This is a genomic window from Desulfocicer niacini (genome assembly GCF_054657595.1).
Genome location: NZ_BAAHYK010000011.1, coordinates 1 through 57,671 on the forward strand (window position 1 = coordinate 1; position 57,671 = coordinate 57,671).

General features: G+C 46.8%; 44 protein-coding genes (1 of these 44 running past the window's edge). 18 read left to right on the plus strand and 26 right to left on the minus strand.

Annotated features, from left to right (window positions below):
* Positions 1-60: 60 nt before the first annotated feature.
* The 9 genes from ACYQ2M_RS07450 to pseC form a co-directional block, all read right to left on the minus strand.
* The gene (locus ACYQ2M_RS07450) at positions 61-405 is read right to left on the minus strand and encodes an NAD-dependent epimerase/dehydratase family protein (protein ID WP_459915702.1); all 345 of its coding nucleotides are present in this window, start codon (positions 403-405) and stop codon (positions 61-63) included.
* A gap of 152 nt (positions 406-557) precedes the next feature.
* Positions 558-1,886 (minus strand): ATP-grasp domain-containing protein, encoded by a 1,329-nt coding sequence (locus ACYQ2M_RS07455; RefSeq protein WP_459915703.1) that lies wholly within the window; start codon positions 1,884-1,886, stop codon positions 558-560.
* Entirely contained in the window at positions 1,822-3,585 is a 1,764-nt protein-coding gene (locus ACYQ2M_RS07460) for a 1-deoxy-D-xylulose-5-phosphate synthase (protein ID WP_459915704.1), read from the minus strand. Before ACYQ2M_RS07460 ends, ACYQ2M_RS07455 begins: the two co-directional genes overlap by 65 nt.
* Before the next feature lie 376 nt (positions 3,586-3,961).
* The gene (locus ACYQ2M_RS07465; protein ID WP_459915705.1) at positions 3,962-4,708 is read right to left on the minus strand and encodes an SDR family NAD(P)-dependent oxidoreductase; all 747 of its coding nucleotides are present in this window, start codon (positions 4,706-4,708) and stop codon (positions 3,962-3,964) included.
* A gap of 215 nt (positions 4,709-4,923) precedes the next feature.
* Positions 4,924-6,135: a class I SAM-dependent methyltransferase gene (locus ACYQ2M_RS07470; protein WP_459915706.1), complete on the minus strand. Its 1,212-nt coding sequence runs from the start codon at positions 6,133-6,135 to the stop codon at positions 4,924-4,926.
* Positions 6,136-6,148: 13 nt separating this feature from the next.
* Positions 6,149-6,778 carry a class I SAM-dependent methyltransferase gene (locus ACYQ2M_RS07475; protein WP_459915707.1) on the minus strand — a complete coding sequence of 210 codons (630 nt, stop codon included), beginning with the start codon at positions 6,776-6,778 and terminating at the stop codon, positions 6,149-6,151.
* Between the two features lie 31 nt (positions 6,779-6,809).
* Positions 6,810-8,648, minus strand: a complete 1,839-nt coding sequence (locus ACYQ2M_RS07480; protein WP_459915708.1) for a cytidylyltransferase domain-containing protein — start codon at positions 8,646-8,648, stop codon at positions 6,810-6,812.
* Positions 8,641-9,498 carry an N-acetylneuraminate synthase family protein gene (locus tag ACYQ2M_RS07485; RefSeq protein ID WP_459915709.1) on the minus strand — a complete coding sequence of 286 codons (858 nt, stop codon included), beginning with the start codon at positions 9,496-9,498 and terminating at the stop codon, positions 8,641-8,643. Before ACYQ2M_RS07485 ends, ACYQ2M_RS07480 begins: the two co-directional genes overlap by 8 nt.
* Before the next feature lie 83 nt (positions 9,499-9,581).
* On the minus strand, positions 9,582-10,718 hold the full coding sequence (pseC, locus tag ACYQ2M_RS07490; RefSeq protein ID WP_459915710.1) for a UDP-4-amino-4,6-dideoxy-N-acetyl-beta-L-altrosamine transaminase: 1,137 nt from the start codon (positions 10,716-10,718) through the stop codon (positions 9,582-9,584).
* Positions 10,719-11,519: 801 nt separating this feature from the next.
* Between pseC and ACYQ2M_RS07495 the strand changes: the two genes are divergently transcribed.
* On the plus strand, positions 11,520-13,145 hold the full coding sequence (locus ACYQ2M_RS07495) for an ABC-F family ATP-binding cassette domain-containing protein (protein WP_459915711.1): 1,626 nt from the start codon (positions 11,520-11,522) through the stop codon (positions 13,143-13,145).
* A 166-nt stretch (positions 13,146-13,311) separates the two neighbouring features.
* Here the strand turns inward: ACYQ2M_RS07495 and ACYQ2M_RS07500 are convergent, their stop codons facing one another.
* The 4 genes from ACYQ2M_RS07500 to ACYQ2M_RS07515 form a co-directional block, all read right to left on the minus strand.
* Positions 13,312-13,521 (minus strand): SlyX family protein, encoded by a 210-nt coding sequence (locus ACYQ2M_RS07500; RefSeq protein WP_459915712.1) that lies wholly within the window; start codon positions 13,519-13,521, stop codon positions 13,312-13,314.
* Positions 13,522-13,525: 4 nt separating this feature from the next.
* Positions 13,526-14,092, minus strand: coding sequence for an elongation factor P-like protein EfpL (gene efpL / locus ACYQ2M_RS07505; RefSeq protein ID WP_459915713.1), 567 nt, complete (start codon positions 14,090-14,092; stop codon positions 13,526-13,528).
* 98 nt (positions 14,093-14,190) lie between these two features.
* The gene (gene rnhA, locus ACYQ2M_RS07510) at positions 14,191-15,063 is read right to left on the minus strand and encodes a ribonuclease HI (protein WP_459915714.1); all 873 of its coding nucleotides are present in this window, start codon (positions 15,061-15,063) and stop codon (positions 14,191-14,193) included.
* 240 nt (positions 15,064-15,303) lie between these two features.
* Entirely contained in the window at positions 15,304-15,681 is a 378-nt protein-coding gene (locus ACYQ2M_RS07515; RefSeq protein ID WP_459915715.1) for a fluoride efflux transporter FluC, read from the minus strand.
* Between the two features lie 392 nt (positions 15,682-16,073).
* On the opposite strand from ACYQ2M_RS07515, the gene ACYQ2M_RS07520 reads away from it, so the two are divergent.
* Positions 16,074-16,562: a prolyl-tRNA synthetase associated domain-containing protein gene (locus ACYQ2M_RS07520; RefSeq protein WP_459915716.1), complete on the plus strand. Its 489-nt coding sequence runs from the start codon at positions 16,074-16,076 to the stop codon at positions 16,560-16,562.
* A 25-nt stretch (positions 16,563-16,587) separates the two neighbouring features.
* Here ACYQ2M_RS07520 and ACYQ2M_RS07525 read toward each other — a convergent pair whose 3' ends face one another.
* A complete protein-coding gene (locus ACYQ2M_RS07525; protein ID WP_459915717.1) occupies positions 16,588-17,502 on the minus strand; it encodes a pseudouridine synthase in 915 nt (304 codons plus the stop codon).
* 254 nt (positions 17,503-17,756) lie between these two features.
* On the opposite strand from ACYQ2M_RS07525, the gene ACYQ2M_RS07530 reads away from it, so the two are divergent.
* Positions 17,757-20,669: a DNA translocase FtsK gene (locus tag ACYQ2M_RS07530; protein ID WP_459915718.1), complete on the plus strand. Its 2,913-nt coding sequence runs from the start codon at positions 17,757-17,759 to the stop codon at positions 20,667-20,669.
* A gap of 260 nt (positions 20,670-20,929) precedes the next feature.
* On the opposite strand, the gene purB is transcribed toward ACYQ2M_RS07530, so the two are convergent.
* A complete protein-coding gene (gene purB, locus ACYQ2M_RS07535; protein WP_459915719.1) occupies positions 20,930-22,303 on the minus strand; it encodes an adenylosuccinate lyase in 1,374 nt (457 codons plus the stop codon).
* Positions 22,304-22,640: 337 nt separating this feature from the next.
* Between purB and ACYQ2M_RS07540 the strand changes: the two genes are divergently transcribed.
* The 3 genes from ACYQ2M_RS07540 (at position 22,641) to ACYQ2M_RS07550 (ending at position 27,168) form a co-directional block, all read left to right on the plus strand.
* Positions 22,641-24,722, plus strand: coding sequence for a hybrid sensor histidine kinase/response regulator (locus ACYQ2M_RS07540; RefSeq protein ID WP_459915720.1), 2,082 nt, complete (start codon positions 22,641-22,643; stop codon positions 24,720-24,722).
* Between the two features lie 268 nt (positions 24,723-24,990).
* Complete coding sequence (locus ACYQ2M_RS07545; protein ID WP_459915721.1) at positions 24,991-26,685, plus strand: acyl-CoA dehydrogenase family protein; 1,695 nt, start codon at positions 24,991-24,993, stop codon at positions 26,683-26,685.
* 201 nt (positions 26,686-26,886) lie between these two features.
* The gene (locus ACYQ2M_RS07550; RefSeq protein ID WP_459915722.1) at positions 26,887-27,168 is read left to right on the plus strand and encodes an integration host factor subunit alpha; all 282 of its coding nucleotides are present in this window, start codon (positions 26,887-26,889) and stop codon (positions 27,166-27,168) included.
* Between the two features lie 86 nt (positions 27,169-27,254).
* On the opposite strand, the gene ACYQ2M_RS07555 is transcribed toward ACYQ2M_RS07550, so the two are convergent.
* Positions 27,255-27,578: an FtsB family cell division protein gene (locus ACYQ2M_RS07555; RefSeq protein WP_459915723.1), complete on the minus strand. Its 324-nt coding sequence runs from the start codon at positions 27,576-27,578 to the stop codon at positions 27,255-27,257.
* A 4-nt stretch (positions 27,579-27,582) separates the two neighbouring features.
* The gene (gene murJ / locus ACYQ2M_RS07560; RefSeq protein ID WP_459915724.1) at positions 27,583-29,157 is read right to left on the minus strand and encodes a murein biosynthesis integral membrane protein MurJ; all 1,575 of its coding nucleotides are present in this window, start codon (positions 29,155-29,157) and stop codon (positions 27,583-27,585) included.
* A 104-nt stretch (positions 29,158-29,261) separates the two neighbouring features.
* Between murJ and rpsT the strand changes: the two genes are divergently transcribed.
* Positions 29,262-29,516: a 30S ribosomal protein S20 gene (gene rpsT, locus ACYQ2M_RS07565; RefSeq protein WP_459915725.1), complete on the plus strand. Its 255-nt coding sequence runs from the start codon at positions 29,262-29,264 to the stop codon at positions 29,514-29,516.
* Between the two features lie 250 nt (positions 29,517-29,766).
* On the opposite strand, the gene lptE is transcribed toward rpsT, so the two are convergent.
* Together lptE and leuS are read right to left on the minus strand one after the other, a co-directional pair.
* Positions 29,767-30,252 carry an LPS assembly lipoprotein LptE gene (gene lptE / locus ACYQ2M_RS07570; protein ID WP_459915726.1) on the minus strand — a complete coding sequence of 162 codons (486 nt, stop codon included), beginning with the start codon at positions 30,250-30,252 and terminating at the stop codon, positions 29,767-29,769.
* Between the two features lie 38 nt (positions 30,253-30,290).
* The gene (gene leuS / locus ACYQ2M_RS07575) at positions 30,291-32,882 is read right to left on the minus strand and encodes a leucine--tRNA ligase (RefSeq protein WP_459915727.1); all 2,592 of its coding nucleotides are present in this window, start codon (positions 32,880-32,882) and stop codon (positions 30,291-30,293) included.
* Between the two features lie 588 nt (positions 32,883-33,470).
* Here leuS and ACYQ2M_RS07580 point away from each other — a divergent pair.
* From ACYQ2M_RS07580 to topA, 6 genes are all read left to right on the plus strand, one after another.
* Complete coding sequence (locus ACYQ2M_RS07580; protein WP_459915728.1) at positions 33,471-34,934, plus strand: Rne/Rng family ribonuclease; 1,464 nt, start codon at positions 33,471-33,473, stop codon at positions 34,932-34,934.
* 531 nt (positions 34,935-35,465) lie between these two features.
* Positions 35,466-35,816: a preprotein translocase subunit YajC gene (yajC, locus tag ACYQ2M_RS07585; protein WP_459915729.1), complete on the plus strand. Its 351-nt coding sequence runs from the start codon at positions 35,466-35,468 to the stop codon at positions 35,814-35,816.
* A gap of 26 nt (positions 35,817-35,842) precedes the next feature.
* Positions 35,843-37,420 (plus strand): protein translocase subunit SecD, encoded by a 1,578-nt coding sequence (gene secD, locus ACYQ2M_RS07590; protein ID WP_459915730.1) that lies wholly within the window; start codon positions 35,843-35,845, stop codon positions 37,418-37,420.
* A gap of 14 nt (positions 37,421-37,434) precedes the next feature.
* Positions 37,435-38,469, plus strand: a complete 1,035-nt coding sequence (gene secF, locus ACYQ2M_RS07595; protein ID WP_459915731.1) for a protein translocase subunit SecF — start codon at positions 37,435-37,437, stop codon at positions 38,467-38,469.
* A gap of 196 nt (positions 38,470-38,665) precedes the next feature.
* Positions 38,666-39,793 carry a DNA-processing protein DprA gene (dprA, locus tag ACYQ2M_RS07600; protein ID WP_459915732.1) on the plus strand — a complete coding sequence of 376 codons (1,128 nt, stop codon included), beginning with the start codon at positions 38,666-38,668 and terminating at the stop codon, positions 39,791-39,793.
* On the plus strand, positions 39,790-42,072 hold the full coding sequence (gene topA, locus ACYQ2M_RS07605) for a type I DNA topoisomerase (protein WP_459915733.1): 2,283 nt from the start codon (positions 39,790-39,792) through the stop codon (positions 42,070-42,072). Before dprA ends, topA begins: the two co-directional genes overlap by 4 nt.
* A 42-nt stretch (positions 42,073-42,114) precedes the next feature.
* Here the strand turns inward: topA and ACYQ2M_RS07610 are convergent, their stop codons facing one another.
* From ACYQ2M_RS07610 to ACYQ2M_RS07620, 3 genes are read right to left on the minus strand one after another with little or no spacing between them, the layout of a single operon-like run.
* Complete coding sequence (locus ACYQ2M_RS07610; protein WP_459915734.1) at positions 42,115-43,188, minus strand: ABC transporter ATP-binding protein; 1,074 nt, start codon at positions 43,186-43,188, stop codon at positions 42,115-42,117.
* Complete coding sequence (locus ACYQ2M_RS07615) at positions 43,188-44,204, minus strand: ABC transporter ATP-binding protein (protein WP_459915735.1); 1,017 nt, start codon at positions 44,202-44,204, stop codon at positions 43,188-43,190. Before ACYQ2M_RS07615 ends, ACYQ2M_RS07610 begins: the two co-directional genes overlap by 1 nt.
* Positions 44,194-46,164, minus strand: a complete 1,971-nt coding sequence (locus ACYQ2M_RS07620; protein ID WP_459915736.1) for an extracellular solute-binding protein — start codon at positions 46,162-46,164, stop codon at positions 44,194-44,196. Before ACYQ2M_RS07620 ends, ACYQ2M_RS07615 begins: the two co-directional genes overlap by 11 nt.
* Positions 46,165-46,442: 278 nt before the next feature.
* On the opposite strand from ACYQ2M_RS07620, the gene ACYQ2M_RS07625 reads away from it, so the two are divergent.
* Positions 46,443-46,865: a secondary thiamine-phosphate synthase enzyme YjbQ gene (locus ACYQ2M_RS07625; RefSeq protein ID WP_459915737.1), complete on the plus strand. Its 423-nt coding sequence runs from the start codon at positions 46,443-46,445 to the stop codon at positions 46,863-46,865.
* Positions 46,866-47,046: 181 nt separating this feature from the next.
* Here ACYQ2M_RS07625 and ACYQ2M_RS07630 read toward each other — a convergent pair whose 3' ends face one another.
* Positions 47,047-47,700, minus strand: a complete 654-nt coding sequence (locus tag ACYQ2M_RS07630; RefSeq protein WP_459915738.1) for a lactate utilization protein — start codon at positions 47,698-47,700, stop codon at positions 47,047-47,049.
* Positions 47,701-48,611: 911 nt separating this feature from the next.
* On the opposite strand from ACYQ2M_RS07630, the gene acs reads away from it, so the two are divergent.
* The 4 genes from acs to ACYQ2M_RS07650 all read left to right on the plus strand — a co-directional run bounded on the left by acs (position 48,612) and on the right by ACYQ2M_RS07650 (position 55,248).
* Complete coding sequence (gene acs / locus ACYQ2M_RS07635; protein WP_459915739.1) at positions 48,612-50,645, plus strand: acetate--CoA ligase; 2,034 nt, start codon at positions 48,612-48,614, stop codon at positions 50,643-50,645.
* 129 nt (positions 50,646-50,774) lie between these two features.
* Positions 50,775-52,679 (plus strand): propionyl-CoA synthetase, encoded by a 1,905-nt coding sequence (locus tag ACYQ2M_RS07640; RefSeq protein WP_459915740.1) that lies wholly within the window; start codon positions 50,775-50,777, stop codon positions 52,677-52,679.
* Positions 52,680-52,769: 90 nt separating this feature from the next.
* Positions 52,770-54,059, plus strand: coding sequence for an L-lactate MFS transporter (locus tag ACYQ2M_RS07645; protein ID WP_459915741.1), 1,290 nt, complete (start codon positions 52,770-52,772; stop codon positions 54,057-54,059).
* Between the two features lie 526 nt (positions 54,060-54,585).
* Positions 54,586-55,248: a zinc metalloprotease gene (locus ACYQ2M_RS07650; RefSeq protein ID WP_459915742.1), complete on the plus strand. Its 663-nt coding sequence runs from the start codon at positions 54,586-54,588 to the stop codon at positions 55,246-55,248.
* Positions 55,249-55,353: 105 nt separating this feature from the next.
* Here the strand turns inward: ACYQ2M_RS07650 and ACYQ2M_RS07655 are convergent, their stop codons facing one another.
* The 3 genes in view from ACYQ2M_RS07655 to ACYQ2M_RS07665 are tightly spaced (at most 15 nt apart) and all read right to left on the minus strand, a layout consistent with a single transcriptional unit that may run on beyond the window.
* Positions 55,354-57,186, minus strand: coding sequence for a UbiD family decarboxylase (locus tag ACYQ2M_RS07655; protein ID WP_459915743.1), 1,833 nt, complete (start codon positions 57,184-57,186; stop codon positions 55,354-55,356).
* The gene (locus tag ACYQ2M_RS07660) at positions 57,187-57,636 is read right to left on the minus strand and encodes a hypothetical protein (protein WP_459915744.1); all 450 of its coding nucleotides are present in this window, start codon (positions 57,634-57,636) and stop codon (positions 57,187-57,189) included.
* 15 nt (positions 57,637-57,651) lie between these two features.
* Positions 57,652-57,671 carry the end of a M48 family metalloprotease gene (locus tag ACYQ2M_RS07665; protein ID WP_459915745.1) on the minus strand. 1,309 nt of this gene lie beyond the right edge of the window, so 20 of the gene's 1,329 nt are visible here — the last part of the coding sequence; its start codon lies off the right edge, out of view; it ends in the stop codon at positions 57,652-57,654.

Genomic DNA, 57,671 nt, shown 5'->3' on the forward strand with positions numbered 1-57,671 from the left:
TCCCCGAAAAAACCTGTCAAGTCTTTTTTTATTTTTTTTTTGATCCCTGGGGGTGAGTAGTTACAATTTCTTTACTCCATACCATACTGCTTTTTTAAGCAATAACTCGGTCCCTATTAGATTAACCTCAAGCAAGCCCTCTCTGTAATGCTCCTTGGGGTCAAATAGAGCTGCCGTATGAACGATATAATCAATATGATTTTTAGATAGAATGAAATCAAGGAAAGATTCATCTAAAATAGAGTTAATTTGTATTTCGATGTGATTGTACTGATCCCCCAATATCCTGCAGCAGTAACCTTCATCAGGGTTTATGTCTATAATCGTGACACTTGCACCATGATCAGCGAGGCATTTGGCCACATATGTCCCCAGAAGGCCTGCCCCCGAAATTAATACATTCATTGATTCTCTCCTTCAAAAGAATCTGTCCCAGTTATTTGATTTGAAATAAAGTTAATTTTTGAAATTTTAGCCACTTGAATATGACATTTGTATGACAAGATGAATGCGCTACAAGATATATATTAAAGCGTGAGTTTAGTTGTTATTTAATCCTATTCTTTATACGATATAGGCTTCCCGCTATAAAACTTGCCGTTTATTCTAAATTTTACCGTATCATAAATATAATCTATAATTTTCTGGGCCTTCTGCCTGCTTTCATCCACTACAATAAATACACCAGCCCGTTGGTTATGATTCGACATTAATGGAATGGTTTGTCCTGGTTTATAAGAGAAATCCAGCTTCACCAGTTCATTCATGCCAATACACTTTTCCGGTCCTATTATTTCATCCAGTTTTCCAGGGGGCGGGAAGAAGTATCGGTTGGCGACTACCATATGTTGTTCTGGTTTCAATTTTTCAAAATCAGGTTCATGCCCCATTGCAATCTCTATCGCTGTTTTCACATAGTTTATACCACACCCAAACGGAACCAGACTTTCCGAAAAATCACCGCCGCTCAATCTGGCAGCCATTTCTATCATCATCGGACCACGATGAGGGCAGATGACAACATCTCCTTTTGCTACGCCCTTGGTAATTCCCAGAGCACGCGCTGCTTTTTCAACAAGTTCTAAAACGTCATTTTGTGTTTTCGTGTCTGCATTGCATGGAACCCATCCGCCGTTTTCAATTATATTCGGGTGGAAAACTTCCATATCTTTATATTCACGATCTGCAAATCCCGGGGTCACACAGATATCATCAAATAATAATGATTCCGTACTTATTTGATCGCCGTTTATATATTCTTCTAAAATAATCTGATTATTAATGGAAAATTCTCTGGCGTATGAAAAAGCTGCTTTGATTTGACTATCATCAGAAATCATACGGACCCCACGAGAACCTGCTCTGTCTGTGGGTTTAATTACCAACTTCTCACATCGCCATTTTGACCAAAAATACCTTACTTCCCCAACATCGTGAACAACTGCGTAATTAGGCACCGGCACCCCACACTCAGTGAATCGATGTTTCATTTCATATTTGTTTGTAGCAATGCGTCCAGTCTCTTCAGAAGGTCCAATCCATCCAAAATAATTAGCAATTTTTGCGACCAATTGAGGGACATCACTTCCCATGGTTAATACACCATTTATATTAACACCCTTCTTTTTCAGATTTTCCACATAACTAATTACATCGTCAGTCCTGCTGAAATCAATGGGCGCTGAATAGGTGGCAACCTTCAAACCAGGCGCCTCAGGGTTTCCATCAACGACAACTGTTTCCAAAGACATCTGATGTGCTGTATTGATCATGAAAAGTTGATCTGCACTTGCACCGAGTATCAGCAGGGCTTCTTTCATACTATAATTTCCATTTAGTTGAGATTCTTTGAAAAACTGAATGAGCATCAATCCCGCATTTTTCACTCAGGTATTCCTTGTCGCCAACCGGAACAAATTCTTCCTGGATTGCACTGACAAACAATTTATTTGAAAGTCCGTTTTCAACGATAAGCATTCCAATGCTGGAACCGAATCCGGCTCTTTTAATATTCTCTTCAAGGGTCACAATTTTATCGACACGTTCCATTATCTGGATCAGTTGATCTTTCGGCAGTGGGTTAATCCAGCGTATATTCAAAATACCAAAATCCTGGTTCTTTTTTTGTAATAGTTCTCTGAGTTCAATCCCTGTTTCTAATTTATTTCCTACAGCAAAAATGAATCCATCTTTTCCATCGAAAATAATGTCTGATTCATGTATATTCTCGACTGGTTCAGAAAAATATTTATCTTCCTCTTTAAACACATTTTCATAAGGATGGAGTATAATTAACGGATTTTCAGCTTGTTCTGATCTCAATTGAATGATTTTACGTAAATCAAAACTGGTTCCGGCATAAAACATATCAAGGTTCGGTAAACCACGAAGGTACGATAGGTCATAAATACCATGATGCGTCGGGCTATCGAAACCCGCAAAACCGGATCGGGCCGCAAGAATTGTTACCGGCAGATTCATATAACAGATATCATGAAATATCTGATCCATTGACCGCTGCAAAAACGTGGATTGAAAACATGCAAACACTTTTTTCTTTTTAATTGCCAACCCTGCAGCCATACCCAACGCATGTTGTTCAGCCATGCCCACATCAATAACGTTCTCGGGAAAATCTGACAAGCATGATTCTAATCCAGATGCATAGGGCGTTGCTGGAGTCAGGACAATGATCTCCTTATCTTTTTGAAGAAGCTCATACAGCGTATCTCCTGCAATTTTTGCGTAGGAAACGCCTGCAGGTACTGGTGAACAACCGCTTCCAGTCAACGGATCAAAAGGCATGGAAAAATGCATTTTATAAGGATGAGCTTTGGCTAACTCCAAGCCCATTCCTTTTTCTGTTTTAACATGAACAACGACACTTCCTTTTTTTACCGCATTGGAAGCTTTTTGCATTGTTTCAACAAGACTTTGTAAATCATGCCCATTTTCAACAGAAAAATACTGAAACCCAAGACCACTGAAATAGGCATCTGACTTTTCCTGCCAGTTTTTTCCTGAAAAAAGTTTGCTGATACCACCCACATTTTTCGGAATAGCCATGCCATTGTCGTTAACAATGATAATGAGGGGCAGATCCCTTTCGGTAGCAAAATTAAGCGCCTCAAATGACATACCTTCCACAAGCGCACCATCACCAACGATACTAACAACAATATTACTTGATCCGTTTAACTTAAAACCAACTGCCATGCCAATACCGGTGGAGATGGCTGTTCCTGCATGTGAAGCATCCATTTCATCGAAAAAACTTTCCTGCTTACTGATAAATCGAGAAATCCCACCAATTGAATTTAATGTGGAGAATTTAGCCTTCCTTCCTGTAAGTAATTTATGCGTATAACCCTGGTGTCCGACATCAAATAGAATTGCATCTTCAGGTGAATTAAAAATATAATGAACAGCTATGGTAAGTTCGATAACTCCCAGGTTTGCACCGATGTGACCACCTGTTTTTGAAATACTCTCGACCAAAAAGTTACGAATTTCACACGAAAGGTCCTTCAATTCCTGAATTGATAATTTTTTTATATCATTGGGCTCTTTTATCGAATTCAACATGGTTATCTTCCTTTTGTTATAATTACTCCATTGCCTTTCAATTCTGCAACTTCCAACATCACACAACTCAATAGAAATTGCATATCTGGTAATTTTCAACTCAGGTGACTTTGGGTTTTGTTTTTTTAGGACCACGGAGAGACTTCTGGAGAGTCTCTATTTTTACTTTGAATAGCTTTACCAGTTTATTCATTGTCGTACTGCGAAATATAATCCAACGCTCCTCTTCAATAGCGATCATCAACGCTATCATTTATTCTTGAAGTTCAAGGGCGAGGTATAGCTGGATAATCCCTTTTCAACGAAATTAAACATGTGGTATGGGTTAACCAAATATTTACAATATTTTCAACTATTTTATCAAAATCATAGACCATCACATATACAAACCGCCATTGACATTAATAGTGTGCCCTGTTGTGTAATTCTGTTTCTCTGAAGCAAGGTAGAGGCATGCCTGTAGAACATCTGCCGTTACTCCTGCTTTTTTTAATAAAATTTTATCAATGTAAGCTTTACCGGCCTCACCTTTAAGCTCTTTACTTGTCATATCTGTTTTTATAATTCCAGGCGCCACTGCGTTAACCAGTACATTATCAGGGGCCCCGTAACGTGCTAATCCTTTTGTTAACGCTATAATCGCCCCTTTTGTAGTAGCATAGTGCAGAGTTTTTGGTCCTCCATATTGCCCAGAAACCGATGACATATTTATCACTCGACCCCACTTCTGTTTTGCCATTAAAGGCATAAACTCCTGAGAACAGATAAAAACTGATTTTAAATTAACCTTCATTAAAAAATCCCATTCATCATCATTAATATCCCAAAATGAATTTTGTTTGTTTATTCCCGCATTATTTATCAAGATATCAATATGACTATACTCTTCAAGAATACGATCCTTCATTGCAACTACCTCGCTTCGTTCAGACACATCAGCTTGACAACAGATTGCTTTGCCTCCAGAATGTCGAATTTGCTCAACAATTTTCTCAGCTGCAGTTTTGGACTTTTGATAGTTAACGACAACAGAATACCCTTCCCGGGCAAAACCAAAGGCTAAATCTTTCCCTATCCCTCGGCTACTGCCCGTTATGAGAACGACCGTATGCTCTTTTCCCACCTCTTAATCTCCTTTAACCCTTCACTCTCCAAACTTGTCTCAGTAAAAAGCCTATCCCAGAGGGCCAGGCTTTAGGCTTGCTGCCCCCATAGGTGGACTTACCGCAAGCTAAGGAATTCTACAATTTTTATATGGCAGAGCCTATCGGCTCTGACCTGGCCCACAGGGCCAGGTTTTCCATGTTAAAATAAAAGCATACCATTTGGAAACAGATACTACTTTACAACGTGAGCAAATACCACAGTATTTGCTCCAACGGGGTCGTCAGGGAAATATATCTTACCCGCTTTAAGCCCTATAATTTTATCAATTGTAAAATATTTTGATATAATTGCCCTTGTTTCTTCAAGCGAATATTCATAGACATGCTGGGGATTCACACATTTTCCTGTTGTACTATTTTGAGGTGTACTCAAAACCATTAACCCACCATTTTTTAAAACACGACGTAACTCTGCCATACCCTTCTCTGGATCAATATGCTCAAAGGTCTCCATCGAAAAGACTGCATCAAAATAACTATCTTGAAAATAGGTATTCATAATGTCTTCTTTTTGAAAAGAAATATCCTGATAATTGGCCCATTTCTTTTTATTTGTCGCGATAAGATCTTCATCGTAATCAGCAGCAACAATTTGAAACCCTTTACCACTAAACATACGTGCACCAAATCCAGTACCGCAAGCAATATCTAGTAAATATCCACTTGACAGAGATTTTTCCTTCAAAAACTCCCCCGCCAACTCATAATGATAGGATAATTGATCACCAACAGCGATCTGATTTTGGCCAGAAACATTTTGACGTTCACTGTCCATCACCTGGCGCATTTTCTCGATATATTCTGCAACTATTCTTGGTTCTTGTTCTTTATCTGTTTTTAAGTATTTTGTTTTGAATTCAGGACGTCGCATAATAATGAATTTTGGGTGTACCGCATGTATCTCTGGTTGTTGAACTGATCCATTTTTTAAAATGTTATATATCCGGGTAAGCGCACCTGCTCTGTATACTTCGCCAGTAAAATGCACTGGGTAGTCATCTGGTGTTTTTATACAGTCATAGCCTCCGTCAATTGCCTGACTATACATCTTTTCGACTAAAGCAACATCAAACTGAAATACTAAAGCATTTAATCGAACTACAGGAGTATCTTCATGTAGGCACTTCGTCGCTTCAATCATCCGAAGAAGGGGACTGTCATCAAAACAATAGAGCGTTTTTAAATTAGTAAATGATCTTTTTAAATCTTCGAGTAATCCGCCAGCATCAAATTCTGGTGCAATAATCGTAATCTTTGCGTTAGGAAAATTGTCATAAATGCGCTTAATAGTCCAATAAATTGCTGGTTTCCCATCTAACATTTTTACACAATGTTCAATATCTCCAGCCCATGAACGAGAACTTGCTTGAACTAAAAATTCCATCTTTTTCTCCAGTCTATTTTTTCTTTGGCACTTGAACTGCTCGTGCTACTCCTAAAATTGATTTTGTTCCACCATGGATCAACGAAGCGATTTTCCATTTAATGCTTGGGTGAAGCTTCCACCAAAAAAAACTTTTCCCAATAAGTCCCGGCTCAATAAAAATTGACTTAAATCCGGCAAGTTCAAGAGTATTCTTCAATTTTATTGGCGAATATGGGGTAACGTGTGTCGGGTCATTGTAAAAGTTTTTGAAATCCATCTGCCAGTTTGGAGTACGGATAAATAACAGTCCTCCTTGCTTTAAAACACGCTTAATCTCTAACAAAATATGCTCTGGCTTTTGAATATGTTCAATAACCGCATTCATGGTAACAAAGTCCACTGTATTATCTGATTGATTTATTAAGTCTTGTTCGATGTCAAAATTAGGGTAATCATATGAATGTGAGCAGATTCCCTTTCGGGAGCAATAAACGGAAAACCCCTTATCACCACTACCTAAATCAATATTTACACCTGTTAATTCAGACCCCACCAATTTGAGAGCAATCCGATTGTAAGTACTAAAAAGCCGACTATTTAATAATAATGTATGTTCACTAACTTTTGAGTGATTCTTTGCATACTGCTCTTTTATATCCAAAAAGACACCTCATCTGATATTATTACCGTAATCATATATGGGATTTCAGATTCTCACTAATCTTTTTCGAAATAACCTTTGAACCTTGTCCGTCCATTCTTGCAAAGCAGAAATATCTGAACCGTGACAATAGATCTGAGTTCTGCATCATTTTTTCTACAGCAGTGCTAATGTCTTGTTCATCAACATTACTGTCCACACCCAAGTTTATGCCCATATTTTCCTTTTCAAAAACAGATGCCGAACAGTCATGGTCTTTGGTTAAGGCAATAAAAATGCCAGGAACTCCCATAGCGGCCAACTCATATGCTGTACCTCCGAAAGAGGCTATGGCCAAATCAGCGGTTTGCATGACCTGGGCCATGTTTTCCACATCACGATGAATGGTGTAGGGAAAGGGTGCATTTTTCAGCAACTCTTTGAGTGGGATATCATGGACAAAGGCTTGACCAAGCACAATGGTGGCATTAAAATTGCCGTGGATTTGCCCAAGCGCCCGAACCGCCTTGAGAGTCATCCCAGCTGGATCGCTGCCGCCCATGGTGATAAGGATGCATGGTCCTTTTTCCTTTGTAATTGGTTCACTTTCTCTGATGCCTGGCACTGTGTTTGAACTGCTCAGTTGCCGATTGCCAGGATTTTTTTCAAGCGCTTGGGAAAACTGACGACGCAAAAGTACCCATTCCCATCCAGAAAAAAGTTGACCTGTAAAGCCACTCCAATCCATCTCCTTGACCTGAGGAACAGGGGGATAAAAGGCCAGATCCGCTTCCAGGCGACGTTCACTTGGATCATCAATGGTGATTATCAACAGGCTGTTTTTCCGCCATTTTTTGACCATCTCCCGGGAAAGGCTGGTTCGGACATCAAGGATCAATGCGTGGGGCTTTATCGTATGAATCAAACCGTCAAGCCACGCGTCTTCACTGATTTCCTTGGTCATGATTTCCACTGGAAAGCCAGCCTTATGAGCCATATCAATACCTGGCCTACCATTAATCATGGCAAATGTAACACCAACACTCTGACCATCACGAAGTTCTTCCGCCAAGGCCAGGCAACGCACCACATGTCCCAAACCGATGTGCGCGTCACCGTCACAGCGAACAAGCACCCTGAATGTATTTTCTGTGGCTGTTTTCTGGCGGACATGACAATTGATGTGTAGCAGTTCCGGGTTATCCCGCAACAGCTGAACGACATCAGCCACATCAGCTTCCCCTGCTGGCACTGCCATGCGAAAGTACACCTCCTCCATAAATCGCAGATCGGAAGGAGTGTCAATGGACATGCGGGCACCGGAAAAACGATGTTCCGGAAAGATCGGTATGGTGGTGCATAAAAACCGTTCCGGATATTTTTGAAAGTAGGCGGTTATATGTTCAATGGCCACCGGGTCTTCTGCAGCTTCACGCAGTAAACGGTTAAAGGCGTTTCTGGTAAAGGGAGAAAAGCCTTCATGAATGGAATCAATGCCTTTTTCTCCGGTGCAATGCTCCGTCCCCTCTCTACGTAATGCATCCACAAGCCGATCAATTGTTTGGGGATCAACCATGGGTGAATCACCGCACACTCGAATAATAATCTCCGGGCTCAGCGCATCAACAGCAAGGGCGAAACGCTGCAACACATTGGTTTCCGATCCGCGAAAAACCGGTACGTCTTGAGTTTGGCACCATTTTACCAGTTGATCATCGCAAGGCAGCTCAGAAGTTGCCACAGCAACAACATCAACCGTGCGACATTTACACAGTCTATGAACAATGTGCCACAAAATAGGTTTCCCTGCCACTGGCATCAATACTTTAGCCGGCAATCTACTGGAACCCATGCGTGCCTGGATAATTGCAGCAACTTTTGGTCTATCCATTCCATTTCCCTCTGATTTTTTTCAACGGCCTCAATCCGTCGCTGGGGTCGGCACGCCATTCGCAGTCACTCAGTTCAGCCGGTGCGGGAATTTTTTTTCCGGAACCATCCGCCTCCAAGGCAAGGCGAATATTATGAATCACGGATTTCATCTGATCTGGAAGCCAGCAATGACCGGAAGCAAACTCTTCTCCCCGGCCATCAATATCAAGATGAAACTCTATCATGTCTGAATGCCAGTGATGCACAGCACGCTCAATGACAGGTGGTGATACACTGTGATCGGACCAACCCACCGGGCAGTCAAATTTAAGGCGCAGCGTTTTGATGGCCGCCAGATTGCATTGATTCGATGGGGTCGGATACCCGGACACACAGTGAAGAAGGGTAAAATCTTGACACTCTGCATCACGTAGAGTTGTCACTGCCCTTGAGATTTCATCCAAAGTTGCCATGCCTGTGGAAAGGACAACCGGTTTTCCCGTTTGAGCGCATTCTTTCAAAAGCCCCTCCCACAACAACTCATATGAGGCTATTTTGTAAAAATCAACAAAGGGATAGAGCATCTCGACTGCCTCAAGATAAAAGGGCGTACACGAGAATGATATATTTTTTTCCCGACAACGACGCGCAAGGGGAGCGAGAAAATCCAGAGGTAGCTCCCACTTTTTGCGCTTACGATGTTTTTCGCTTTTTAAAAGTATTTCCGGGGCAAACAACTCATCCACTCTGAATAGCTGGAATTTGATTCCATTGCAGCCGATATCAGCTGCAACGTCAACAAAACGCAGACATCTTGCCAAATCACGGTTGTGATTACTGGACACTTCGGCGATGAAAAACGGACTCACATTTTTCCCCTTAAAAAAATATCAACGAGACAAAGCCTCCTTGAAAGAAGCTGATCAGTTAATGATGACAGAGCCTCGCACAATTAAACATTTAGAACACTATGGATCTGCTCAATCACAAACTCAACATCACCTTCCGTCAACCCAGGATACATTGGCAATGACAAAATCTGTTCATAAGCCATTTCCGCCCGGGGGCAGTCACCAGGGCCGGTGCCCCATCGTTTCTGATAATAGGGATGAAGATGTACGGGAATATAATGAACATTGACCCCGATTCTTCTGCTTCGAAGTTCATGGAAAATTTGTTCCCTATTTTGCAGAACAATTTTCGGTGCCAATTTTATGACATAAAGGTGGTATGCATGGGTAATCTCCGGATCTTTTTCAAGGGGGGACACACCGTCCAATAAAGCAAATGCACCGTCATATTTTGTTGCAATTTCAGATCTTCTCTGGAGAGACAATGGTAATTTATTCAGTTGACTCAACCCCAGAGCGCACTGAAAATCCGTTATACGATAGTTAAACCCAAGATCAACCATCTCATACGCCCAAGAGCCAAGACGCTCACGCTGATGATGATCCGTTGTAATTCCATGATTTCGAAACAACCGCATGCGCCCAGCAAACCCCTCATTGTCTGTGGTAATCATGCCGCCTTCCCCGGTGGTGATATGCTTAACTGGATGAAAGCTGAAGGTGGACAAATCTGCAAGAGTCCCCACATTAAGCCCATGATAGGTTGCCCCCAAGGCATGGCAGCTGTCTGCCACAAGCCATAAACCATGATCATGGGCAATCTGCTTCAGGGCATCCCAATTGCAAGGCTGACCCGCATAATCCACAGCTATGATGGCTTTTGTTTTAGAGGTTATTTTCTTTTCCACCTCCTCCGGATCAATGAGAAGTGTATCCGGCAATACATCAGCAAAAACCGGAACCCCACCCTGGTAGACAATGCAATTAGCCGTGGCAGCAAAGGTCATGGGCGTTACAATGACTTCATCACCGGAAGTTATCCCCAGGGCAAACATGGCACAATGCAATGCGGCAGTGCCGCTGGAAACGGCCACGGCATATCGACTCCCAACGGTTTTTGCAAACTCCGTTTCGAAAACTTCTATTCCAGGTCCAGTGGTCAACCAGTCGGATTGAAGAACATCCACAACAGACTGGATATCTGCTTCGTCAATAAATTGTCGTCCATATGGAATCAAAATATAGCTCCGCCCTGTAGGTTACATGGCTTTTTACCGCAATTCTGAGAGTCTTGTAAAAAAAATTCGATTACATTTTTTGACCACATCATATTTGGATGTACCGCCGTAGAAAGCCACAACAAGATATGTTCAAAATTCTGTTGGTTGTTTTTTTACAAGCTTACCAATCCCATGTTTGTATAGCAGAAACGTTCTATCCAGCACAACACCTATTGAGATTTTCATGTGCTAAACTTAATTATTCCACACCATTTTTATGCAAATTTCATACCCAAAATAAAAAGCAAGTTTAATTCACTACACATTTGCACCGTATTGGCATAACTTTAGAACGAACCCCATTTTTGAATTAACTCTTCGGCCGTTTTCAGTCAAACATTGAGTGATCGCACAGCGAATAAATTTAAAAAACTTATGAGAAGCAAATAACTTCTGTATCTAATGCCAAATCACCCAACGGAAAAGGAGTGGGGAAACCTCAAGAGAGAGCATTATTTATAAGCACAATCACATGTTTCAGATGCAAAGACAACACTCGCGGCAGAGCAGGTATAACAGAAAGGCAATAAGGCTCCATTATGCGCTTTCATGGAAGAAAAATATTTAAAGGATTTTGTTAATGAATCAAATAGAACATGAGCTAAAATAATAAGGATTTTTTTTTATTCAAAAACATGATATTAAATAAAATTTTCAAATCACAGAATCATTATTCTGTGATTTTTTTATTTTATAAAGGATGCTGCAAACAAGAGCATCAAAATCGCTTTACACTTTTTTTAAGGGAATAAAACATAAATGATCAGCACAACCAACGTCACCCTGGCCTACGGCAAAAGGGTTTTGTTTAAAGACGTTAACATAAAATTTGCACCGGGTAACTGCTATGGACTCATCGGGGCCAACGGGGCCGGAAAATCCACCTTTTTAAAAATTCTGTCCGGGGACATTGAGCCGGATTCAGGAACAGTGTCTGTGGGATCAAGGGAGCGCATCGCCGTTTTACGCCAGGACCACTTTGCCTTTGATGAAGAAACCGTGTTAAACACCGTCATCATGGGGCACAAAGAACTGTACACCATCATGAACGAACGCGATGCCCTGTATGCCAAACCCGATTTTTCCGAAGAAGACGGCATCCGATCCGGAGAGCTTGAGGTGGAGTTTGCCGAAATGGACGGCTATGATGCAGAACCCGAAGCTGCCGTTCTCTTAAATCACCTGGACATCCCCGAATCCCTGCACGGCAAGAAAATGAAGGAGCTTGAAGGCGGCGAAAAGGTACGGGTGCTTCTTGCCCAGGCCCTGTTCGGCAACCCCGACGTGCTGCTGCTCGATGAGCCCACCAACAACCTGGATATCAAATCCATTGCCTGGCTGGAGGATTTTCTCTATCGGTTCCAGAACACGGTGATTGTGGTCTCCCATGACCGCCATTTCATGAACCAGGTATGCACCCACATTGCCGACATTGATTTTGGTCAGATTGCCGTGTACGTGGGCAATTACGACTTCTGGTACCAGGCAAGCCAGCTGAACCTGAAGCAGAAACAGGCGGAAAACAAAAAGGTGACCAACCGGGCCAATGAATTGAAGGCGTTCATCCAGCGGTTCAGCTCCAATGCCTCCAAATCCAAACAGGCCACCTCCCGAAAAAAATTACTGGAAAAACTCACCATTGAAGATATGCCGGCCTCCTCTCGGAAATATCCCTTTATCTGTTTTACCCCGGAACGCTCCTGCGGCAATGTAATTCTGGAAGTGGAGAATTTATCCAAAACCATTGACGGGGAAAAGGTGCTGAACGATGTGAGTTTCACTGTGAACGCTGGAGATAAAATCGCATTCATGGGGAATAACAGTGTGGCTAAAACCACCTTATTTCAGATTCTGGCAGGAGAGCTGGAACCCGACAACGGCAGCTTCAGATGGGGCGTTACCATCACACAGTCCTACTTTCCCAAGGAACACAGCTCTTTTTTTAAAGGAGACTGCACCCTGATCCAATGGCTTTTGCAGTTTGCCCCCCCAACGGAAGGCGAAAGCTTTGCCCGCTCATTCCTGGGGCGGATGCTGTTTTCCGGAGAAGAGGCCACCAAAAAAATCGGTGTGTTGTCCGGTGGGGAAAAGGTGCGATGCATGCTTTCTAAAATGATGCTTGCGGCATCCAATGCCCTGATGCTGGATGAACCCACCAATCACCTGGATCTTGAATCCATCACCGCCTTAAATGACAGCCTTGTGAAATTCCCTGAAGTGGTGCTGTTCACCTCCCATGACCACGAGTTTGTGAACACCGTTGCCAACCGCATCATTGAAATAACCCCGGCCGGGGTCATTGACCGGCTCATGAGCTTTGACGAGTATATCAGCAATTCAGAAGTGGCAAAAGCCCGGGATGCCATGCTTAAAAAGGCGGCTTGATCGCCATCCCATCGGCCACCCATCATCACAGGCGGCCGATGGGTAAGTTCTCAATAACCCGGGGGGAGTGACAAAGCCCGCTTGGCCTTTATACCCAGGGGATATTCAAAAGAATCATCTGCATGCCCTGCCCTATTAAGAGCTTTTACGCCGATGGGATCAATCTTTAATAATGGGGCGGCTTGTCATCTGCCGGGCCATCACTTCCCGGAATAAAATCAGAAAACGCCCGGGTACGCTTCAAAACAAGATCACAGATGGCACGGAGACGTTCAATCTCCTGCTGCTGCTCATACACCACCTGATTCAGCTCTTTGATGGTTTTTTCCTGAAATGCAATTTTGATTTCAATGTCCATCAGCCGTTCATCATTCATTTTATTACGCCTTGGACATGAACTTTCGGGTTTCTGTATTGACCTTTACCATCTCTCCGGGTTCAAGGTATTCCGGCACCTGGATCTCCACCCCGTTTGACAGGGTGGCAGGTTTTGTACGGGCCGTTGCGCTTGCCCCCCGCATCCCCGGAGCCGTATCCGTCACTTCAAAAACAAGGGATTTTGGAATTTCAAGGGACACCATGTTTTCATCAATGATGGTGGCCAGAAGCCCTTCCATTTCATCGGTGATCCAGACAAGCTCATCTTCTATGTCTTCGGTGGAGACCATATACTGGCTATAATCTTCCTTGTCCATGAACACATGCAGATTGCCATCGGGATACAGGTATTGCACCGATCTTTTCAGAAGTTCCACTTCGGCAAGCATGTCATTTCCCTTAAAGCTGTCTTCATATTTCTGTCGGGTCTTTACATTGCTGAAACGCACTTTGTAAAGGGTGACAGCTCCCCTTGCCGTGGGAGACTTCACCGTGATGTGTTTTACCACATGAGGCTCTCCGTTTATTTCCACCACCTGGCCTGTTTTCAAATCACACGCATTGGGCATTTTTTTCAACTCCTTTAAATCATTATCTACCGGATGATCCAATTTTGAATCTTTGTTTTTCGTTTGGGCCTGGTCACAACATGGGCCATCCCTTTCATTTACTTGCGGATATAACCCTCATCCGTCAGCATTCCCGCATTGCTGCGGGCAGCGGTGTTGGCCAGCTGATCCACCCGTTCATTGAGGGGATCACCGGCATGGCCCCGGACCCATTTAAAGGTCAAGTTCGGGTATTGTTCGGTGATGGAAAGCATTTGTTTCCATAAATCCGGGTTCAATGCCGGTTGGCCATCTGCTTTTTTCCAGCCACGTCTTTTCCAGCTTTTTGCCCATCCCTTGGTGATGCCGTTAATGGTATATTGAGAATCGCTGTGAACCACCACATTTCTTTTTCTGTGAGTTTCCGGAATTTTTTCAAGGGCGGTGATCACCGCAAGCATTTCCATGCGATTATTGGTGGTATGACTGAATCCCTGGGAACACTCCATGGTTTTTCCATCCATCATCAAAACAACACCATATCCACCGGGCCCGGGATTTCCAATGGCGGACCCATCGGTATAAATATGGATCTCCTCTGTGGTTACCGTCACCGGCTTTTCACTGTCCACGACCGGAGTACCAGCAACAGTTCCCCCCGCCGCAGAAGCGTGACGATTGATCAGAACCTTGATTTTTTCTGATATCACCAGCCCCTGTTTGACCATAGTGTCAAGCACCGGCATAAATTCGGCCAGGCGGTGGGGTTCATCAACAATGTCAATGACCAGGGGCAGATCTTCGGAGAGTCTTAGAATTTTTGAGGTGCGGATCTGGCTGTTTTTACCAAACCCCATGATGCCCCGGGTCACCGTAGCACCGGCAAGCCCCCGCTTGTGAGCTTCTTCCACAATGGCTTCATAAAGGGGTTTGCGTCCTGCTCTCTGACTCTCGCCGATGTAGATTCGAATCAGTTCCATTTCAGTGTGCATATATTATATTGTCCTCTTTTCCTTGTCTGCAAAACAGGGTGGGCCATGCAGGTTTATATGAAAAGGTAGCCTTCAAGTTTACCTCAGCAGAGCCGCCCCCCGATGGGCAATAGGAACCGGCCAATCGAGCTGTCTACAGTTCCGGGCCGGGACCATTGACCGTCGGGGGAGGGGCGGCATAATGCCATTTGGCTCCGCGTCTACGACGCTATCTTCGTTATGTCCGCCAGGACATGTGGGTTATATGGATCGTCCCAAAGCCATACCAATGAAAAAAACACCCGTCCCCACCAGCAGTTGAAACGCAACATTCCCCATCCCCATGAGCATCTGGGAATCCGCCAGGAACTGACCGGTTTCAGAAATAAAAGTGGAAAAAGTGGTGAATGACCCCAGAAAGCCCACAAAGATAACCGCTCGAAAATCGGCATTAAAATTTCCCCGGCCAAGGGCAAAGGCCCAAAGCATGCCAAACAGGAAGCTGCCAAGTATATTCACCGCCGCCGTCCCCCAGGGAAATCCAGATCCTGCCCAGCGTTGAACAGCACCGGCCATGCCGTACCTGGCAAGGGCTCCCAGGGCACCCCCAAAAGCAATACACATTATTTTCTGCAACACGGTATCAACTCCTTTGACTCAACGATCCAGTTGTTTTTGCACGTCAGAGTTCTTCCCCAAATGGCCGATGTTAGAACAAACTCCGCTCAAACCTTGTATGGCAGGTTTTTAAAAAAAACAAACCCCTACCGGACAGATTTTTCATTCCGGTAGGAGTCGGCGATAACTCATGGTGATCAAGAGGGATCTGCGTCCCCGGGTTAAAATTCGATAATCAGTATAGTTGGCCTGTTTTACCAAGTCAATATCAAGCTACAAAAAAAATAAAGAGAATGACTTGATTTTCCATGGGCACAACGATACATACTCGTTGGTTGTATGCCAAGAATTAACCGGCTTGATCACAGGAATCAACCCGCTAACAGGAATTAAATCCCCAAAAAAGGACAAACATGCTGCAAGATCAAAATCAATTACTGGAAGTATTATCAAATATAGGCATTGAATACACAAACCATGAACACCCGGCTGTTTTCACCGTGGAAGAGGCAGACATGCACCACGACGGCATTGAAGGGGTTCACAGCAAAAATTTATTCTTCAAAGACAAAAAGAAAAACCTGTTTCTGGTGGTCACCCTTTCAGACAAGCCCATTCAGATAAAAGAGCTGGCAAAAAAGATAGGGGCCAAAAGCCCTTCCTTTGGCAAGCCGGAATTACTCATGGAGGTGCTCGGGGTAATTCCCGGTGCGGTCACCCCCTTTGCCGTGATAAACATCCAGGATCAACCGGTTAAAATCATACTGGACCAGGACCTGATGGAAAACGATCTTCTCAATTTCCATCCGCTGGTGAACACGGCCACCACCACCATTACCCCCACCGACCTTATTAAATTCATGGAACATTGCGGCAGAACACCGGAAATTATAAAAATTTAAAAGGTTCCCAGAAACTTTGATTTGATTAACACGGTTCCAGCAAATGCCTGGTCGCATCATACCAGCCCAAACGTACCATGATCTGCTGAAACCCAATGTCCGGCTTTGCCCATAACATCATCTCTTTTTCGGTGACCGGATGGGCAAAACGGATCTTCAGGGCGCAGAGAAGCAATCTCCTGCACTGGAATTGATTTTTAAAAAAATCGTTGTGACAGCTTTTGCCATAGATGGTATCCCCCACAATGGGGTGGGAGAGATGCTTCATGTGCCGCCGTAGCTGATGCCGACGTCCCGTTCCAGGACAAAGTTCCACCAGGGAATATCGGGAAGATGGATATTTATCCACACGCATGGGCAGTTCCACCGTTGCCACACCGGCGTAATCGGTGACAGCCCTCTGCTTTGGCCGCTCCTGCAAGCCTGAAGGATTCTTTTCCAAACGCTTCAAGTCTTTTTGAAAAGTGCTTGTGTTTTCGGTGCCTGGAATTACTTCACCCCCTTGCCCGTCCGGACAGGGGGAGTCCGTGCATGGGCGGCTTTTGTATCCATTGGATAAAAGATTTCCCCGTCCCTTTTTAATATTTTTTAAGGGATGGTCAATGGTGCCTGTGCCCTGAAGGTACCCCCGTACCACGGCCAGATATGTTTTTTTCACCTGGTTTTCCTGAAATTGTAAAGAAAGCGTCCGGGCGGCAGCCGGATTCAAGGCAAACAGCAGAACCCCTGAGGTGGGTTTGTCCAGACGGTGGACGGGAAAGACCTTCTGGCCGATCTGATCTCTTGTCATCTGCAGGGCAAATCGTGTTTCATGCCGGTCCATAGCGCTTTTATGCACCAGCATTCCTGCCGGTTTATTAATGGCAACAATATCGTTGTCCTGATAAATTATTTCAAGCCGGTCAATTTGAACTGATTCCAGCATATCATGATTTTTCAAAACCTTTCTTTTCCTTTTTATTTTTGGGGGTTGATGGGTTTCAGGCTTTTTTAAGATATGGTGCCAATGGTGCATCCATATTATAAGAATTGAACCCTTCACATAAAATGTGTTATGAAGAACCTATTCAACCCAAAACCCCATTGGTGCTTGATCACAACATCTGCCGATCCTTCAATAGGGGTAACTGGATAAAAGCACCCCCCTTACAGGCTGGGACACCTTTTTTAAACCATCTGACAAGTTGATATCGAGTGAATATTTTGGAAAAAAACAGCTATAAAATAGACAACGACGTATTAACCATCCGGTCCATCTGTGGTGAATATAGTTTTAAAATGGAAGAATCCGGCACCACGGACAATATCCACCGCATTGCCCAGATGATGGTTTCTGAAATGATCAGGGCTGAAGAATCCTTCATCAATGCAGGTGCAGCCATCAATCCCCATGTACTTGTGTTGCTTGCCAACCTGAATCTGAGCAAGAAATATGTTGAGTTAAAGGATCGTCTGGATACATTAAATCAGACCCTGAAAGAAAAAACCCAGTCTCTTTCCCATGCAAAAATCCGTACTTCTTTAGCCCAGGCATCTCCTCCGCAGCCTCCCAAACCAGATGAGATACCTGAAATCGAAGATGTCAAACCAGAGGTCATTAACAATCCCCTGGAATCGGATATCATTGATGATCTGCAGCAAATCAACAGCCTATTGTCCGATCCCGTTGCTCGGACCTCTCAAGCCCCTTTTCAAAACCCGATACCAGGGCCATCGGATCTTTCCCAGGCAGCACCGATAAAGGATATCGAACAGCCTGCAGAATCCGCTGAAGTGAAAAAAACACCTGAGCCGGACAAAACATCGGAGATAAAAAAAATCTCCGGACCGGAAAATACACCAGAATCAAACAATACACCTGCCCCGGAAAAACTTACAGTAGCGGACAAGACCCCCGATGCAGAAAACCCATCAAAACCTGAACTCCAAATAACAGCAGCCCCAGAAGCCGCCACCGGACCCGTAAATAGCGACCCATTGACCAGTCCGTCCCTCTGTGCTCAAGTCTCCCGGAACCCACAGACACCGGAAGCCATCTACGAGTCCACACCGACACTTCAAGCAGAATCCAAGCCGGAAGTACCGTCAATCTCTGGGGAAGAAAAGTTAGCACATGGCTCCCAGTCTGCCTCCAACAGCCGTGAAACAACAGACACCCCTTTGGAACAGCCAAACTCAAACAAACCTACCCAGGTACGAGACCTTGACGCCAGCCCTCTGGATGCCCCCCCACTTCAAGAAACAGCAGAAATAATAAATGAAGCAATACCCGCATCAGAGGCAAAGGAAATGGCCGAAGCAGAGACACAAGAAGCCGCTGAAACAGAAAAAACTTCACCGCTACCTGAGTCAAAGACAACAGAACCTGAAACATCCCAAACTGCACCTGAACCAAAGACAATAGAACCGGAAAGATCACAAGCGGCACCAGAACCACCAACTGAGATAAAAGAAACAGCTGAATCAGAAAAGGCCGTACCAACACCTGAAGCAAAGCCAGCAGAATCAGAAACACTACAAGCAACGGCAGCACCAGCAAACACAAAATGTCCCAAAGAAGAGACTCCCTGCAATGAAAATCCGGCATCCATGGGCAGTTTCCCCATACACACGGCAGTCCACTATTCCCAGACTAAATTCCACCGCCCTGACCCTGAAAAAGATTCCATGACGGAAACCTTTGAACTGCCCTCCCTGAAGTTTCTGAAAAATATCAACAGCAAAACAGAGGTCGATCATGAAAGCATCCGCCGGGATGCCGAGCTGCTGGAAAAAAAGCTGGGATACTTCGGCATTAAGGGCGAGGTCATGGGAGTATCCCCTGGGCCTGTGATCACCACCTTTGAATACAAGCCGGACCCGGGTATTAAAATCAGCAAAATCGTTAACCTTGCCGATGATCTTGCCCTTGCCTTGAGTGCCTACAGCATCCGCATAGTTGCACCCATACCGGGAAAAGATGTCATGGGCATAGAGATTCCCAACCTGAAAAAAAGCATTGTGCCTTTTATCGACATTGTCAGCTCCGAGGATTTCATCAACAGCACCTCCAAACTGCCCATCTGTCTGGGTAAAGACATCATCGGCAATCCGGTGGTGGTGGAGCTTGAAAGCATGCCCCACCTGCTCATCGCCGGGGCCACGGGAACAGGCAAAAGCGTTGGACTCAACGCCATGATCACCAGTATTCTTTACAAGGCCAACCCCGATGAAGTCAAATTCCTGATGATTGATCCCAAGCGCATTGAACTGTCATTATACAATGACATTCCCCACCTTATCACCCCGGTGATCACAGACATGAAAAAAGCCACCACTGCCCTCCAGTGGATGGTCCGGGAAATGGAAAGACGATATGATCTTCTGGCCAAATACCAGGTGAGAAACATTGAACAGTTTAACCAGAAAATGAAGAAAATGAATGCAGACCCGGAAGGCTCCCACGAAGAGCTGCCCGAGCCGCTTTCTTATATTGTCATCATCATTGACGAGCTGGCGGATCTCATGATGACAGCCTCCCGGGATGTGGAACTGTCCCTTACCCGTCTGGCCCAGATGGCCAGGGCCGCAGGCATCCATCTCATCCTTGCCACCCAGCGGCCTTCGGTGGATGTGCTCACCGGCATCATCAAGGCTAATTTTCCCACCCGGATTTCCTTCCAGGTCTCTTCCAAGACCGATTCCAGGACCATCATTGATTCCAACGGTGCGGAAACATTGCTGGGCATGGGTGACATGCTCTTTGTACCCCCGGGAACAGCAAGGCTCACCAGGGTCCATGGCACCTATCTGTCAGAAGAGGAACTCATTGATGTCACCTCCTTTCTAAAAGCCCAGCAGGCACCGGAATATCTGTTTGATATCATCACTGAACAGCAGGAAGAGCCTGAACAGGACTATCGGGACGATGAATACGATGAAAAATACCACGAGGCCCTGGAAGTGGTCATGGCCACCCGACAAGCATCTATATCCGGTATTCAACGGGCGTTGCGGGTGGGTTACAACCGGGCCGCCCGGATCATTGACATCATGGAAAAAAAGGGTATTGTGGGGCCTTCAGATGGCGCAAAGCCCCGGCAGGTGCTGTCCGGCCCCATGGATTAAGCTTCAGGCATCCTTAGGCGCTTATCAGCGCCTAATCAACAAAGATTCTTATCTCTGATTGTAAATATTCGGCTTGGTTCTGTAAATGTTTGGTCAGTGCCCCATATTCGCTTAGTTGGGACTGCGTAGCATACTATTGCTATGTGAGCAGGCCCAAATGAGTGAAGATGGGGTGCTGGCCGAATATTTACCTCTGATTTTCGTGTTATTTTGGCAAGAGAATCAGAAAATCTTTTTAGTTCTGGCTGTCCAGGTTAGGTTTATGCCTGCCCTTTTTCCTTGAAATAAGTATCCACCAGCTTTTCTGCGAGGCCAGTATAGGTATCCGGAGTCAATTGCCGCATGCGCTCCTTAAAGGCCATGGGAACTTTCTCCAGCTTGTCCACAAACACATCAAGGGTTTGTTTGTCTATTTTCTGACCCCGTGTGAGATCCTTGAGCCGCTCATAGGGATTGGATTCTCCAAACACCCGCATGGCCGTCTGAAAGGGCTCTGCCAGAAGCTCCTGGTTGGCCGCCAGATCCTGTGCAAGGACCGTTTTATTCAGATCAACTTTGGAAAGGCCCTTCATGCAGTTTTTAATGCCGATGATATAATATCCGAAAAGGGAACCCAAACTTCTTAACACCGTGCTGTCTGTCAGATCCCTCTGAAATCGCGATTTCTGAAGTTTTACGGCCATGTGCTCCATCATGGCAATGGCCATACCCATGTTTCCCTCACTGTTTTCAAAATCAATGGGGTTCACCTTGTGGGGCATGGTGGACGAACCTGTCTCGCCTTTTTTCAGGCGCTGCTTGAAATACCCAAGGGAAATATATCCCCACATATCCCTGTCAAGGTCCATAACCCCGGCGGCGGAACGGATCAGGGCATGCAGAATAAAGGCAAGGGAGGCATTGGGGTTGATCTGGGTGGTGTAAAGCAATGGTTCAAGCTCAAGATGCCGGGTGAGAAATCGCTGACCTGCAGTGATCCAGTCGATTTCCGGAAATACAAAAAAATGGGCATTGTAGCTGCCTGTGGCACCGTTGATCTTGGCCTGTACAGTGGCCTGCCTTAATATGCTCACCTCCCGGTTGAACCGCCAGGCAAAATTGACAAATTCCTTTCCCACGGTTGTGGGGGTGGCTGGCTGTCCGTGGGTTCTGGACATCATGGGAACGGATTTATGGGCCAAGGCTTTTTCTTCGATGGCTTTAACAAGATCCGCCAGAAGATCGGTGGCAATATCTCTGCCCTTTTTCAGCATGAGCGCATAGGCGGTATTGTTGATATCATCGGAGGTACAGGCAAAATGAACCCATTCCCCGATGTCATCAAGGTCTTTTGCTGCCAGTTTTTCTTTGATGAAGTACTCCACGGCCTTGACATCATGGTTGGTGGTACGTTCAATTTCCTTGATCCGAAGGGCATCTTCGGTTGTGAATTCATTTAAAACGGCATCAATATCCTTCACCCGGCTGTCATCAAAAGGAGCCAACTTCAGATCGGTGAGAATAAATTTAAGCCACTCAATTTCCACCTGAACACGGTGTCTGATCAATCCATATTCAGAAAAAATATCCGCCAGTTCTCCGGTGAGTCGCTGGTATCTTCCATCAAGCACGGACAATGCTTTTATGCTTTCCATAATTTCTCCATAGGTATTCATATATAATAGTCATGCCCTGAATGGGCAAAAAAGGGGATAAGGTGACATCATAGGCCACAGAAATCACTAAAAAGCTGTAAACGGGCTGCCCCCCCATATTAATCCAGTCTTACGAAGTGACCCCATAGTTAATGGAAGATGCACCGGGTGTCAATTATTTTCCAGGACCAGGAAAAGATATAAATGCCTCGGCCTGCCCCATACCCCTGGAAAGAGCCCCAAAAATTACATTGACAAAACCCCTGGCATCTTTAATTATAAAAAGAGCCAATACATAATGATATTATTGACCATCGGGTATAAAGGTAGAAAAAACATGGCTTCTGACATTCAGGAACAACATTGTTCAAAGGCAGACAACACACTTGATTCTGCATCAGTTTCTCTCTGCGATACCTGGCAAGCGCTGGTGGTTGATGCAGATAATAAAAATTACCATTTTTTTCAAGACCTTCTTTCCCATTTTGTTTTTAAAAACAAACCGCTTTGTCTTCACCATGCCCAGTCGATTCGGGTGGCCCAGCCCCTACTGTCCGAGAACCAAAAATTTCAGGTGGTCCTTCTGTCCCTTTCCCGGGATCTGGACACCGATGGCCGATGGCTGATCCATTACATCAGAAAAAATCTGAACAACTATAAAATTCAGATCATTGTTTTAATGGAGGCTTTTGATGCAGATTTACAACAGGAAATACTGGATAATGATGATATCCATGCCCTTTGCCAGCATTCAGATATAAACGAGCAGAAAATTCACTGTCTTCTTGCAACGGCCCTGGGATCATACAGTCAAATCCGGAAACTACACCTGCAGCTGGATGAAAAAAAGGCAATGGAAGATCATTTTCTTGAAAGTGAACAGCGCTTTAGAGAAATAACCATCAGCATCGGGGACCTGGTGTGGGAAATGGATTGCCATGGCAAGTACACCTATGTTTCGGACAATGTAACCGAAATAACCGGGTTTACCATGGATGAACTCAACGAGATTCATTTTTCTGCAATCCTTAACAACAAAGCAGAAACCATTGCACAAAAACGCATTGCCCACCGCACCAGCGCGCGACTGCCCTTTAAAAACATTGAAATCTGGAAAAAACATAAAAACAAAAAACACCTCTGCTTTCTGACCAATGGACGTCCCATTCTGGATGCCCGGGGAACCCTTCTGGGATACCGTGGCATTGACAGAGATGTCACGGAATACAAACTTTCTGAAAAAGAAAATGAACGACTAATTACCCAACTCAACCAGGTACAGCGCCTGGAAGCACTGGGAACGCTGGCAGGTGGAATTGCCCATGATTTCAATAATATTCTGGGGGTTGTCCTGGGATATACTCAGCTTTTGCAGATGGATGTAACAGGTGATTCCAAAACCGCGCATTACACCCGTCAAATCATTGATGGCTGTAACCGTGCAAAAAATTTGACCGCCCAGATACTGGATTTCAGCCGACTAAAAACCAACAATGATCCCAGTGCCCCCCAGGCCCCCATCAATCCGTCATCCGTGGTAAAAGAAAAGCTCAAGATGCTCCGGGCAACCATTCCTTCTTCCATCATCATCAACACCGACATTCCCCGAAAAACCAGACGTGTACTGGCAACACCCAACCAGATTTATCAGATCATCACCAATCTGTTGACCAATGCATACCAAGCAATGGAGGATAACCAGGGGATTATTTCGGTCACCATGAGCGACATATCTCTCACCGCAGAAAATTACACCCCCACCGCCACGTTGAACCTGCCCCACGGGGATTATGTCATCATTGAAGTTAAAGACAACGGCAAAGGCATGGCAACTGATCTGAGGGATAAAATTTTTGATCCCTATTTTACCACCAAACAGGGAGGGGACGGCCGGGGCCTTGGACTTTCCGTGGTGCACAGCATTATCACCCGGTGCAAGGGGGCTGTTATCCTGGACAGCCAGCCGGGGAAAGGCACACGGATCACCATATATCTTCCCGGTTTTCCCGATGAACCAGAAGACAAAAAAGTTCAGAAAAACACCATCACCACCGGAGAAGGCAAAATCCTTTTTGTGGATGATGAAAAAATGCTGGTGGATCTTGGTAAAATGATGCTTGAAAGAATTGGATATGAGGCTGTATCCCTGCAGTCACCCAGCGAAGCCCTGAGTATTTTTCAAAAAGATCCGGATTCTTTTTCACTGGTTATCACCGATTTAACCATGCCCAATCTCCAGGGAACCCAGCTGGCAAGCGAAATCAAAAAAATCAGCCCCCAAACCCCGGTTATCCTTGCCACCGGCTTTGACAGTCACACGGCAATGTCCCGGGGTGACAGCAAAGATATTGATATGGTTATGTCCAAACCCCTTTCCATTAATGCACTTTCTGAAAGCATTAAAACCCTTCTAAAATAACACGGGCCATCAACAGGCCCGTTGCTCTGGTACCCACATTTTACCATCCATGAATGGTGTTAAAAATCACAAGTGCTTTGAAGGACAAACCTGCCCCCGGTTCCTCGGCTTCAGTCCGGCAGGACAAAAGAGCTGCCAACGGTCTGAAGTGAGGTGCGTGCGTGGCATTCCTTAAAAAGGACTTGACAAACCTTCCCGCCTGATAGAAATATATATTATTCATGTAAACACTGTTCATAAAAATAATAAACACTTTCAGGAGGATATTTTGAAACTATTAAACCCCCACAAAGAGACATATGAGCATCTTGATCCAGCATCGGCACTGATCATGAAAAAAACCATCGCCTTTTTTGAAGACAAGGGAAAAACAAAACTCAAAGCAGACTACCACGCCAAAGAATGGTATGGGGATTTTCTTGATTTTGTCAAAAAAGAGAAAATTTTCTATACCCTTTTAACCCCCTCGCAATACGGCGATGAAGGATGTCGATGGGACACCTGCCGCAACTGCTGTTTCAATGAAATCCTCGGATTTTATGGTCTGCCCTACTGGTACACCTGGCAGGTCACCATTCTGGGCCTTGGCCCCATCTGGATGGGAAAAAACGAAGCCCTGAAAAAAAAGACAGCCCGCTTACTGGAACAGGGTGAAATCTTTGCCTTTGGTTTGTCAGAAAAAGAGCACGGGGCTGATCTTTATTCCAGTGACATGACACTGACTCCCCTCACCGATGATAAATTTGTGGCAGACGGCGGCAAATATTACATTGGAAACGCCAACAAAGCCGGCCTGGTATCGGTATTTGCAAAGGATTCTGACACTGAGGAATATGTATTTTTCACCGCAGATCCGAGCCATAAAAATTACACTCTGGTAAAAAATATCATCTCCAATCAATCCTATGTGGCAGAATTCAGCCTTAACGGATACCCAGTGGGCGCATCGGACATTCTTTCCCGGGGGGATCACGCCTGGGACAGCGCATTAAACACCATTAATGTTGGGAAATACAATCTGGGCTGGGCCTCCATAGGCATCTGCACCCATGCCTTTTATGAGGCCATCACCCATGCATCCCATCGAAATCTTTATGGAAGGATGGTAACGGATTTTCCCCATGTTCAGGAACTGATGACAACAGCATGGGCAAGGCTCATGGCCATGAAGCTCTTTGCCGCAAGAAACAGTGATTATATGCGCACAGCCTCGGCAGATGACAGACGATATCTGCTGTATAATCCCCTGACCAAGATGAAAGTCACCACCCAGGGAGAAGAGGTGATCAACCTCATCTGGGATGTCATTGCCGCAAAGGGATTTGAAAAGGATACCTATTTTGAAATGGCAGCCATTGAGATCCGCGGGCTTCCAAAACTTGAGGGTACCGTGCACGTAAACATGGCTCTGGTGGTAAAATTCATGGCAAATTATCTTTTTGCACCTGGCGAAATGCCAAAAATCCCCCTGGTCCATGAACCGGCCAATGATGACTTTCTGTTTGACCAGGGAACCACCCGCGGCCTTTCCAAAACCATTTTTCACGATTTCCAGCAAACCTATGATCAGATGGATCTTCCCAATATTGCTGTTTTCAAAGAACAGATCAAGGCCCTTAAGGAGCTTCTGGTCAATGCCCAACCGGAAAAGCAACAGACAAAAGATATTGATTTTCTGTTAATCCTCGGGGAACTCTTTGCCCTGGTGGTATACGGCCAATTGATCATTGAAAACGCCCTGCTGATGAACCTTGACAATGATATTGTGGACCAGATCTTTGATTTCATGGTTAAGGATTTTTCAAAACATGCTCTTCAACTATACACCAAGGGCAGTTCCACAGATAAACAAATGGAACTTGCTTTAAAAATCATCAAAAAACCCGTGACAGACAAAAAACGATTTAGCAGGGTATGGCAGCAGGTTCTGGCTATGGCCGATGCCTATGAAATGAATGCCTGATCTGTTAGTTGACAGGGTATGATCATCGCCGGGCTGGTCATAAGATCGCCAAGCCCGGGCAGATTTGAACATAAAGCAAGGTTGCTATCATCCCCCATCAATTCCCTTGACAAACAGTCTGAAATTAAAGTATCGTTGCCCGATTATTATGATATTTATATATATAATTTAAAGACTTATTTGATTCAGGAGAACAAAGCCATGGCATTGACCAAAACGGAGATCACAGAAAGAATTCAAAAACAACTCGATCTTTCAAGGAGTACTTCATATAAAATCATGGAGGATTTTCTGGAAATCATCAAAGGCAGCCTGGAACAAGGCGAAGATGTCATGATCAGCGGATTTGGCAAATTCTGTGTCAATGAGAAAAAAGCCAGAAAGGGACGCAACCCGGCCACCAGCCAGGAAATGAACCTCCCTGCCCGACGGGTGGTTACCTTTAAATGCTCTGGAAAACTGCGTAACCTTATCAATACCTGAGCACATCCCCTCCCAGAAATGGCCGATGGTGTGATTGAACACGTCCCACAATTTTCTTTGAGCTCAATGAGCGCTCAAGGCCCATATCACGGCATGATAACCTCAGCCTCTGTGTCTTTTGAGGCTGGGGCATGGGGGGCAAATCTGAAAATAAATTCCTCTTTCCGTGCCAGTCCAAACCCATGTTTTGCCAGATGCTCAATATAAGTTCCATCGTGCTGCAGGCGGGCAATGATATTTTCAATGCCCCGATTTTCCGATTCAATTTCCCGGGTTTTGTTCAGTATCCGGGCCTTCTCTTCTCTTAGGCCCACCAGGGACCTGAGCCCGTTGTCCCCCCAGACCATCCAGGCAGCCAGCACCATCAATGCCGCAACGGCAAGGTAAAACCCGGAAGCATTCAATTTCATGATTTCAAGTCCCTCCTTTGATCCAACCATACATTCTGCGACACTCCCGCCAGCCACACGCTAAAAAAAGACAGATATAAACCAATATACCCACCACAATGGCAGCAGATACCCCCATGAGCAGTGACACCTTTCCGGCATTGAGTCCCGGGCAAACATAAAAAAAGACCCAATCCACCGCCTTATACATGACACCGGAAAAAACAAATCCTTTAAGCCCCGAACGTATCAACCGCCCACCAGTACCAGGCGTGAGATATCCACCGGCTTTCCATAGTAATATCATAAGATTCACACATGCAGCCACAGACAAAGCAAGGGCAAGTCCCCTGTGCCCCATGGTTTTTAGCAGAAAGCTGCCAAGAATCCCATTTACGGCCATGGCACAAAGACCTGCCACAAAGGGTGTCCGAATGTCTGAAAAGGCGTAAAACAAGGTGCCAAACAGCCGAGTACCCGAAAAGGCGGCCAATCCCATGGATAGAAAAAACAAAACGGAGGCTGTTTCAAGTACTGCTTCCATGTGAAATGCGCCCTGGAAAAAAAGAAGCGCCACAATGGGCCGACTTAACACCATCAGCCCTGCCATGGCCGGAAGCGTAAGAAAAAACACCGCCTGCAGCCCCCGGGAAAAAAGTACTGCAGCGTCATCTCCCCTGCCTGCGGCAACATTGGTGGCCAGCCGGGGAAAAATCACCGTGGACACAGACACGGTAAAAAGCGCCATGGGAAACTGAACCAGTCGATCGGCATAATACAGGTAAGAAATACTGCCATCTCCCAAACAGGATGCCATAAAAGTGGCCATGAGCACATTGATCTGATAACCCGCCACACCCACCATGGCCGGCAGCATTGTCTTTGCCGCCCGGATTGCGCCCTTGTGCAGGAGACAGCATCGTTTAAAAAAGCGAAATCCCCGGGCATGGATAAAGGGCAGCTGAAGCAAAAGCTGCATAACTCCCCCCAGGGTCACTCCCCAGGCCAGGGCCACCGCCGGGGCGGAAAATAAGGGGGATAAAATCAGAGCAAAAAGAATAATCACCACATTAAATAATATGGGTGCCACCGCCGGCGCAGCAAAATGCCCCATTCCGTTTAATATCCCCATGCACACTGCCATGAGAAAAATACTTCCAAGATAGGGCATCATGATCCGGGTCAATGCCACGGTAAGCTCATATTTATGGGGATGGGGCACAAATCCCGGGGCAATACCAGCAATAAGGCCCGGGGTAAATAAAATTCCGGCCACCACCACAAGCACTCCGACAAAAGAGATTATGCAGAAAAAAGACCGTGCCATATCAAAGGCGGCAGCCTTGCCACCCATGCTGCGGTATTGGGTAAACTCGGGGATAAAAGACAAGGTTAACACCCCGTCGGAAAAAAATTTTCGCAGCAGGTTGGGCAACCTGAAGGCCATGAAAAAGGCATCGGAATAGAGCCCGGCACCCAGAATCATGGCCACAATGGCATCCCGGGTAAATCCAAGAATACGACTGACAAGTGTGGCTGAGCCAATGGTGAAAATTCCGGAAAACAGCTTGGAAAACCTTGTATTTTCATGTGATATCATCACTTTTTCCTTGACAAAAAACACGAACCCCAATAAAATAATTTTTTCAAAACTTATGGATTTACTGTTAAATTAATCATATCAATTAAGGAGTTCAAAACAAGTTGGCCAATCATAAATCCGCACTTAAACGTGCAAAACAGAGTGAAAACAGACGTCTTAGAAACAAATCAACAAAATCCGCAATGAATACAGCCATTAAAAAGGTTCGTGCTGCAGCTGAAGAAGAAGGAAATGAGAATGCCCAGGCTCTTTTCATAAATGCCCAGTCCTGCATTGCCAAGGCAGGCAAAAAAGGAGTTATCCATAAAAACACTGCTGCACGTAAGATTTCAAGACTGTCCAAGATTCTGAACTAAAATCCATCTTTTAGAAGAATCAAAGGCGCATGACTCGGGAACTTGTTATTTCCCTGATTTCATGCGCCTTTTTTTTTGATGGATTCTTCATGCCGGAGTTTTAACAGGTAAAGAACCAGGTCTTGAAGCAATAGTACACAGCGTGGAGCAATTCCATTGGTGCTTTTTAAGGCTCTTGTTCCATTGGAATATAAGGTTTCGCTGCAAAAGGCAGCACAGACGACTTAGGTCGTGATGTACCAGCCAAACACTACCATTGATCACTCATTGCACTGACCAGTTTTTCAGACAATCTCAAGGCAATCTGGGCCACAGCTTCCTGCTGGGCAGCCTCATCTGTGACATTGGAACTGGATGCTGTATAAATTTCATTACCGGTAAATCCCTTTACCGCCCATAGTTCAACCCCATCAGCATCCGTCATTAAGAGATCCAGTGTAGCGCTGACTCGTCCCTGAAGGACGGTATCGTCCGATGACCGGGTCAGGTCCCCCACAGAAATAGAGCGAATGGTCCCTGTGACCACCCCACCTGTTGTGGCGGCCTTCAACACCCGGACATCGGTTTTTTTCAACAATTCATTGATAAAGGCGTTGGTAAAAAGGTTTTCCGCACCGGACTGACTGCTGCGATTTTCAAACAAGTTTACCCGAACCGCCTTTATTCCCCCGGGCAGGGGTGCCGTTCCCTGCATGCGATAGCCGCACCCCCCCCCAAGAATCAGAACCAGGAGCAAAAACCCCTTTATTATCTGACAAAAACGTCGGTTCATCATTACACCACGATGTTGACAAGTTTTTTCTTCACAACAATTACCTTTCTGACGGCTTTATCTGCAATATGTTTTATCACAGCAGGATCTGCCATGGCCACAGCCTTTATGGCCTCATCATCAGCGTCCGTATTAATGGTGAACTTTGATCTGAGCTTGCCGTTTACCTGTACCACAATGACCATCTCGTCACTTGTCAATGCATCTTCACGGTAGGTTGGCCAGGGATGATCCACAATGCTGGGATCATGACCCATCTGCTGCCACAGTTCTTCGGCAAAATGGGGGACAATGGGGGACAACAGAAGAACTATGTTTTCCATGCAAAAGGCTGCAACACCCTTCATCCCGTCGTCAGCGGTATCAAGGTCTGCGCTGTACATAGCATTGACAAGCTCCATCACCGCACTGATGGCCGTGTTGAAATGGAAGCTGTCTTCAATGTCATCGGTGACTTTCTTGATGGTCTGATGCCCCTTGCGATAAAGGTTTTTGGCATCATCGGACAAGCCATTCATGGGACCGTTCCACACGGGGATCTCCCCGCAGACCTCTTTACACACCGAAACCAGGCGCCACACCCGGTTAATAAAACGGTTACAGCCTTCAACCCCGTCGTCATTCCACTCCAGATCCTTTTCCGGCGGTGCGGCAAACAGGCAGAAAAGGCGAGTGATATCCGCCCCGTATTTTTCAAGGAGAGTGTTGGGATCAATGACGTTCTTTTTGGATTTGGACATCTTAATAACCCGCCCCACTTCAACGTCACGCTTGCATTTTACACATTCAAACCCATCCCCGGCGGGAACTGCGTCCTCGGGAAATATATACCCATGCTCGGGACAGGTCAGGGTTTCTTTACACACCATACCCTGGGTGAGCAGACGGGTGAAAGGTTCTTTAAAGTCAATGAGCCCCAGTGTGTTTAATACTCGCATGAAGTACCGGGAATAAAGCAGATGCAAAATGGCATGCTCCACCCCGCCTATGTATTGATCCACGGGCATCCAGTATTTGACGGCATCGGGATCAAACATGGCCGTTTCGCACCGGGGACTGCAATACCGTACAAAATACCAGGAACTTTCCACAAAGGTGTCCATGGTATCGGTGTCCCGGTGGGCATCTTTTCTACCACACACAGGACAGGTGGTTTCAGCAAAAAATTCAAGGGTGGGCAAGGGAGATCCGCCGTTTTCCAGAAGGTCAGCATCTTCGGGCAGGGTCACCGGCAGTTGTGATTCCGGCACCGGCACCACGCCGCAGGTATCACAGTGAATCACCGGGATGGGCGTTCCCCAGTACCGTTGGCGGGAAATCCCCCAATCCCGGAGCCTGAAGCTAACGGTTTGTTTTCCCCTTCCCTGTTTTTCAAGCCATTGGGTGATTTCGGCCATGGCTGAACCATTGTCCATACCATTGTATTGGCCGGAATTTACCAGTAGTCCTTCCCCGGTGTAGGCTTCTGCCATGGTGACACCGTTCAGGGTTTCCCCTTCCGGTTGAATCACCACAACGATGTCCAAGTCATATTTCCGGGCAAAATCAAAATCGCGCTGATCATGGGCCGGCACGGACATAACGGCACCGGTGCCATATCCCATGAGGGCAAAGTTGGCAGTGAACACGGGCATGCGTCGACCATTGGCCGGGTTGATGCACCAGGCACCGGTAAATACGCCTTCCTTTTCATATTTTTCCAAGGCATCTGCAGAGCGATCCTGGCGGGATATTTTTTCCACAAAGGCCTGCACGGCATCGGCCTGCTCTGTACCACTTGACAGGGTCTCCACCAGGGGATGTTCCGGAGCAAGGCACATGAAGGTGGCACCAAACAGGGTGTCCGGGCGGGTGGTAAACACCTTGATATCTGCCTCCATACCTTCTATATCAAAGGAGATTTCAGAACCAAGGCTTTTGCCGATCCAGTTTTTCTGCATCAGGGTGACTTTGTTGGGCCATCCGGGCAGTTGATCACAATGAAGCAGAAGATCCTCTGCATAATCGGTGATTTTAAAAAACCATTGCCATAATTTTTTCTGCTGCACCGGCTGGCTGCACCGCCAGCAAAGATCTGCCTCCACCTGCTCGTTGGCAAGGACGGTCTGGCAATGTTCACACCAGTTGACATAGGATTCCTTGCGGTACACCATCTCTTTTGAAAGCATCTGGAGAAACAGCCACTGCTCCCAGCGGTAGTATTCCGGACGACAGGTGGCAATCTCACGGTTCCAGTCGTAGGAAAAGCCCATTTTTTTGAGCTGACGACGCATGGTGGACATGTTGTCATAGGTCCAGGCCGCCGGATGGGTATTGTTGTCAATGGCCGCATTTTCTGCGGGCATCCCAAAGGCATCCCAGCCCATGGGGTGAAGCACATTGAACCCTTTCATCCGTTTGTATCGGGCCACCACATCACCAATGGTATAATTTCGAACATGTCCCATGTGGATTTTACCGGACGGATAGGGAAACATTTCCAGAAGATAATATTTTTCCTTTGACCTGTCCTCTGTTGTGGTAAAAACCCCTTGGGATTCCCAATATTGCTGCCATTTTGTCTCTACTGCTTCAGGATGATACCGATCTTCCATGATTATATGTCAACCTCCGGACACTATGCGTTTCAGGGGGTAATGCAAACCGTTACCCCGGTGTGAACGGGGATGCCCGAAAAATTTCCAGGCCGGCTGAAACCCGCATCAAAACCCCAATTTCTATGACTGATGATGTTCCGTTTTTTTATCCGGACAATCCCTGAGGGAGGCGCTTTTTAAAAAAAACAGGCCCATCAATTACAAGGGCAAACAAAGCACATTAAATGGCACAATATGAATGAAATAGCAAGGATGATACAACCTGCCGATCATAATTTATTTGACTTGGCGGCGTCAATCGAATACTTGTTGTGTGCAGAAAGACATTTTATTTTTTTAGCGAATACCGGAACGCCGGTTTATATAACCATACAAAAGACAGACAGCATCCGTCAAAAGAGAGATTTCAACTATCATTGGGGCTTTTCAGGACCCATGATATATTCTTTGCTTTTTTTACAGCAATGGCACCCGCCGGGATATGCCGGAGGCAAAGCCGACAGGGTCATAAAAAAGCAACAAACCCAGATGGTTGAAAATCTCCATAAAACAATTTTTTTCCATGGAGGCGGCAAGAAAGATTTAATGACAAGAAAAATTTTAATCAATGCGCATGATTCGGATGAATGCAGAATCGTGACCATTAAAGAAAACAAGCTGGAAGAGATTCACCTGGACACAGCCGCACGGGAAATGACCCAGGGAAATATTTACAAAGCGTCTATTTCAAGGGTGGAGCCCAGTCTTCAGGCTGTGTTTGTGGATTATGGTACCCAGAAAAACGGATTTCTACAACTCAATGAAATTCACAGTGATTATTTCCTCGACAATGACGCCGGGGACCGGAAAATCACCAACCTGGTGAAAAAAGGACAGGAACTCATTGTCCAGGTCACCAAGGACCCTATCATGCACAAGGGGGCCATGCTCACCACATATATCTCCCTGCCGGGCAGATTATCCGTTCTCATGCCGGGAAGCACCACCCGGGGGGTCTCTCGCCAGATTGCCGATGAAGAGGAACGAAAACGTCTCAAGAATATAATAGAATCACTAAAAATACCCGAGGGGTTCGGCCTGATTGTCAGAACCGCTGGCAAAGATGCCACCAAAACAATGTTCACCAACGACCTGAAATATCTCCAGAGGGCCTGGAAAAATATCAACCAAAAGGCCATTGAAAGCTCCACCCCCTCCCTATTATATAAAGAACAAAACCTTGCCGTTAGATCTCTAAGGGATTATTTCACCGACGATATCACGGAAATTCTGATAGATGACAAAGAGGTGTTCCAGGAAGTCAAGGATTTCATGGGGGTTATTGCCCCCGGCAAGCAAAATATTGTAAAATTGTTCAAGGGTGAAAAACCCATTTTTACAAAACATCAGCTCGAAGAGCAGATAGCCTCTATCTTTGAACCCAAGGTGTCCCTGAAATCCGGGGGTGCCATTGTCATTGATCAGACAGAAGCCCTTGTGGCCATTGATGTCAATTCAGGAAAATCCACCGGCAAAAAGAACATTGAACAGACCGCCTATCACACCAATATTGAGGCGGCCGAAGAGGTGGCAAGGCAATTGAGACTCCGGGATCTGGGGGGACTTATTGTGGTGGATTTCATTGATATGAAAGAAAGAAAACACAAGGCGGATGTCACCAAAACTCTGAAAAAACATCTAAAATCCGACAAAGCAAAGACCAAAGTTGGCGGCATATCCGGTTTTGGCCTTGTGGAGATGTCACGGCAGCGTCTGCGCCCTTCCATTACCTTTGGCAGTTATAGAACCTGTCCCCACTGCAGGGGACGCGGTATGATTCCCTCCGTGGAAAATCTGGGACTTGCATTTCTACGACAGCTTAATCTTAAAACCATCAAGGGCAGCATCACCGCCCTCACAGCGGATCTACCGCCGGAGGTGGCGGCCTATCTTTTAAACAAAAAAAGAAAAGAAATCCATGATATTGAACTTAAAAGAGAGGTAACCATCACCATCAACGCCTGTGATGGAATCATCTGGGGAGAAAGTCGCATCAGCTGTGATAAATAATTCTTACTGTGACGAATGGCCCAGATTGTGAGCAACCCCGATTATGCTTTTAATGTTTTGACTCTCCCGGAGGGAAAGACGTCGGAGCCGCAACCGGTGGGGCCAAGATTATGCTCAAGGGCAGTATTATTAATTATTCAGGATCGATATCCACCACAAGCTGAACCTTGACATAACCTTAACTTTTGTGTATCTCAAACAGTCGCACACTAAACAGCCCATTTGGAGAACGGGCTTGGTCATAACATCAGTCTGATCCCATTGACACGCCAATGATGACGACTGACTAAATATTATGACCAACCCCATGTAGAATCAATGATCTTTAAACAAACAAGTGCTCATCCACAACAAATCGGAAAAAATGCAGTGGGATGATCATCAGGAGCCATTGATCAATAGTGTGATGCATAAATTATGAATTGACTATAACATTGCGGGCACCATCCGGTGCAACCAGAAGATGATTCAGGTTCCCGCAAAGCAACCTTAATAAACAGGCGCATTTAAATTCAGGAGGATTTTATTATCATGATCAACACAGCATTTGCAATGGGACAAGCTGGTGCAGCAGGTGGACAGGCAGGTGGACTTACAGCGTTTGTACCCCTTATTCTGATGTTCGTTATTTTCTATTTTCTGCTTATCAGACCCCAGCAGAAAAAAGCCAAGGAACACCAGAACATGATCAGCAATCTTAAGAAAGGGGATCGTATCATTACATCCGGTGGCGTTCATGGCACCATTATCTCCCTTGGGGATACCACGGTCTCCATTGAAATAGCAGAAAATGTTAAAATTAAAATCAATCGGGGGAACGTGGGTGCTACCCTCCAGGGCAATGCCCCGGCTGAGTCAAAAAAAGACAAGAAAAATAAATAAAAACCGCCATTTCAGGAGCAATAAGATTGAAATTATTCACATGGAAAGGCGCGCTTACCGCAGTGATCATGCTGGCCGCACTTGTATATGTTCTTCCAACCTTTTATGTTGACTGCTGGCCCCACAAAAAAATTAATCTGGGTCTTGATCTCCAGGGCGGCATGCATCTTGTCCTGGAAGTTCAGAACCAGAAGGCCCTTGAAACAACTGTTGAACGCACCGTGCATGAGCTAAAACAAGAGTTAAGAAAAAAGGAAATCAAGCACCTTGGTATCACCCGCAACGGCAATAATACCATTACGGCAACATTGGACGGTGATAAAAACATAGAAGGTTTCACCGCGCTGGTCACGGATGATTTCAATGCGCTGGAAATCGCTTCCACGGTGACGGTTCCCGAGGGCAAACAAATTGTGCTGCAGATTCCCGCCAAAGAGGCGGCAAACATCAAACGCATGGCCACGGAGCAGGCCCTTGAAACCATTCGCAACCGCATTGATGAATTCGGGGTCAGCGAACCGGACATCCGCCTCCAGGGTGACCGACGGATTCAGATTCAGCTGCCTGGCATCACCGATACTCAGCGTGCCAAGGATCTCATCGGTAAAACAGCCCAGCTTAATTTCCAGCTGGTGGATGAAACCGGTGACATGGCTTCTGCAGCCAAGGGAACGCCTCCGCCGGGCTCAGAACTTTTGTACCAGACCAAGGAAGACCGTCGTACGGGAAAGGTCTCCAAGGTGCCCTTCCTCATCAAAAAACAGGTATTGCTGGACGGCGGTTCCCTCACCGATGCAAGGGTAATGATTGACTCCCAGTTCAACGAACCCTATGTGGGTATTGAATTTGATCGGAAAGGTGCCCGGATATTTGAGCGTATCACCGGAGAGAACATAAAAAAACGTCTGGCCATTGTCCTTGATAAAACCGTTTATTCCGCACCGGTAATCCAGGATCGCATTGCCGGAGGCAAAGCCAGGATAACAGGTAATTTCACTACGGAAGAAGCAAGGGATCTTGCCATTGTACTGCGGGCCGGTGCCCTGCCGGCACCTGTCAAGATAATTGAAGAAAGAACCGTTGGGCCCACCCTGGGAGCAGACTCCATTCGCATGGGAATCATGTCCATGATGGTGGGCGGACTTCTGGTGATCCTCTTCATGATGATGTACTATAAGGGGGCCGGTCTCATTGCAGACATTGCCCTTGTGGCAAATATTCTGCTCATCGGCGGCGGTCTTGCGGCTTTCCAGGCCACCCTTACCCTGCCAGGAATTGCGGGCATTATTCTCACCATCGGTATGGCGGTGGATGCCAATGTTATTATTTTTGAGAGAATACGGGAAGAACTGGCTTCAGGAAAAACCGCTGCAGCATCGGTCCATGCGGGATTTTCAAGGGCTGCTCTCACCATCCTTGACGCCAACGTGACAACACTTATTGTTGCGGTGGTATTGTTTCAGTTCGGCACCGGCCCTGTAAAGGGATTTGCCGTTACCCTGGGACTTGGTATTCTTGCAAGTCTTTTCACCGCCCTGGTCCTTTCAAAAAGTATTTTTGATATGATGTTGTCCGGGAAAAAGACCCCCACACTCAGTATATAAGGAGATAAACATCCATGCAGTTTATCAAACCCGGCACCACAATTGATTTTACAGGGAAACGAAAACTGGGATTTTCGCTGTCCCTGGCACTGGTTATTATCAGCATCATTTCCCTTGTCATTCATAACGGCCCCAATTACGGCATTGACTTTTCAGGCGGCACCCTTGTGCAGATTAAATTTGAAAAAACAACCGCCACCCAGGATATCCGTTCAGGCCTTGACCAGATAGGAATTGCCAACTCTTCGGTACAGCATTTCGGAGACCCCGGAGAAAATGAATTTCTCATCCGCACCAGTAACCCGGACATGACCGGCCAGGGTTTTTCCCAGGCCATTACCCAGGCCCTGGAAAATGCCACAGGCTCAACCCCGGAAATCCGACGGGTGGAGATGGTTGGGCCCCAGGTGGGAAAGGATCTGAGAAAACAGGCACTTCTGGCCATGTTCTATTCATTGCTTTTCATCACCATATACATTTCAGGTCGATTTGAAATGAAATGGGTACTCTCCGGTGTAACGGCAGGGGCCTTGATGACGGCGGTTTATTTTCTCTCCATCTTTAACATGAGCATGCCCATTCTCATCGCGGCGGCCCTGGTGGTCACCCTGGTGCTGTTCTGGTATCTGGGATTGAAATATGCCATGGGAGCCATTGTGGCCCTCATCCATGACGTATTTATAACCGTGGGGCTTTTTTCCATACTGGATTATGAATTTTCACTGCCCATTATTGCCGCATTACTGACCATCATCGGGTATTCACTCAATGATACCATCATTGTGTTTGACAGAATCCGGGAAAACAATATCCATCAACGCAAACAGACAATGGCTGAAATTATCAACAAAAGTATCAATGAGACCTTGAGCCGTACCATACTCACCTCACTCACCACGTTGATAGTGCTTTTTTCCCTGCTGTTTCTGGGGGGAGAAATTATTCATAACTTTGCCTTTGCAATGATCGCAGGCGTAGTTGTCGGTACCTATTCCTCGGTTTTTGTTGCAAGTCCCATTCTCCTTATAACGGACAGGAAAAATCGTTAATTTCCGTAAAAAATGGGAAAGATTAATGCCGGCACCGGAAAATACAGCTTACTTTTTCCGGTGCCTTTTCCCCAGGTTGTGATCAAGTCTCGTTTTTACAATACCAGCCCGAATAGTTACAATATGGAGCTATTTATATTCAAGAAGTGCAAACCTTAACAATCCATGAACCTCATAACAGGGAAAATTCTACCAGATGTCCACGCTGATTGATAAATATCGATTCTGGTTTGCCCTGAGAAATGTCCCGGGAGTGGGCAGCGTTCTTTTTAAGCGACTGATGACGGCCTTCGGGTCACCGGAAGCGGTGTTAAATGCACCGGAACAGGATCTCAGACAAATCAAAGGCATGAGCCCCCGGATTCTTAAAGGTATTGAACAAAACCGCAGGAATCGACCCGATGATGAAATCAGGGGCATTGAACGTGCTGGTTTTCAAATTGCTGCCATGAATGACCCCCATTACCCTGCACTTCTTTTACACATTCCAGATCCACCTCCCCTCCTGACCTACCTTGGAACCCTTGACAATATTGCGCCCTGCATCGCCATTGTGGGGTCAAGACGTGCAACCGCCTATGGCGTTCACACGGCATTCAAGCTGGGACATGACCTTGCACGGAAGGGTTTTCAGATTGTCAGCGGCATGGCCATGGGCATTGATACTGCCGCCCACAAAGGAGCCATGAAAGCAGGGGGGAAAACCCTTGCCGTGCTGGGATGCGGCTTAAAAACCATCTACCCCAGAGAAAACAGACAACTGTACCACGACATTGCCGACAATGGTGCCGTTATTTCAGAGTTTTCCATTAACAGTATACCGGATGCCCGTCATTTTCCCATGAGAAACCGCATCATCGCCGGTATGTCCACCGGAACCATCGTGGTGGAGGCCGCCGCCAGAAGCGGATCTCTTATCACAGCCAGACTCACCGCTGAATATAACAGGGAGGTCTTTGCCGTACCCGGCAGTATACAGTCCTTTCAAAGTACCGGTACCCATTCTCTGTTGAAACAGGGTGCAAAACTTGTGGAAAATGAGCTGGATGTCATTGAAGAACTGGGCCACATGGTCCACCCGGCCCCACCTTCCAGTCCCGCAAAGGCCCCAAACGATTCCCAGGGGCATGTTTTTAAACCGGACGCGCCCGAGCAGCAGATTCTCAACTGTCTGGGGCCTTATCCCGTTCACATTGACACCATCATCGAACAATCCGGTCTTGATGCAGGGGTTGTCAATGCATCACTTCTGTGCCTGGAACTGAAGGGTGTGGTAACACAAACACCAGGAAATTATTTTTTTGTCGTAGAGGAAACATCGTGAGTAAACCACTTCTAATTGTCGAGTCCCCCACCAAAGTTAAAACCCTTAAAAAATATATCGGAAAGACATTTAATGTTGCTGCCACCGCCGGGCATATCAAAGATCTGCCCCAAAAAGAACTGGGCATTGATATAGAAAAGGATTTTAAGGCAAAATATCTTCAGATCAAGGGAAAATCCAAGGTAATTCAGGCCCTGAAAAAAGAAGCCGGGGATACCGACACCATTTATCTGGCCCCTGACCCTGACCGCGAAGGTGAGGCCATTGCATTCCACGCTGCGGATATTTTAAAGCAAAAGGGACGATCCTTTTACAGAGTATTGATCCATGAACTCACCCAAAAAGGGATCACCGATGCTTTGGAAAATCCCATGGATCTCAACTATGACAGATACGAAGCCCAGCAGGCCAGAAGGACCCTTGACAGACTGGTGGGATATCAGATTTCTCCTCTGCTCTGGCGACGGGTCCAGGGAGGACTCAGTGCAGGAAGGGTCCAGTCCGTAGCCGTCAAAATCATCTGTGACCGTGAACGCCAGATAAGGGCCTTTGAACCCCAGGAGTACTGGACCATTGCGGCGGACCTGTCTGCCCCGGACAATCCCCCGCCCTTTGTGGCTCAACTGGTGCGAAAAAATGGAGATAAGGTTGTCATACCCGATGGTGACACCTCTGCTGCCATTGTAAAAGATCTTAAAAAACTTGCCTTTGTGGTGGATAAAATCCAGAGGAAAACCATCAAACGCACCCCGTTGCCCCCCTTTATCACAAGTAAGCTGCAGCAGGATGCCATCAACCGTCTGAAATTTTCCGCCAAAAAAACCATGATGGTGGCCCAACAACTCTATGAGGGCATTGAAATCGGCACCGGTGGCCCCGAGGGTCTTATTACCTATATGCGTACCGACTCCACACGCATTGCCGAAGAAGCAGCACTGGCAGCCCAGGAGTTGATCCGGGAAAAATTTGGTCTGGAGTATGCGCTGGAATCCCCCCGATATTTTAAAAATAAAAACAAGGCCCAGGACGCCCATGAGGCCATCCGTCCCACATCGGTATTAAATACTCCGGGCAAGGTCCAGCCCTTTCTTTCCCAGGATCAGTTTAAACTCTATGATCTTATCTGGAAACGTTTCATGGCCTCCCAGATGACCCAGGCCCTCATCGACCAGAAAACCATCTCCATTCAGGCAGGGGTTTACACCTTCACCGTGGGGGGAAGTACTGTTAAATTCCAGGGATTCATGGCCCTCTACAACACCGATGACAGCGTGGAAAAAAAAGAAAAACAACTACTGCCGGAAATGGCGGAGAACGAGAGTCTGACTGTGAAGGAAATTCTCCCTGCCCAGCATTTTACCAAACCGCCCCCACGGTTTTCCGAGGCATCCCTTGTAAAGGAACTTGAAGAAAACGGCATCGGCCGCCCCAGTACCTATGCCTCCATTTTAACCACTATCAGAGACAAGGGGTATGTGGACCTTGTAAAGCGATACTTTATCCCCAATGAACTGGGATTCATTGTTAATGATCTGCTGGTGGAGTCTTTCCCTGAAATTCTGGATGCCACATTTACGGCAAAAATGGAAAACAATCTGGACAGTATTGAAAATGGCACCACCCGGGCCATTGATGTGCTCCATGAGTTTTATACCCCTTTCAAAGAAAAACTTGAACATGCCCGGGAAAATATGCTCAGCATCAAGGGTGTGGGTATGGCCACGGACCTTGTGTGTCCCCTTTGCGGCAAACCCCTTAATATTAAAATGGGCCGAAATGGTCATTTCATTGCCTGCACCGGATACCCCGAATGCACCTTTTCAAGTAACTATACCCGGGATGAAAAGGGCAACATTGAAATACATGAAACCAAGGTAGATAATACCAAGGTAAAGGATTGCGATAAATGCGGAAAACCCATGGTGAAAAAAGAAGGCAGATATGGGGAATTTCTTGCCTGCACCGGATATCCTGACTGTAAGCACACCGAATCTGTTTTTGGGGATCAGGCTGGCAAAGAAACCGGCATAACCTGCCCGGAAAAAGGATGTGAGGGCATCATTGTGGAGAAACGCTCCCGCAGGGGAAAAATATTTTATGGATGTAACCGTTACCCGGACTGCGGCTTTGCCTCCTGGGACAAACCGGTCAATATCCCCTGCCCCCAGTGTCAATCACCATATCTGGTGGAGAAGGAAACCAAAAAAGAGGGAAGAATATTTAAATGCCCCGTCAAGGGCTGTGGATACAAGCAAAAGGCAACGGAAAACGACCAGTAATTGACAGTCCGTCACCTTTTCTGCCGTTTCTTCTGCTACCGGCTATGTACAAGGGGTATAAAGATGGCAGGCCACCACATGGTGAGGGTCTTGTTGTGAGGCGTTTGCATCTGTTTGTGAATTTTTTGCGTCTGGGGAAAGGCTCAGATGGGGTTCTCTTTGCCGACACAGATCCATGGCCCGAGGACATCTGGTATGAAATCTACATCCCGACGGCGGATTTTCCGGGGAAGGCACTTCCCCCTTTAGAATGATCCTTTCTTTCCTGGCCAGGGGGTCCGGCAGAGGTATGGCCGACAAAAGTGCCCGGGTGTAAGGATGCAAAGGATTTTCGTATAGGATCTGGGCCGGGGCTACCTCTACAATTCTGCCGAGATACATAACAGCAATGCGATCGGACACATGTTTGACAACGGCAAGGTCATGGGAAATAAAAAGATAAGTCAATCCCATTTCCCGCTGCAGGGACACCATGAGATTAAGAATCTGGGACTGCACTGAAACATCCAGGGCAGACACAGGTTCATCACAGATAATCACCTCGGGGTTCAGGCTGATGGCCCGGGCAATGCCGATGCGCTGGCGCTGGCCACCACTGAATTCATGGGGAAACCGACTGACATCATCGCCGGACAGCCCCACCCTTTCCAGAAGTTTCCCGATTTCTTTGTTGCTTCTCCCTTCTTTTCTACCATGGATGATATATTTTTCCCTGAGAATTTCCCCCACGGTGTGCCGGGCATTCAAAGATTCAAAGGGGTCCTGGAAAATCATCTGCATCTGCAGACGCATGGATTTAAGCCATTTGGGATTACCCGGTGCAATCTGCCTGCCATGGAGAAATATTTTTCCTGCAGTTATGGGATAAAGCCCCATGATGCACCGACCAAGGGTGGTCTTTCCACACCCGGATTCCCCAACAAGCCCCAAGGTCTCTCCCTTTTTGATACCAAAAGAGACATCATCCACCGCATGCACCACCCCGGTCTGTCTTAAAAAAAGGCCCCCTGATACGGGAAAGTGTTTGGTCAAGCCTTCAACACCTAAAGCCACATCGGGGACTGGATGTAATTTTCTCCCATTGAAGCTGTTTTGTTTTGCCATGAGGTCAGCCATTACATTTCCTCCAGAAGATGACAGGATGCAAAATGCCCATCGCCCTTCACCTGGATCTCTTTGGGAATCACCGTGTGACAGCGCTCCATCACCCGGGGGCATCGATTGGAAAACCGGCATCCCCGAGGCATTTTATCAAGGGAGGGAACCCGTCCCCGTATGGTGGGCAGTATGGATTTGGGAACAGTGGCCAGGCCCGGTATGGATGATATCAGGCCCCTGGTATAAGGATGAACCGGATGGGTAAAGAGCTCTTTCACCGCTGAACGTTCCACCACCCGTCCGCCATACATCACCACCGCATGGTCACAGTTTTCTGCAATGAGACCAAGATCGTGGGTTATTAATATCACCGCCATGCCCATTTTTTTCTGCAGATCTTTTATAAGGTGCATGATCTGGGCCTGGACGGTGACGTCCAGGGCCGTGGTGGGTTCATCGGCAATGAGAATGTCAGGGGAAGATGCCAGTGCCATGGCAATCATCACCCGCTGGCGCATGCCCCCGGACAACTGGTGGGGATAGGCTTTCATGACCATGAACGGATCGGCAATGCCCACATTCCCAAGCATTTCTGCCACGGCGTTGTGCCGATCTCTGGAAATCATAACCGGGAAATGAAGCTCATAGACCTCATTGATCTGTGAACCGATGCGGTGCACTGGATTTAACGCCGTCATGGGTTCCTGGAAAATCATGGATATGCGCCTGCCCCGGATGGCCTGCATGTCTGCCGCACAAAGGGTCAAAAGATCCTGATTGTCAAAAACAATGCGGCCGGACACCACCTTCCCCGATGGTCGGGGAAGCAGAGACATAATGGAAAGTGCTGTGACACTCTTTCCACACCCCGATTCCCCCACAATCCCCAGTGTACTGCCCCGGTCCATGGAAAACCAGGCCCCGTCCACGGCATGGACCCTGCCCCCTTCGGTGTCAAAGGCGGTGACAAGATCCTCCACCTTCAACAGCGGAGATCCGATATCATGTGGGTTTAATGCCCCCTTATCGTTCACCCTGTCCTCCCGGTTTAAAGTGGGTATCCATGATGGTTTCGGCAGGAAAGGCTATTCCTTTTTTCATGGCGTTCAGGGTTTCATCATGACGTTGCCGGTCAAACCAGAACAGGCCCCCGGTCATGGGGGAAAAGGGGTCAAACAAAGATTCAGAAACCTTGGTACCATGAAACTCGGGTAAGCGCAGCCAGCGCCAGAAAGCATGGCGGACATAGGGCACCATAAAGGTGGGAACAAAGGCACCCTGGGCATGAATAAGGGTCTGAATCTGCCGGGAAAGCGTTTTTCTCTGGTCGGCATCCAGGCTGTCGCGGTATTGATCAATGAGCCGGTCAAGTTCAGGGTCGTCGGTGTTGGTAATGTTGTTGGTCTGGGCCTTGTGGGCATTGTCCGAGTGCCAGCTCTGCCAATAGGAGGGGCGAAGGGAGGTGCTCCATCCCATCCAAGCCACATCATGCTTTTTTTCCAGAAATTTTTTAAAGGCGGCGGTGCTGTCCAGTTTCTGGAGCCGCAGCTCCACACCGGCCTTTCTGGCCTGCTCTTTTAACACCACCAGACGGGGGGTATGTCCTTCAAAGCCATAGGTCACCTCCACGGAAAACCGCAGGTCTTCTTTTTGCCAAATACCATCACTACCCCGGTGCCATCCAGCCCGGTTCATAAGTTTTTCCACCTTTTCTATGGAAAATTCCCGGGCTCTGATATCCTTATTTGTATAATCACCATACCCTACATAGGCCTGGTCCAGCCTGAAATAGTCTCCCCGGAGCACCTTTTTAATCACCCGGTCCACGTCCATGGCATGGGCAAAGGCATATCGGACAAGGGGATCTTTGAAGACAGGCTTGTCACAGTTCAGCCACAGCCCCGATGCCGACTGCTGGGTATCATTAAAATACCAGATGCGTTTGACGTATCCCTTATTCATAACATCGGTGTCCGAGCGATTGTACCAATACTGCGGCATGGTCAGGGAGAACAGATCCACCTGCCCTTTCTTAAAGTACTCCCACATCATGTTAAAATCGCGAATGACGGTGAAATTGACCTTATCCACATTGAACCGATTTTTAAAATATCTCAACTGTCCGGCCCACCAGTTCTGTTTTCGCTTAAAATGAATATACTTTCCTTTTTTAAAATCGGAAATCTGATAGGCCCCGGTGTTGGGTACCACCTTCCAATTGTATTCATGGACAAAATCTTCATTCAAGGTACCAAAAAAATGTTCCGGGGTGGGCGCAATGGCAACCCTTAAATAAAGATCCGGCTGGGCCTTGGTGCTTTTAACAGCCAGGGTATAATCATCAAAAACCGTCACCGACTCAATTTCCCTGGAGTAATAATCATTGTACCAGGGTGCCACGATATGTTCCGAACGCATAAAGGTAAGGGTATAGGCAAAATCCCTTGCCGTCACCGGTTCACCATCGGACCACCTTGCTTTTTTGTTCAACCGGAAATACATGGTCTTATTATCCGCATCGAAAGCCCAGTGGGTGGCAAGTTCCGGGATGATGTTGCCGGTGTCGGGATGAATGTTCACAAGGGAGAGCTGATTATCCAGAATGGCGCTTCTGAAACTGCCATTGGCATCCGGCCCAACGGTTCTGAAGGTCATGGGAAAACTTAAAATGGCCGATCGCAGTACCCCGCCCTTCACTGCATCAGAGGATGAAAAAACAGGATCACTATTATTGGTCAGCCAGGTAATTCCCTCCGGGAGCACTGCCGTTGCACCATGGGAATCAGACCTTTGTATTCCCGGTGTTTTTTTCGTCGCTGTTTTCGTACCTTCCGTATTTCCATGGGACTTTTCCGTTGATTCAGGGGCAATCTTAACATCCACCCCATGGGAACTGGAAGGTTCATCACTGCCACAGCCCGTAAGTATAAAAAGAGCAACCATGGCAAGCAAGGTTACAAAAACAAAATGCCATGGATTAAATGGTTTTGTCATTACATCTCCATATAAACCGCCACGGGCAAAACAATGTGCTGATCCGTCTGGCCCACAACAAAGATTTAAAATCCTTAGTGATTTATCAAGATTTTCTTATAAACCTACATGGCTGTATGCACCAGCCACAACGAATAATGAAAAAGCAAGTGTTGTCAACATCCAGAACACATCAACCTGCTGTACAAAGAGATTCTTTTCATGTAAACATACAAGTATTAGAGGCCCGAGGCCTCCCCCTCGGCCCGGGCATGAAAACCACATAAAAAGGCACAGACATGCACATTACCATTACCACCAGAAAACACACCCAGCTTGTGGACATTACCCCGGATATTCAGCGGGCAGTTACGGAAGCCGGAATGAATTCCGGGCTGGTCCATATTTTTTCCATGCACACCACCGCAGGCATCACTATCAATGAAAATGCCGATCCCGATGTAAAGAAGGACATCATTGACACCCTTGACACCCTTTTCCCCTGGACCGCCAATTATCATCACAGGGAAGGCAATTCCGCCGCTCACCTTAAAACCAGTTTCATGGGGCCTTTTCAGATGATTCCCATTGAAAATGGATCCATAGTGCTGGGAACCTGGCAAAGCATTTTTTTATGCGAATTTGACGGCCCCAGAACCCGCAGGGTAAATCTGACATTCATCCATGAGCACCGGTTTCCCCACCTGCCCAAGCCAGTATAATCCAAAAAGAAAATCCATATCCAGTGAAGACCGCCTGGACATGGACATGGGATTTGACCGCCTTAAGCACCAGGCATCGTCTAAACCCGGGTGGATCATCACATCGCCCTGATTGATTTTTTTCCCTGATGCGATCAGAAAAAATCCCCGGTTTCCGTCATGGTAAAAACAAAATCGCGGGTCAAAAGCCAAGATCCTCATTTATCAAAATTACTTTTACCCGTTTGGGGGGGAAACATTTTTCTGTGATGGTCCAGGTATTACAGATACGGTCAGGGCTTTTGCAATCCTGGCAGAACCCGGTTTCCCTGCAGGGTGTTTTTTTATCAAGATTCATGGTGTTCACCGGTGCGGCATAATTTTTGATGCGATACATGGCATCATCCAGGTCACAGGTGATTTTATTTCTACCCACAAATATAATGACATTTCTGGGGCCAAAGGTAATGGCACCGATCCTGTTACCGATCATATCCAGGTTGACCAGTTGACCGGCTTCGGTCACAGCATTGGTCCCTGTTATAAAAAGGTCCACCAGAAGAGATTTGCGCCGGAGGGCCATTTGCTCTTCCATGGGAAGGCTTTTATCAAAGGTATTTAACACCTCCATATCCTTTGAATCTTTCAACGCATGGAAAAGACCGGTGGCCACATAGGTCATGGAACCACCCCAGGATACGCTCTGGGGCTTGGTTTCCGGTATAATTTTATCCAGAACAAGATTTTTGGCATCCCCGGGGGTATCCGCAATAAATACTTCAAAATTATTGGATTCAAGGTTTTTCTTTACCTGTTCAAGTCGGCGCATCCAATAGTTGTCAACGGGATTTTTCATATTTTTTTATTTCTCCATGATGATGTGTTTTACACAGATAATTAAGACCATGGAGATACTACCTAAAATATGTTGAGTTATCAAATTTATTCTGGTAAAAATTTATTTATTTTTTTAAAAATTTGTGTTGACTAAACAGTTATTTCTTTTTATAGTCAAATCACGATATGAATCCGCTTCAGTAGAAAACACTTTACAGGTTTCAACCTGTTTTCTCTTGTCCTCGCTTCTGGCGCTGTTACCGTTTTAGGTTTCAACCGATACCGACGATTAACCGGTAAGATTCTACTTGAAAAGTCAGTAAAGATCATGAACTACAGTTGAAAAACGATCAATCCATGTTATCATTCCATTCCTTATTATAATGTTGAAAATTATCAACAAAGGAATCAGATTCCATTATGACTTTTTTCGCATTGTTTAAATTAAGAACAAACTGTACTGATATGATGAATTAAAAATTTTCATCTCTAATCCGCGATGTATTTCCCGATGAGTATAGATATTTCATGAAAAAGCATCATCCGGGCAATCGAAATGATAAAACTTCATGATTCCGTTACCAGCCCACCGGCCCGGCCGGTCCGGGCAGACAAGGACCGGATCATCGAACTGCACAATAGGGTTTGATCGCAAGATCGGCCACTCTGGGGCAGGACCAGACTTGAGTTAAGGCACTTTTATGTAAATCCGCATTTAAACACAAATGCTTGATAAGGGGTCCATAACACAAACCTGCGTTCGTTGCTCCACCAATTGTGTCGGGTGGCCGATCTTATGATCAAGTCCACACAATACTTTCCTCAAACAAATAAGATAAGCTGCTTTATAAAGGAGGTGATGGCAACCATAGATTTTGCTGATTTCTTGGAATTTTAATTATTTAAACTTTAAAATGCAGGAGACAATAAATGGGCGACAAAAACATTCAAGAGACCACAGAGGCGCAGATTGCGGTACACTGGCAGGAAGAAGAGTACTACTACCCCTCAACCAAATTCATCGGACAGGCCAATGTCACAGATCCTTCAATTTATGACAGATTCAGCTTGGATAATTACCCGGACTGTTTTATTGAGTATGCAGAAATGCTGGATTGGTACAAATACTGGGATGAAGTCCTTGACACAAGTGATGCGCCCTGCTGGAAATGGTTCAAGGGCGGCCTGATCAATGCCAGTTATAACTGCATTGATCGCCATCTTGAAAAAAACAAGAACAAAACAGCCATTCATTTTGTACCTGAACCCGAAAACGAAAGAATTGATCATATTACCTACCAGGAACTCTACGTCAGAGTAAATGAATTTGCGGCCCTGCTCCGGGATTTCGCAGGTTTAAAACGAGGCGACAGAGTCACCATTCACATGCCCATGACAGCAGAACTTGCAGTTACAATGCTGGCCTGTGCTCGACTTGGAGTCATCCATTCTGTTGTTTTCGGAGGTTTCTCCCCCAGTGCCTGCGCAGACAGAATTGTGGACTCCCAGTCCAGGGTACTTATTTCCATGGACGCTTATTACCGATCAGGTACCTTGTTAAACCATAAAGTCAATGCGGATAATGCCGTAAAAATCGCCAAAGACGGTGGCCAGGTAGTTGATAAAGTCCTAGTATGGGAAAGATATCCAGGCAAATATTCTTCAGACAGCCCCATGGTTGACGGCCGTGACTACAGCGTCAACACCGTATTGAAAAACTATTATGGAGAACGCATTGAACCGGAAAAAATGCTTTCAGAAGATCCCCTGTTCCTGATGTACACCAGTGGCACCACAGGTAAGCCCAAAGGATGTCAGCACAGCACGGGCGGATATTTATCATATGTAACAGGAACATCCAAATACATCCAGGATATCCATCCGGAAGATGTGTACTGGTGCATGGCTGACATTGGCTGGATCACGGGCCATTCATACATTGTTTATGGCCCGCTGTCTCTTTGTGCGTCAACTGTCATTTATGAGGGGGTTCCCACCTATCCGGATGCAGGCAGATCCTGGAGAATCGCCCAGGAACTGGATGTCAATATTTTCCACACCGCCCCCACCGCAATCCGTGCATTGAGGAAAATCGGACCGGATGAGCCTGCCAAATACAAGTATCATTTCAAACACATGACCACCGTGGGAGAGCCCATCGAACCTGCGGTATGGAAATGGTATCAGAAGGAAGTCGGCAAAGGGGAAGCAGCCATTGTTGACACCTGGTGGCAGACGGAAAACGGCGGCTTCCTGTGCAGCACCATACCAGGCATAAAACCCATGAAGCCCGGCAGTGCAGGACCCGGGGTCCCAGGTATTCACCCAATAATTTATGATGAGGACGGCAACGAAGTCACAAAACCTGGCATCGCAGGAAACATATGTATCCAGAATTCCTGGCCCGGACAGTTCCAGACCATCTGGGGCGATAGAGATCGCTTTGTTGAAACCTATTTTGCACGGTACTGCAAAGACAAAAACAGCAAGGACTGGCGTGACTGGCCATATCTGGCGGGCGATGCAGCCACCCGATCTGCAGATGGCTATTACAGAATCCTCGGTAGAATTGATGATGTTATCAACGTATCAGGTCATCGTCTGGGTACAAAGGAGATAGAATCTGCAGCCCTTGTTGTGGATGAGGTCGCAGAAGCTGCGGTTGTCCCCGTGGCTCATGAAATCAAAGGAAAAGTTCCGGATCTTTACATTGCTCTGAAACCTGGAAATGAACCCAGCGAGGCACTGGCCCAGAAGATTTCCGACGCCATCTGCGATCAGATCGGCAAAATCGCCAAACCCAGAAAAGTCTGGCTGGTACCGGATATGCCCAAAACTCGATCCGGTAAAATCATGAGAAGGGTCCTTGGATCTATTTCCAACAACAAGGATGTTGGCGATGTTATGACTCTTGCAAACCCGGAAGTTGTTGAAATAATTAAAGACATGGTGCAGAACGCCTAACAGGCAATGCGTACCCGTTTATGTGGTAAATAGATCAAACTGATATTTTCTTTAACAGGCCGGCAATGTTAACTCCGTTTATACATTGCCGGCTGACACTCTAATCTGATACACAGGGGACCATAACGAATGTCAAACCTCTACACAGATGCATATGAACTCTCTCTTCAAGATCCCGAAGCCTTCTGGGGACCCATTGCCGAAGAATGCCACTGGTATAAAAAATGGGATAAAGTGCTGGACGATACTAACAAACCTTTTTATCGCTGGTTCTCCGGCGGAGAAATGAACACCTGTTACAATGCCCTTGATCTGCACATTGACAATGGAAATGGTGACACCATCGCAATGATTTACGACAGCCCGGTCACCGACACCAAAAAGAAATACACCTACAAAGAGTTAAGAGACGAAGTGGCAAAATTTGCCGGTGTACTTGCATCCAAAGGCGTTGAAAAGGGAGACCGGGTCATCATTTACATGCCCATGATCCCCGAAGCAGCCATGGCCATGCTGGCCTGTGCCCGCATTGGTGCAGTGCATTCCGTTGTATTCGGCGGATTTGCAGCCAATGAACTTGCCACCCGGATCAACGATGCCAAACCCAAGGTTATTATTTCCGCATCCTGCGGCATTGAAGTGGCAAAAAAAATCCCTTATAAACCCCTTCTGGATGCGGCCATTGAGCAGTCAAGCTCAAAACCGGATGCCACCATTATTTTTCAACGTCCCATGGAGACAGCTGAATTAAAAGATGGCAAAGATTTTGACTGGGCGAAACTCATGGCGGATGCAATCCCCCATGACTGTGTGCCCGTAAAAGCCACAGATCCCCTGTATATCCTTTATACTTCCGGAACCACCGGACAGCCCAAGGGTGTTGTAAGGGATAACGGCGGGCATATGGTTGCCTTGAAATGGACCATGAAAGCCATTTACACCATTGATCCCGGGGACGTCTACTGGGCAGCCTCTGACATCGGATGGGTGGTGGGTCACTCTTATATTGTATATGCCCCGCTGTTCCAGGGAGCCACAACCATCCTTTTTGAAGGAAAACCGGTGGGTACGCCAGATGCCGGCACCTTCTGGCGGGTGATTTCAGAATATAATGTAAAGAGCATGTTCACGGCCCCCACGGCCTTCAGGGCCATTAAACGGGAAGATCCCCAGGGTAAATTGATTGCAAATTATGATCTTTCAAAATTTGAGGTATTGTTCCTTGCCGGGGAAAGAACAGATCCAGATACCCTGCACTGGTCTGAAAACAAACTAAATGTACCGGTGATTGATCACTGGTGGCAGACCGAAACCGGCTGGGCGATTGCAGCCAATTGTGAAGGCCTGCACCACTTTCCTGTGAAACCCGGATCACCCACCAAGGCCGTACCCGGCTGGGATGTCCAGGTGGTGGATGAAGCGTGTAATCCGGTTAAACCCGGTGACATCGGTGCCATTGTGGTGAAACTGCCCCTGCCCCCAGGAACCCTGCCCACACTGTGGCAAAACGATGACAGATATGTGCAAGCCTATCTGGAAGAATTCCCGGGATATTATAAAACCGCCGACGCCGGGTACATTGATGAAGAAGGCTATATTTATGTCATGACCCGCACCGACGATATCATCAACGTTGCTGGTCACAGGCTCTCCACCGGTGCCATGGAAGAGGTCCTGGCCAATCACCCCGATGTGGCAGAATGCGCAGTCATGGGTGTGGAAGATCAGCTTAAAGGTCAGGTGCCTCTTGGAATGCTGGTTTTAAATGCCGGTGTCACAAGGGATCATGCTGAAATCGTCAAAGAGGCCATCCAGATGGTCAGAGAGCAGATTGGTCCAGTGGCCGCTTTTAAAACAGCAACGGTGGTCAAACGGCTGCCCAAAACCCGCTCTGGTAAAATTCTGCGGGGCACCATGCGAAGCATCGCCGATAAAAAGGCATACAAGGCACCTGCAACCATAGATGATCCAGCCATTCTTGGCGAAATCGAAGAAAGCCTGGGTCGCATTGGTTATGGTGCAAAGGCCACCTGATACAGGTAGCAAGTAAAAAATATGAGCGGAGAAAACGATTTATTATTTACCTATTTTCGTTTCATCTGCTCACACAACAAGGAGATACGCATGAGTACACATACAATTGAAAAAGTCCCGACACAGGCCTGGATAACGACCTTTTCAGGTACAGCGATTAATCTCTGTCTTGGCATTCTATATGCCTGGAGCATCTGGAAATCGGCTCTTGTAAATGTAGACAAAGCCGGTGAAGCCATGACCGGTATAAATGAAGGCTGGGTGTATCTAACCAATGCCCAGGCGGCAACACCCTTTTCCCTGTGCGTTATTGTATTTGCACTGTTAATGATCCCCGGCGGCAGAATTCAGGATAAAATCAGCCCAAAATTCGGTGCCACTGTGGGAGGTCTTCTGCTGGCCGCCGGATGTATCGTTGCAGGCATGATGAAAAGTTATACCGGACTCATCATTGGTTTTGGTATTCTGGGAGGTGCCGGCATGGGCATCGGCTATGCGGCTCCCACACCGGCAGCTTTAAAATGGTTCGGTCCTGAAAAAAGAGGGCTCATAGCAGGACTGGTTGTAGGTGGATATGGCGGTGCAGCCCTGTACATCGGGTGGCTGGGTCAGAAACTCATTGACGCCTATGGCGTCACCGGAAGTTTTGTGGCATTGGGTACCTTTTTTGCCGTGGTGGTGGTCATCGCGGGCCAGATGCTTAAAACACCCCCCGAAGGATATGTTCCTCCCACTGCAAAACTTGGAACAGGACAAACCCAGGCCACCGAAAAAACTCATAACTGGGAAGCCGGTGATATGATGAAAACCTGGCAGTTTTATGCACTGGTCTTCATGTTTATTCTCACCACCCAGTCCGGCCTTCTGATTATCAGCTCCGCCAAGGGCCTGATGGTTAAAACAGCAAAGGATATGCCTTTTTTCATGGCCAATGCATGGCTTCTGGTCTCCTTTGGCGGGCTTGTTAACGCCTCCGGGCGTGTGGGCACCGGTTACTACTCTGACAAAATCGGTCGCCTCAATGCCTACTGCCTCAACTGCGGCGTTTCTGCCCTGTGCCTGTTTGCCCTTCCCTTTGTTATCTCCACGGCAAACCTGTTCCTTCTGTTCCTGGTCGTTGGTGTTGCTTACTGGCAGTATGGTGGTGGATTATCATTGATGCCATCCTTTACAGCAGACTTTTTCGGGGCCAAGAACCTGGGCTTTAACTATGGCCTGGTCTTCATCGGCTGGGGCCTTGGCTTCTTTATGGCACGGGTTGGCGGTGTAATTCAGGATGTCACCGGCAGTCTGAACCTGGCATTTTACATCTCCGGTGGTCTTCTGGTGGCGGGTGTTCTTCTTGCCCGGATAACCACCAAACCGCAGTTTACCGGTTAATGTTTCAAGAAGACTGCATATGCTGTTGAAAAATCTCAAGGAGCACATTTTATATGAAAATGCGACATAAGAGCCCCCAACGGTCACCCGGTCCGGCCAATTCGGAGCCAAAGGCGATGACTCCTTTTGCCTTGCAGGGCGCTAAGAAACGCAGGCAGTTTGAGGACCAACCTGCCCGAAAGTTCCTGGGCTTTAGAGCGGCAGAGCAAAGGGCCGCCGATGGTCCACGGGGCCAAATCGGGTACCGTTGGGGGTAGCATCATGCAATTTTCATGTTTCGTTGTGTTAGACAGGACATGTGGATTATAAGGACTGACAAGAATATTGTTAACGCAACACGATAGTATCCTCACAAATTCCCCTGAAGGCGGATCACACGGCATGGCCAGCCTTCAGGGGTTTCTTTTTTCGGGCTTGATCACAACATGGGCCACTTTGGGATGGGGTCAGATTGTCCCACTGAATTATGACAATCGACCAATGTTATGACCAAGCCCTAAACGGGTCACTGGAGAAAGATAATAAAATGATTGCCAATACCCTCATACCCATTCCATTTATTCTGGACTTCTCCCATTTTCAATTTGATCAGGCCATTATTTTTCTGGTGGCGGTTCTTTTATCCATCACAGTGAACGCAGAAGCCCAGGCCTTTGCTGCAACGGCACTTGGCGATATCCAGAGGGATGCACAGGATCGATTTCATTTCAATCCACTCTTCCATTTAAGTCTACCGGGAATTTTATGTTTTATCATCGCAGGTTTTGGCTGGCCAAGGCCCATCGCCGTTGACCGAAATAGACTTCACCACCAAAAATTTTATTACATGATGGTTCGCCTGGCAGGACCCTTTGCCAATCTGATTCTGGCGGGCATTGCAGGCAGCATTGTATGGATCATGGCAAAATGGCAGATGGACGACCAGGTTTTTTCCATTGTGGTGTCTGTCAATCTCATGGTTTTTGTATTTAATATCATTCCGTTACCCCCCCTGGCCGGTGCTGCGGTACTGGCGTTTTTTTTCCCGGATAAAATTAAAATAAGCCTTGCAGGAAAAACCTTTGCAAAGTTATCACCGTACCTGGTGGTGGGACTGTTTTTAAGCATGAAAATAAAGGGGATCACCCTGTTTAACCATTACATGGACCCGGCCGTCATCTGGCTTTTTAATTTCATTTCACACCCCTGAAGTCAGGGCATTCGCGGCCCAGGGATAATGCTTGCATTCTTTTCAATACGAGCATCCATTGACAGTGTTATGGGGCGTATTCCCATTTTCCCGGTTCTTGAGACATCAGATGATGCCATGAAGGGGTCCTCCCCGCCGCCCCAGGGCATCCACTCTTGCCTCCACGTCCTTGTCCGGTTCCAAAACCGGTGCATGAAAGGGCTTTATTCTGGCATCAATAATTAAAGGCCCCTTGCATCCCCAATGTTTGAAGGTCGTGAAACTTTCCCCACCATAGATATCGTGGGAAGGGTTGGATCTTGAAAAGGTGACCCACAAAAAGGTGTCAAAATCGTTTGCGGTGCCCACGACATCATCGACCACCACCACCAGGGGAAGAAGCTTAAAAAACCGCTGATATTCCAGATCCCGGACAAGCAGATCCATGTGCTGTCGGGCACTTTCATAATCTTTGAATGCCGGTGCCTGGACAGCCAGCATGCCCGGTCCTGCCAGCTCTGCCCCGGCAAAGGGTGGGGAAAGGGTCAGTTCATCGGGACAATATCTCAAAAGATCGCGCTTTTTCTCTCCGGCAGCTGCCAGAATCACCTTGGATCCCCGGTTCAACTCCGGGGAGGAATAGTCCAGGGTATCCATGGTGGTGGCGGTTAAAAAATGGACATCCCGGGTCAGATCAATGCGTTCCAGCAGATGAATAAAAAAACCCATTGTGTCTGAGATATTCAGATCCGGCCTATCGTTGTGGGCACAGATAAGAAGATATTTGGCAAGGGACAATTGTCCGAAGCCAAGTATGGCACCGGCATGGGTAAGAAGTTCCCGGGGCTGTCTGGGTTCATAGGGAACATAACGTTCCATGGCCTTGGCCAATAGCAGGGGATGGACCCCGGCGGCATCCACGGCATGGACAGCCGTAACCCCTTGAATTGTTTTGGGAACAGCGTCTGCGGTAATATCATGGATGATTTTTCCAAAAATAGAATCTTCCCGGGGGGGACGTCCCACCACGGTGAAGGGCCAGATGGCCCTTTTTCGATGAAAAACCCCGGTGACCTCCAGAACGGGAAAATCATGGGCCAGGGAATAATACCCCAGATGATCACCAAAGGGACCTTCTTTTTTGGTCCGACCCGGTGTCACCCGCCCGGTGATACAAAAATCTGCGTCCAGGGAAAAAACCGCGTCCCTTTTTATGCCATACCGGAACCGTCTTCCAGCCAGGGCACCGGCAAAGGCCACCTCGGGCAACCCTTCTGGCAACGGCATAACAGCGGCCAGGGTATGGGCCGGTGGCCCCCCCACAAAAATGGACACCGGAAGGGATTCTCCCCGTTTTAAAGCCCGGGTGTGATGGTTACCGATGCCCCGGTGGATCTGATAATGAAGTCCCACTTCCCTGTCCGGCACATAGTCATTGCCACCCATTTGAATGCGATACATGCCCACATTGGAATGTAAAATACCAGGGATGTCCGGATCCATGGAAAACACCTGGGGCAAAAGAATAAAGGCCCCTCCATCCCCGGGCCAGCAGCGAATGGCCGGAAGATCGGAAAGACGGCATTGATTTTCCAGAACAGGGCCGTTTTTACGTTTTGAAGGCAGGGCATGGACCAGGGCCGTCAAGGCCTTGATACCCGATGATGGCGATAAAAGCCCCTGCAGAGGATTAAATTTAAGCCCCACCAGACGGGTGACCCGTTCAAGATCCGGTGCCAGGATGGACAAGGCCCTTTCATGGGTACCAAAGACATTGGACACCGACGAAAACTTACTGCCCTTGACCTGTTCAAACAAAATAGCCGGACCCCCTGCGGCAAAAACACGGTTGTGCACCGCCGCCATTTCCAGATTGGGATCAATGGGAGTCTTAATACGCACCAGATCCCCGTTTTTTTCCAGAAAATCAACACATGCCCCAAGGCTTTTAAATCCCATTCACAGCTCCAGTTCTTTTTTAAACCCCATGGCAACCCGGTTGTCCATATAGACAAGACGATGGGGAAGAAATTTATAAAGGCATGCCCGATATTGCTGTTCAAGAAAGGACAATGCATTTCCTTTTTCATGGGGGATGGAAAATCGTTTCAGATAGCCCATGGCTGCCCCCAGGCCTTCCTTGTTCTTTCCCACGGATACAATGACTCCATCCATCTGAAGCCCCCTTATCTCAATAAAGGAATGGGCATCGGCAAAGATGGAGGCCCCTGCCCTGCCCTTGTTTTCCATGGCTCCCCTGATATGACGGCTGTCCTGGCCTGAAAAAAAATAAAAGGCTTTTTTTCGATACAGAAAATAAACCGGTGAGGACCAGGCCCCTTCCTGCCAGGCAACGGCCAGGGTCATCACCCGGCTGGCATGCAGCATCTGTTCAATGTCCAGGTTCAATATCCACGTCCATCATCAATTTTTAATGTATCCCC

Excerpts from the sequence above, each read along its gene's own strand:
- ACYQ2M_RS07450 (WP_459915702.1), bottom strand. The coding sequence starts at position 405 with ATGAATGTATTAATTTCGGGGGCAGGCCTTCTGGGGACATATGTGGCC.
- ACYQ2M_RS07460 (WP_459915704.1), bottom strand. The coding sequence starts at position 3,585 with ATGTTGAATTCGATAAAAGAGCCCAATGATATAAAAAAATTATCAATT.
- ACYQ2M_RS07470 (WP_459915706.1), bottom strand. The coding sequence starts at position 6,135 with ATGGAATTTTTAGTTCAAGCAAGTTCTCGTTCATGGGCTGGAGATATT.
- ACYQ2M_RS07480 (WP_459915708.1), bottom strand. The coding sequence starts at position 8,648 with ATGGATAGACCAAAAGTTGCTGCAATTATCCAGGCACGCATGGGTTCC.
- ACYQ2M_RS07495 (WP_459915711.1), top strand. The coding sequence starts at position 11,520 with ATGATCAGCACAACCAACGTCACCCTGGCCTACGGCAAAAGGGTTTTG.
- ACYQ2M_RS07500 (WP_459915712.1), bottom strand. The coding sequence starts at position 13,521 with ATGAATGATGAACGGCTGATGGACATTGAAATCAAAATTGCATTTCAG.
- efpL (WP_459915713.1), bottom strand. The coding sequence starts at position 14,092 with ATGCCCAATGCGTGTGATTTGAAAACAGGCCAGGTGGTGGAAATAAAC.
- rnhA (WP_459915714.1), bottom strand. The coding sequence starts at position 15,063 with ATGCACACTGAAATGGAACTGATTCGAATCTACATCGGCGAGAGTCAG.
- ACYQ2M_RS07520 (WP_459915716.1), top strand. The coding sequence starts at position 16,074 with ATGCTGCAAGATCAAAATCAATTACTGGAAGTATTATCAAATATAGGC.
- purB (WP_459915719.1), bottom strand. The coding sequence starts at position 22,303 with ATGGAAAGCATAAAAGCATTGTCCGTGCTTGATGGAAGATACCAGCGA.
- ACYQ2M_RS07540 (WP_459915720.1), top strand. The coding sequence starts at position 22,641 with ATGGCTTCTGACATTCAGGAACAACATTGTTCAAAGGCAGACAACACA.
- ACYQ2M_RS07550 (WP_459915722.1), top strand. The coding sequence starts at position 26,887 with ATGGCATTGACCAAAACGGAGATCACAGAAAGAATTCAAAAACAACTC.
- ACYQ2M_RS07555 (WP_459915723.1), bottom strand. The coding sequence starts at position 27,578 with ATGAAATTGAATGCTTCCGGGTTTTACCTTGCCGTTGCGGCATTGATG.
- murJ (WP_459915724.1), bottom strand. The coding sequence starts at position 29,157 with ATGATATCACATGAAAATACAAGGTTTTCCAAGCTGTTTTCCGGAATT.
- leuS (WP_459915727.1), bottom strand. The coding sequence starts at position 32,882 with ATGGAAGATCGGTATCATCCTGAAGCAGTAGAGACAAAATGGCAGCAA.
- ACYQ2M_RS07580 (WP_459915728.1), top strand. The coding sequence starts at position 33,471 with ATGACAAGAAAAATTTTAATCAATGCGCATGATTCGGATGAATGCAGA.
- yajC (WP_459915729.1), top strand. The coding sequence starts at position 35,466 with ATGATCAACACAGCATTTGCAATGGGACAAGCTGGTGCAGCAGGTGGA.
- secF (WP_459915731.1), top strand. The coding sequence starts at position 37,435 with ATGCAGTTTATCAAACCCGGCACCACAATTGATTTTACAGGGAAACGA.
- dprA (WP_459915732.1), top strand. The coding sequence starts at position 38,666 with ATGTCCACGCTGATTGATAAATATCGATTCTGGTTTGCCCTGAGAAAT.
- ACYQ2M_RS07610 (WP_459915734.1), bottom strand. The coding sequence starts at position 43,188 with ATGGCTGACCTCATGGCAAAACAAAACAGCTTCAATGGGAGAAAATTA.
- ACYQ2M_RS07620 (WP_459915736.1), bottom strand. The coding sequence starts at position 46,164 with ATGACAAAACCATTTAATCCATGGCATTTTGTTTTTGTAACCTTGCTT.
- ACYQ2M_RS07625 (WP_459915737.1), top strand. The coding sequence starts at position 46,443 with ATGCACATTACCATTACCACCAGAAAACACACCCAGCTTGTGGACATT.
- ACYQ2M_RS07630 (WP_459915738.1), bottom strand. The coding sequence starts at position 47,700 with ATGAAAAATCCCGTTGACAACTATTGGATGCGCCGACTTGAACAGGTA.
- acs (WP_459915739.1), top strand. The coding sequence starts at position 48,612 with ATGGGCGACAAAAACATTCAAGAGACCACAGAGGCGCAGATTGCGGTA.
- ACYQ2M_RS07640 (WP_459915740.1), top strand. The coding sequence starts at position 50,775 with ATGTCAAACCTCTACACAGATGCATATGAACTCTCTCTTCAAGATCCC.
- ACYQ2M_RS07645 (WP_459915741.1), top strand. The coding sequence starts at position 52,770 with ATGAGTACACATACAATTGAAAAAGTCCCGACACAGGCCTGGATAACG.
- ACYQ2M_RS07650 (WP_459915742.1), top strand. The coding sequence starts at position 54,586 with ATGATTGCCAATACCCTCATACCCATTCCATTTATTCTGGACTTCTCC.
- ACYQ2M_RS07655 (WP_459915743.1), bottom strand. The coding sequence starts at position 57,186 with ATGGGATTTAAAAGCCTTGGGGCATGTGTTGATTTTCTGGAAAAAAAC.